Source organism: Streptomyces sp. NPDC001450 (assembly GCF_053597295.1).
The window spans coordinates 57,325-114,995 of record NZ_JBSFHY010000020.1; the positions used below are offsets into that span (position 1 = coordinate 57,325).

Sequence of the window (57,671 nt, forward strand, 5' to 3'; positions counted from 1 at the left end):
AGGCGCTGCACCCGGTGCCGGGGATGCCCGCGGGCAACTGCACCGGGCAGTTCGGGGTGCCGGGGCCGTGGCACGAGCGGCTGCCGCACTTCCGGGCGGAGTTCACGCCGAGCAGCGGCGACGAGCTGCAGTCGGAGTATCTGCTGCCGCGGTCGGCCGCCGTGGACGCGCTGCACGCGATCGACGGCATACGGCCGACGGTCGCCGGTGTCCTGCAGACCTGCGAGGTGCGTACGGTCGCCGCCGACCCGCAGTGGCTCAGCCCGGCCCACGGTCGCGACTCGGTGGCCCTGCACTTCACCTGGGTCGAGGACACGGCGGCCGTGCTGCCGGTCGTCCGCCGGGTGGAGGAGGCACTGGACGCCTTCGACCCGCGCCCGCACTGGGGGAAGGTCTTCACCGTGCCGCCGACCGTGCTGCGTCGACGGTACCCACGCCTGGCCGACTTCCGCGCCCTGGCCCAAACCCTGGACCCCACCGGCAAGTTCACCAACGCCTTCGTTCGGGGCGTCCTGGCAGGCTGACGGACAACCACGCGCGGCAGACTTTCTCCACCCCCTTTCCTAACCCCTTGTCGAAAGTCCCTCCCAGCCCATAGCCTGACGCCGCGCCGGTGCCGACCTCGCCCCGGTCTGATCCGACGGGATGGGAGGGGCAGCTCCGTGAAGCGCACATCACGTGACATCCGCACCGCGAACCGCTACGAGGTGCTGCGCCAGATCATCGCCGAGTCTCCCACCTCCCGGCAGGAACTGGCCGCGGCCACCGGCCTGAGCCTGGCCACGGTCGCCACGCTCGTCGGCGAGCTGCTGGACCTGCGCATGATCACCGAGGTCGGCTTCGAGGACTCCGCCGGCGGCCGCCCCCGGGGCCTGGTCGCCGTCAACGCGTCAGGGGGCGCGTTGATCGGTGTCGACATCGCGGAGACCTACGTCCATGTCGAGCTGTTCGACCTGGCGCTGAACGTGCTGGCCCGCGCCGACGAGGACATGCGGCCCGGCGAGAGCCGTCCCGAGCAGGTGGTCGGCCATGTCGCCGCCGCCGTCGGCTCGGTGGTCGCCCAGGCCGGGGTCGAGGCGGCCCGGGTGCTCGGTGTCGGGGTGAGCGTGCCGGGCCAGGTGGACCGGGACACCGGCGTCGCCGAGTACGCGCCCAACTGGAACTGGCACGACGTCCCGCTGCTCGACCTGCTCGCCGAACACATCGCGTACCCCCTGTACCTGGACAATCCGCTGCGCGCCTGCGCGGTCGCCGAGCTGTGGTTCGGGGCCGCGCGGGGCCGCGGGGACGCCGTGGTGGTCAACCTCGGCACGGGCGTCGGCGCCGGACTCGCGCTCGGCGGCGGGCTGCACCGGGGCGTGAGCAACAGCGCCGGCGAGTGGGGGCACACCACGCTCGTGCTGGACGGGCGGCTGTGCCACTGCGGCAACCACGGCTGCGTGGAGACGTACGTCGGCGCGCCCGGCATCATGCAGAACCTGCGCGAACTCAGCCCGCAGTCCACGCTGTTGCACCCCGAGGACCAGACGGCGACCATCGACGCGCTGGCCCGGGCGGTAGCCGTGGACGACCCGGTGGCGCTCAAGGTGGTCCGGGACACCGCCCGTTACCTGGGCGCCGGGATCTCCGACCTGATCAACCTCCTCAACCCCGAAGTGGTCGTGCTCAGCAGCTGGGTCGCGTCCCGGCTGGGCGAGCCACTGCTCGGCGAGGTACGCGCGGCCGTCGCCCGGCACGCGCTGCGGCGGCCGCTGGCCGCCACCGAGATCGTCCTCTCCCCGATCCCCACCGACCCGGTGTCCCTGGGCGCGGCCACGTTCGCGCTGGAAGGGGCTCTGCAGTCCGTCGGGCAGAGGACCGGCACGAAGCGCACCACCGCACCCGCAAGGAGCCGTACCGCACCGCCTTCATGACGACGGAAGGGATGCACGTGTCTCACCCCCGCACCGGTCACCCCCGCACCAGGAGATCCGTCCTGCTGACAGCCGCGGCCGCGCTGGTTGTCTCCGGAGCGCTCCTCACCTCCCCGGCCGCGAGCGCCGCCGAACCCGCGACGGCCGAGGTCTCCCCGCACGCCGCGCAGACCATCGACGACATCGGCGCCTCGGGCGCCTGGTGGGTCAACGACCTGAAGAACTTCGACCCCAAGGTCCAGGCCCGGGTCGCCAGGCTGCTGTTCTCGCGGCAGGGCCTGGACCTGAGCGCGTACCGCTACAACATCGGCGGAGGCGGCACCGGCGTGACGTACGCGCCGCGTGCCCCCGAGGACTTCCTGACCTCCGACGGCGGCTACGACTGGAGCAAGGACAAGGCCGGCCGGTACTTCCTGTACGCGGCCGCCGAGTACGGCGTCAAAGACCTGATCGGGTTCGTCAACAGCGCGCCCGCCGCCTGGAAGACGAACGGCAAGAGCTGCGGCGGCTATCTGAAGGCCGAGAACGAGCAGGACTTCGCCGAGTACATAGCCGACGTCACCGACCACTTCGCACACCAGGGAGTGAAGCTCGACTACATCAGCCCCTTCAACGAGCCGACGAACAGCTTCGACTCCTGCGGCCAGGAGGGCATGCTCGTCGACCCCTCCCAGCGGGACGACATCGTCCGCGCGCTCGGCGCCGCACAGCGGGCCCGGCACCAGAAGACGGGCATCATCGCCGACGAGTCGACCAGCACGGTCAAGTTCAACGAAGAGGTCCCCCAGTGGATCTCACAACCGGGCACGGCCCAGTACGTCTCCAAGCTGGCCCACCACACGTACGACAACCCCAGCGACGCCAACCGGGCGAAGGTCTACGAGACCTCCAAGGCGGCCGGAAAGCAGTCCTGGTCCACGGAGATCTGCTGCTTCGGCAAGGGCGGCACGGGCTGGGCTCAGGAGTACGACCCGACGATCGACGGCGGGCTGAACCTGTCGCGGATCATCTACAAGGACTTCGCGACCGCCCATGACTCGGCGTTCCAGTGGTGGGTGGCGCTGTCGGAGATGATCGGCAGCGACCCGCTGGCGAAGAACGACGACGGCTGGAACGACGGCCTGATCTACTACGACCCGAACTACGCCACGAACGGCAACCAGACCCTGTACTTCACCAAGCGCTACTACGCGCTGGGCCAGTACAGCAAGTTCGTGAAGCCGGGCTCGGTCGCGCACAACGTGACCGGGGCGCCGGACGGCGTGGAGGTGTCGGCCTACGACCGGGACGGACGGTGGGTGGTCGTGGTGAACAACCACAACACCACCGACACCCCGCTGGACCTGCACTTCAACAGCGCGACGCCGGTGCGGGCCACGCAGGCCGTGCGCACCTCGGCCGACGAGAGCTGGGCGAAGGTCGCGAGGCCGGCCGTCCGCGGCGGTACGGCCACGGCGACGCTCGCGGCCCGCTCGATCACGACGTACGTCTTCGACCAGCGGGATCACGGCAGTTCGGCGCTGACCGGAGCGCTGGTGGGCAAGCAGTCGGGCAAGTGCCTGACCGCCGACGCCTCGGGTGCGGCGCTCGCCACCTGCACGGGCGCGGCCGGACAGTCCTGGTCGTACGACGCCGACGGCACGCTCAAGGGTGCGGGCGGCTATCTGACGGCGGGAAGTTCGGGGCTGACCGCGAACGCCGCTACCGGTGACGGCACACAGCGCTGGCTGCTGAACTCCAACGGGCAGATCGTCAACGAGGCCTCGGGCAGGTGCCTGGACGTCAGCGGGCAGGCGACCGCCGACGGCAGCAAGGTGATCCTCTACAGCTGCACCGGCGGCACCAACGAGGCCTGGACCAGGCAGTAGTGCGCGCCGCCCCCATGACCGGGGGCCGCCGGCCACACCCCTGACCCGGCGGCCCTCATCTCCCGCCCCCCACAGCTCCGTTCGGCATTCCGAACCGGGCACAACGCTTCGAACAGACTTCGTCCAACCCCTTGCCGAAGCCTTAGCCGAAGATTAACGTCCCGGCACCGCAACGCAATTGAGCCAACTGGCTCACAGGCGTAGAGCCGCAGCAGCACTCGACAGACAAGGACGTCAGCATGTCGGCAATGAGCAGCAACTGGGACCGCCGATCGATATTCCGGGCCGCAGCGGGCCTGGCCGCCGCCGGCACGCTCGCCGCGTGCGGCGGCAACAACGGCCGCGGCGGCAGCTCCGGTTCGGGCAAGAACCTCGTCCAGTACTTCCACGCGTACGGCGAGGCGGGCACCGAGCAGGCCATCAGGCGCTATGCGAAGGCCTACTCGAAGGCCGACGTGACCACGCAGTGGATCACCGGCTCGAACTTCGAGAGCAAGCTGTTCGCGTCGCTGCTCACCGACCAGGCACCGGACCTGTTCGAGTTCCACCCGCAGATCCAGCTCGTCAAGAGCGGGCAGGTGGCGGACCTGACCGACATCATCGATCCGGTCAAGGACGACTTCAACCAGGCCGACATCAAGTCGCACACCGTCGACGGCAAGATCTACGGCGTCCGGATGATCGACGACCCGCAGTTCTTCTTCTACCGCAAGTCCCTGCTGGAGAAGGCGGGCATCCAGCCACCCACCACCCTGGACGAGCTGATCGAGGCGGCTGCCAAGCTCACCACGAGCAAGGTCAAGGGCCTCTTCCTCGGCAACGACCTGCACGCGGTGATCAACCCGCTGATCTGGTCGGCCGGCGCGGACACCCTCGACGACAAGAACCGGATCGCCTACCACACGGACGGCGTGGTCGAGGGTCTGAAGAAGATGCGGGGGCTCTTCACCAGCGGCAACCTCCTGCTCGACGCCCCGGCCGACTTCTGGGACCCGTCCGCGCTCAACCAGGGGCTGTGCGCGATCCAGTTCTGTGGCATGTGGGCCATGCCGCAGTTCCAGCAGACCCTCGGCGACGACCTCGGCATCATGCCGTTCCCGAAGGTCACCGACGCGGGCAAGCCGTCCGTCTACAACGGCGGCTGGTCGATGTTCGTCAACGCCAAGGGCAAGAACGTCGAGGCGGCCAAGGAGTACGTGAAGTGGCTGTGGATCGACCAGAAGAAGTACCAGGAGGACTGGGCGACCTCGTACGGCTTCCACATCCCGCCGCGCACCTCCATCGCGCAGTCGGCGAGCAAGCTGAAGTCGGGCCTGCCGGCCGAGGGCGTGAAGCTGTTCGACGAGTACGGGCACTTCGACAACATCGGCTGGACCCAGGCGATGATCACCGCCACGGAGAACGTCTTCGCCGACTGCGTCCGCAAGGGCGGTGACCCTCAGGCCGCGCTCGACAAGTGCGACAAGACGGTGAACGCCGAGCTGAAGAAGCTGTTCGGATAGGCCGCCGGACGGATCACGACATGTCGACGACCACCACGCGCGGTCTCGCGAGCCCCGCCCCGGCCGAGGTCACCAGGACCCGGCCGCGGCGGGGGCTGCGCGGCAGCCGCACCTTCAACTTCTGGCTCTTCACCAGCCCGTTCCTGGTCGGGCTGATCCTCTTCGTCTACATCCCCATCGTCTGGAGCGCCTACCTCAGCTTCTTCGAGGCCCGCTTCACCGTCACGCCCAGCGACTTCGTCGGCCTGGACAACTACCGGGACATCTTCTCGGACAGCCAGTTCACCGGCTCGCTGGTCACCTTCACCGTCTTCGCCGCCTTCATCGTGCCCACCACCTGGGCGGTCTCCCTGGGCCTCGCCCTGCTGGTGAACCGCCTGAAGTTCATGCGGGCGTTCTACCGGTCGGTGTTCTTCCTGCCGACCGCGTGCAGCTATGTCGCGGCCTCCCTGATCTGGAAGATGTCCCTCTTCAACGGCGTGCGCTTCGGCCTGGCGAACACCGTCATCGGCTGGTTCGGCATCGAAAACGTCGCCTGGCTCGCCAACCCGGACCCGCCCTGGTACTGGCTGGTCATCGTCACCGCCCGGCTGTGGCTGCAGTCCGGCTTCTACATGATCCTGTTCCTGGCCGCGCTGCAGAACATCCCGCAGGAGCTGTACGAGGCCGCCGCCATCGACGGCGCCAAACCCGGCTGGCAGACCTTCCGGTACATCACGCTGCCGCAGCTGCGGGCCACCTCCACGGCCGTGGTCCTGCTGCTGCTCGTCGCCGCCTACCAGGCCTTCGACGAGTTCTTCAACCTGCTGTCCAAGACGACCTGGGGCCGCCCGCCGCTCGTCGACCTGTACTACACCGCCCTCGGCCAGGACCAGAACTACGGCAAGGGCAGCGCCGGCGCCATGGTGCTGACCGTGCTGATCTGCGTCGTCACCCTGTTCCAGGGCAAGATCATGGGATTCGGAAGGGGTGACGAGTCCAGGTGACCACCACCGTGCCCGAGACCCGCAAACGCGTAAGGCGCGGCGGCGTGATGAGCTCCACCGGCCTGTACATCGCCACCAGCGTCGCCGCCCTGCTGTTCCTCATCCCCTTCTACCTGCTGGTCCGCAACGCCCTCTCCACGGACCCCGAGATCACCGGCGAGAACTGGAAGTTCTTCCCCACCCACCTCCAATGGGGCAACATCACCGAGCCGTTCGACGACCCCACGGTCGACTTCGGCCAGTCGATGTGGAACTCGCTGGTCGTCGGCATCCTGCACACGGTCGGCACGCTGCTCGTGTGCTCCCTGGCGGGCTACGCCCTGGCCCGCATCCCCTACCGGCACGCCAACAAGATCTTCTACGGCGTCCTGGTGACCCTGATGGTCCCCACGGCCGTCACCTTCGTCCCCAGCTTCGTCCTCGTTTCGTCCCTCGGCTGGGTCGACAGCTACCGCGGCCTCATCGTCCCGGGCCTCTTCAGCGGTTTCACCTGCTTCCTGTTCCGGCAGTACTTCCTCGGGTTCCCGAAGGAGCTGGAGGAGGCGGCGCGCGTGGACGGACTCGGCTACTGGGGAGCGTACTGGCGTGTCGTGGTGCCGAACTCGCTGAACTTCTTCGCGGCGATCGCCACGATCACCTTCATCAACGGCTGGAACTCCTTCCTGTGGCCGCTGGTCATCGGCCAGGACCCGAGCGCCTGGACGGTCCAGGTCGCGCTGTCGTCGTACATGACCAACCAGACCGTCAACTACCACCTGATCTTCATGGCGACCGCCATTTCCATCCTGCCCCTGCTGTTCGTCTTCCTCTTCCTCCAGCGCTGGCTGGTCCAGGGAATCGCGCAGACCGGCATCAAGGGCTGAGCTAGGAGACCGATGTCCCTCCGCACCACCACCGACTACGTCGAGGACGTCTCGCCGGGATCCGGGGCGCTGCCGCCCCGGGCCTGGTACGCGTCCTCGGACGCCACGTCCCTCTCGCTGAACGGCAGCTGGCGCTTCCGGCTGTCGGACACGGCCGACGCCGAGGACGACTCCTTCGCGCAGGAGGGGTACGACGCCGATGGCTGGGCGGAGGTGTCGGTCCCCGGCCACTGGGTCCTCCAGGGACACGGCTCCCCCATCTACACCAACCATCTCTACCCGTTCCCGGTCGACCCGCCCCGCGTCCCGACCGAGAACCCGACCGGCGACCACCTGCGCGTCTTCGACCTGCCGGCCCACTGGCCGGCCGACGGCGGAGCCGTGCTGCGATTCGACGGTGTGGAGTCCTGCGCCCGGGTCTGGCTCAACGGCACGGACATCGGCGAGTTCAAGGGCTCCCGGCTGCCGCACGAGTTCGCGGTCGGCCATCTGCTGAAGACCGAGGGCAACGTTCTGGCGGTCCGCGTCCACCAGTGGTCGGCGGGCTCGTACCTGGAGGACCAGGACCAGTGGTGGCTGCCCGGCATCTTCCGTGACGTCACGCTGCTGCACCGCCCGTCCGGCAGCGCCCTCGACTTCTTCGTGCACGCCTCCTACGACCACGTGACCGGCACCGGCACGCTGCGCGTCGACTCCGACGTGGACGGCCGGGTGACCGTCCCCGGCCTCGGCATCGACACCGCGACCGGCGAGCCGGTGACGGTGCCGGTCGAACCGTGGACGGCGGAGCGCCCGAGGCTCTACGACGGCGTGCTGGCCACCGAGGGCGAGCGGGTGCCGCTGCGCATCGGCTTCCGCACGGTGGAACTGTCGGACGGCCTGATCAAGGTCAACGGCAGGGCGGTGCTCTTCAAGGGCGTCAACCGGCACGAGTGGCACCCGGAGAAGGGGCGCGCGCTCGACCTGGAGACCATGCGGGAGGACGTGCTGCTGATGAAGCGGCACAACATCAACGCCGTCCGCACCTCCCACTACCCGCCGCACCCCGCCTTCCTCGACCTGTGCGACGAGTACGGCCTGTGGGTGATCGACGAGTGCGACCTGGAGACCCACGGCTTCACCGAGCAGGCCTGGCGGGACAACCCCGTCGACGACGACCACTGGACCCCGGCCCTGCTCGACCGCGCCGCCCGCATGGTCGAGCGGGACAAGAACCACCCCTCGGTCGTCATCTGGTCCCTCGGCAACGAGGCCGGCACCGGCCGCGGCCTGACCGCCATGGCCGAGTGGATCCGCGGCCGTGACTCCTCGCGCCTCGTGCACTACGAGGGCGATCTCAACTGCCGTGACACGGACATGTACTCGCGGATGTACGCCGACCACGCCGAGGTCGAACGGATCGGCCGCGGTCTGGACGGTGGCACCCACAGGCGCCGCGAACTCCCCTTCATCCTCTGCGAGTACGCGCACGCCATGGGCAACGGCCCCGGCGGACTCGCCGACTACCAACGGCTCTTCGAGTCGTACGACCGGCTCCAGGGCGGCTTCGTCTGGGAGTGGATCGACCACGGCATCAAGGACGAGCGGTACGGCTACGCGTACGGCGGCGACTTCGGCGAGGAACTGCACGACGGCAACTTCGTCTGCGACGGCCTGCTCTTCCCGGACCGGCAGCCCTCCCCCGGCCTGGTCGAGTTCAAGAAGGTGATCGAACCGGTCGTCATCGAGGGCGACGCCGGCGGCGACGCCGTCCGCGTCACCAACACGTACGACTTCGCCGACCTGTCCGCGCTGGCGTTCACGTGGTCGTACCAGGTGGAGGGCGAGACGGTCGGCTCCGGCGCCCTGCCGGTGCCCGCGCTGGCGCCCGGCGAGTCGGCCGAGGTGAAGCTGCCCGAGCCGCCGGCCGCCGCCGCGGCGGGCGAGGCCCACTGGACGGTGCGGGCGGTGCTCGCCGCCGACACCCCCTGGGCGCCGCGGGACCATGTCGTCGCCTGGGGCCAGTTGGCCGTGTCCGCGCGCCAGGCGCCGTCGGTCGCGGCGACCGACGGTCCGGTGCTCGGCGACGGCCTGATCACCCTCGGCCCGGCCTCCTTCGACGCCCGCACCGGCGCGCTCAGGACGGTCGGCGGGGTGGATGTCACCGGGCTGCGCCTGGACGTGTGGCGGGCGACGACCGACAACGACGACGGCGCGGCCTGGCAGACGGACATCCGCCACGGCCTGCTGTGGCGCAAGCTCGGCCTGCACCGGATGCGGCACCGCCTCGACGCGGTGGAACTGGGCGACGACGCGCTGACGGTCCGCACCCGGGTGGCGCCCGCGGCCCGGGAGGTCGGGCTGTCGACGGTGTACCGCTGGACGTCGGACGGAAATCGTCTGCGGCTGACCGTGTCCGTGACACCGGAGGGCGACTGGACCGTGCCGCTGCCACGGCTCGGCATCCGCTTCGGACTGTCCGCGGCCGACCGTGTGCGGTGGTACGGCGGCGGCCCCGGTGAGGCGTATCCGGACAGCAGGACGGCGTCCGCGGTCGGCCGCTGGGAGTCGAGCGTGGACGACCTGCAGACGCCGTACGTCCGTCCGCAGGAGAACGGCGCCCGGGCCGACGTCCGCTGGGCGGAGATCGGCGGCCTGCGCGTCGAGGGCGACCCGGAGTTCTTCTTCACCGCCCGCCGCTGGACCACCGAGCAACTGGACGCGGCGGCCCACCGCACCGACCTCACCCCGGGCACTGCGTCCGACAGCGGCTCCGCCGCGGGCGTGTGGGTCAACCTCGACCACGGCCAGCACGGCCTCGGCTCCCAGTCCTGCGGCCCCGGCCCGCTGCCCCAGTACTACCTGCGTGCCGAGCCCGCGGAGTTCTCGTTCGTCCTCTCCGAGACTCCCTCCTCGCAGACCAGTTGACCGTCAGGGTCCTGACGCGACCGTGGCCGGCCGGCGGCTGTCCGCCCGGCCGGCCGCGGTCGTGCCTGGAGGCGGCCCTGTTCACCGCGGTAGCCTCCGCCTCGCTGCGCTTCCCGGCCGCGGACTACTGGGGCCGCCGGCTGGAGGAGCTGCTCGGCACGTTCGGCAGCTACCCGCTGAACGTGCTGCCGAAGGCGGTGGGCGGCTTCCTCACGTACGGCCTTCCGCTCGCGTTCGTCGCCTACTTCCCGGCCGCGGTCCTGACGGGCCACGGCCACACGACCGGCGCACCGTACTGGCTGGCGGCGGCCTCGCCGCTGCTGGGGCTGGTCGCGTACCTGCTCTCCCGGCTGCTGTGGCGGTGGGGCCTCGGGCACTACACGGGGGTGAACGGATAATGTTGAACAGTTTTCTCAACTATCCTTCAAAATCCCCACGTTGGCATGAACATGGTCCCCATGCGACCCATGAGAAGACTCCTCACCGCCCTCGCGGCGGGCGCCCTGACCCTCGCCGGACTCACCGCCTCCACCGGCACCGCCCAGGCCGCGGCCTCCGGCACGTTCAACGTGCTCACGTACAACGTGGCCGGCCTCCCGGAGGGCCTCAGCTCCAGCCATCCGGCCACCAACACCCCGCTGATCTCACCGCGGTTGGCGGGCTACGACATCGTGAACGTCCAGGAGGACTTCAACTACCACGCGGCGCTGTACGCGGGCGACAACCACCCGTACCGCACGGCCACCAGCGGCGGCGCCGGCATCGGCGACGGTCTCAACACCCTCTCGAAGTACCCCTTCGAGGACTTCGAGCGGGTCAAGTGGAACGACTGCACCGGCACCAACTGCCTGACCCCGAAGGGCTTCACCCTGGCCCGGGTGCGCCTGGCCGAGGGCGTCTTCGTCGACCTGTACAACCTGCACCCCAACGCCGACGACACCGACGACGCCCTCGCCGCCCGCCGTGCCAACATCGCCCAGGTGTCGGCGTTCATCAAGGCCAACTCGGCCGGCAACGCGGTGATCGTCATGGGCGACACCAACACCCGCTACACCCGCGCCGGCGACAACATCCGCACGCTCGTCGACGACAACGGCCTGACCGACGCGTGGGTGCGGCTGATGAAGGGCGGTACGGCTCCCACGCAGGGCGCCGACCCGCTGCTGTGCCCGACGTCGGCTCCGCCCAACGACTGCGAGGTGGTCGACAAGGTCCTCTACCGGAGCAGCGACCTGGTCTCCCTGAACGCGACCCGCTACAACGACGAGTGGGCCAAGTTCCTGGACTCCGGCGGCGGGAACCTTTCCGACCACTTCCCGCACACCGTCGACTTCTCGTACACCCTCAACACCAGGCTCCGCGCGAGCGACTTCTTCGGCGGCCCGCACGGCACGGCCTTCAGCGACGCCGACGACCTGCCCCCGTCTCTCTCGCCCCGCACCCTCACCCTGCGCGGCGACGCCCGCCTGGACGCGGTCTCCCTCACCCACGACGGCGGCACGACCCTCGCCCACGGCGGCACCGGTGGTACGGCGACCTCCCTGACCCTGGCCTCCGGCGAGCACCTCACCTCGGTGAAGCTGACGGAGGGCCAGAAGGACGGCCGTACCCGGATCTTCTCGGCCGCCTTCGGCACCGACAAGGGACGCTCCCTGTCCGCCGGTACGGCGACCACGGACACCGTCACCTTCACCGCGCCGGCCGGCTGGCAGATCGTCGGCTTCACCGGCCGCTCCGGCGACGAGATCGACAAGCTGGGGGTGTTGTACGCACCGATCAGCTGAGTGGGACGTCCGCCCAGACCGTCTTGTACACCCCGTCCGGGCGGAGTTCCACACCCCACTTCTCCGCCAGCGCCTCGACCATCAGCAGCCCGCGCCCACCCTCGTCCGGCTCCCCCTGCGCCCGCACGGGGAGCCGTTCCACGCGCGCGTCCAGCACCTCCACACGCACGACGTCCCCCTCCAGCAGCAGCCGTACCCGGAAGCCGCGCCCTCGGACCCGTCCGTGTCGTACGGCGTTCGCGGCGAGTTCGGCGGCGACGAGGATGACGGTGTCACTCACCTCGCTCCCGCGTGCGAACCCCCACACATTCATCCGGTTGGCGACCAGCAGCCGCGCCTGCCGGGCGCCGTGCGGTGTCGCGCTGAAGAGCTGGGTGAACGTACGTTGCATGCCCCAACCGTCCCGTCGGACACGGGAGTCGACCAGCGACAGAACTCGTACGCTCCACGCTGTACGAGTTCACGCTCTGGACAGTGGCCGTGACGGTCCGTGACCCTTGGTCGACATGACCGACAGCACCATCAGCATCGAGCAGACCACCGACGAGCCCGAACCGTCCGACAGCCTGAAGGCGTTCGGCGCGGCACACAAGGCCTTTCGCAGGCGGGCGGGTTACACGCAGGAGCAGTACGCGCCGCTGGTCCGGTACCAGCCGGGGACCGTCGCCTCGATCGAGCAGGGGAGGAGGTTTCCGCCCCGGGTGTTCGTGGAGCGGGCGGAGGAAGTCCTGGACGCGTTCGGCGTGTTGAAGGGGGTGTACAAGCATGCGACGAGGGAGAAGGGGCTGGCTTCGTGGTTCCGGCAGTGGGCGGAGCTGGAGGAGCAGGGGATCAGTCTGTACACGTGGGAGAACCGGTTTGTTCCGGGGCTGATGCAGACAGAGGCATACGCGCGGACGCTGTTCAATGAGCGAATCCCGATGTTCAGCGACTCGGAGATCGAGGCCCAGGTGTCGGCCCGACTGGAGCGTCAGTCGCTGCTCAAGGACCGCCCCAACACGTTGTTCAGCTTCATCGTCGAAGAGCATGTGCTCCAGCGGCTCACCGGCGGGGCGGACGTCATGCGCGAGCAGATCGAGCACATCCTGGAGGCGACAGAACCGCGCAACGTGGAGTTCCAGGTGATGCCGATGTCCCGCGGGTTCCACGCCGGCCTGAACGGCCCCGTCCAACTGCTGGAGTCCGCCGAGAACGAGTGGTTCGCCTACTCCGAGGGGCAGGAAAACGGCCAGTTCATCGTCAAGCCGAACACGATCAGTGTGCTCCACATGCGGTATGCGAAACTTCGCTCACAGGCTCTGCCCCCGCAGGACACCCGGAGCCTGTTGGAGCGGATGCGAGGAGCGCTATGAGCACCACGGAACTTACCTGGTTCAAGAGCAGCTACAGCGGCGACAGCTCTGGTGACTGCATCGAAGTGGCCGCCGCCCCCACCACCATCCACGTCCGCGACTCCAAGAACACCACCGGCCCCCAGCTCGCCCTCACCCCGGCCACCTGGACGGAGTTCGTGGCGTTCGCCGCCCGCGACCGCGGGTGAGGCCGGAACCCTTCAACCGTCGGGTGCGTCTGGTCGTCGAAGTACGCGACGACCGTGACGAACTGGAGCTGGCGGAAAGCGTGTTCGCCGCTCAGGGCTGGCGGGTACGCCCGGCGCGGGACGGCGACGCGGTCAGCGCGGACGACGGATACTCCGCGCTGATCGTCGAAGTCCCGCTCCGGGGCTCCCGCCTGACCGCCAGGTCGATGGCCTGCGAGCAGGTGACGACACTCGCCGCCCGGCGGAAGCTGGACGTCTGGGTACGCGAGGCCAAGCTCGTACGTCCCAAGCCCGCCGAGCCGAACACGACGTACCACGTCCATCACAAGGTGCCGGACGGCGCGAGCCCCGCTCTGCGGTGGCTCGCCGAGCACTGGATAGCCGTCGGCGGGTGGGACGTACGCCATACGCTGCATCTGCGCGGCGAGTACACCGAAGAGCAACGCGACCGCGCACTGGCCGAGTTGAGCGGGCGCAATCTCGGCGGCGCACCGTTCGACCCCGATGCGCACGACATCCGTCGGGCGATCGGTCCCCGGCCCCGCGACGGATCGACGGATCGACACCGTAAGGCGCTGCAGTTCGCCGTCATCGGTGTGGTCGTACTCGTCAGTCTCGCGTGCGGCATCGTCCTTGGGGCGTCGGCCACACCCTGGCGGTTCCTGGCGCTGGCCTGGCCGCTCGGTATGTGCTGGCCGGTGGGCACGTGGGTGTCCGCCAACGAGCCCCGGCCGTGGCTCGTCCGGCTCGGGATCGGCGTGGCCCTGGTCTGGAGCCTGACCGCCATCGGGTTCATCTGGGGGGACTCGCAGCCGGCGGGACTGTCCAGACAGTTCGCCGGGTTCCTCCTCACGCTGCTCATCGGCTTCACGGTCTTCGGCCTGTGGTACGCCCTGAGCGAGTCCTGGTTCAGCCGCAACATGCAGTGGTTCCTGCCCGTACTCGCGGCCCCGTTGCCGTTCGTGCTGCCGTGGGCCGGGTCGTATCTGCACTCCCTGTACCTGGAGGAGCGCTTCGGGATCCCGGCCGACTCGGTGCATGTGGCCTTCTACTGGCAGTACGCCGTGGCGCTGCGGCCGCTCGGGCTGGCCGTGGCGTGTTCGCTGGTGCTGGTCGCGATGGGCGGCTGGGCCCGTCACTTCAACCTCCAGACGGGGAGGAGCGGGCTCGTCCGATGGGTCCTGCCGTTGATGGTGCTGGTCGCGGTCCTGTCCGTGGCGATCGAGGCGCTGACCGGTGTGGACCAGGCCGCCGACAGAGCGATCGCGGACGCCACCGCCGGGAAGCGCTACCCGGCCGCGTACTTCGGCATCCGGGGCGAACTCGTCTGCGTCGAGCCGCTCAATCCGAGGATTCCCGTCATCAACGGTCCGGTACCGACGACCCACCCGGTTCTCGTCTTCCAGGCGAGCGGTGACACCGTCTGGCTCTGGGACCCGGACCCGGCCCGAGGCGAGGACACGTCCCGCCATGCGCTGCGCGTGAGGGCGGAGGACGTGCAGTTGGCCGCCGCCACCGGCAGGCGCTGCAGCGCCTGAGTGACACCCTGAACCTAGATACCCTAGGATTCTCCCTAGGTGACCAAGGAGGAGGTGTCCGATGGCCCGTGCGGGACTCACCGTCGACCGGCTGGTCGCGGCCGCCGCCGACCTCGCCGACGAGGTGGGCTTCGAGAGTGTCAGCCTGTCCGCGCTGGCCCGGCACTTCGGGGTGAAGGACGCGAGTCTGTACTCGCACGTCCGCAACCTGAACGACCTGCGCACCCGTCTCGCCCTGCACGCGGGCGGCGAGCTGATCGACCGGATCGCGGTGGCCGTGGCGGGCCGGGCCGGGAAGGACGCCTTGGCCGCGTTCGCGGGCGCGTACCGGGCGTACGCGCTCGACCACCCGGGCCGGTACGCGGCCACCCAGATCCGCATCGACCAGGCCCTGATCGCCGACTCCCCCGCGATGCGCCGCACGGCCGAGATCACCTACGGCATGCTCCGCGCCTACGGCCTGGACGAGCCGGATCTGACGGACGCGGTACGTCTGCTGCGCAGCACCTTCCACGGCTACTGCGCCCTGGAGTCCGCGGGCGGCTTCGGCGCGGCCCGGGACGTCCAGGCCTCCTGGGACAAGGCGGTCGATGCCCTGCACCTCGCCCTCACGCACTGGCCCCGGGAGAAGAGGAACGGAGAAGAGGAACGATGACTTGGCCCCTGTCCTACGACGTCACGGGCAGCGGTCCCGTCCTCCTGGTCGTGCCGGGCGGTGCCGGGCACCCCATGGGGCTCGGCCCGCTCACCGATCGGCTGGCGCAGCGCTTCACCGTGGTGACGTACGACCCGCTGGGCCTCGCCCACGGCCGCCTCGGCCTGCCGGTCCCGGACCAGCGCCCGGCGGACTGGAGCGAGGGGGCGCACCGGGTGCTGGAGGCAGTCCTGCCCCCGGACGAGCAGGCCTACGTGTTCGGGACCAGCTCCGGCGGCATCGCCGTCCTCGACCTGCTCGCCCGGCACCCGCGGCGCCTGGCGCACGTGGTGGCGCACGAGCCGCCGTGTGTGACGGTGCTGCCGGACGGCCGGGAGCGGCGGGAGGAGCTGATCGGCGCGCTGGAAGGTCCCGGACGGTTGCCCGCCGAGGGTGCTGACGCAACCCCGATGGGCGTCTTCCTCACCCACGTCCTACGCCCGTTCAGCACCTACGTCCCCTCCCCCACCACCCCGGAACACCGCCTCACCCTCGGAGTCGGCGCCGACTCGCGCGGCCAACTCCTCAGCGATACGGCAGAGTTGCTTGCCACCCGACTCGGCAGCCGCTTGGTGGAGTTCCCGGGCGGGCATCTCGGCACCCTGGATCACCCCGTGGAGTTCGCCGACGCCCTCGCCGACATACTCCTCTCCAGTGCGCGCACCTCGTCGTAGGACGGTGTCGTACCGCCCGGTACGCGCCCGGACGCGATGTCGGCCACCGCATCCAGGGCGGCGCCCAGCGCCCGCCGGTAGAGCAGCGAGCCGAGGCTGACGCGGCGAACGCCGAGGTCGGCGAGCTGGGGCACGGTGGGTCCGGCGGGCGAGTAGAGAACGTTGAGCGGGGCGTCGACGCGGCGGACGACGTCCGCGATCCGGCCCGGGTCGGTCAGACCGGGCACGAACACCCCGTCGGCGCCCGCCTGTTGGTACGCGTCGAGGCGGCGCAAGGTGTCCGTCTCGACCCCGTTGCCGTCGCCGTCGCCATCGCCCAGCCAGTACGTGTCCGTGCGGGCGTTGACGAACAGGCCGGGCACGGCGGCCTTCACCGCGGCGATCTTCGCGGCGTGCCGGGCGGTCGGCCCGAGCCCGTCCTCCAGGTTGATGCCGACGGCTCCGACGGCCCACAACTGGTTTGCCAGCTCGGCGACTTCGCCGGGATCGTCGGAGAATCCGTCCTCGGCGTCGACGGAGAGCAGATAGGGCTCCGAGCCGAGGGTGAGGGCGAGGCGCAGGGTCTGTTCTCGCGTCGCGGCCTGGCCGTCGGGCAGTCCGACGGCCGCCGCCACGGCGAGACTGGTCGTGCCGATCGCGGAGAACCCGCGGGCCGCGAGGACGGCGGCCGAGGCGTGGTCCCAGGCGTTGGGCAGGAGCAGGGGCTCGCCGGGGCGGTGGTGGAGTCCGGCGAAGGATGTCACGGCAGGCGCTGCGGTCTCTGCGGTCATACGCCCACGCTAGGGGCGGAACGTTTCGGCCCCGGCCGAACTGTGCACACCGGCCGACGTCCAGGTCCTCCGCCCCGCCACCCCAAGTCCTACGCCCCGCGCTCGGCCTCGCTGCGCTCCACGCAGAACTCGTTGCCCTCGGGGTCGGCGAGGAGCGCCCAGCCGGTGCCGTCGGGCTTGCGGTGGTCGTCGACCAGGGTGGCACCGAGGGCGAGCAGCCGCTCGACCTCCTCGTCACGGGTGCGGTCCTGCGGCTGGAGGTCCAAGTGGACGCGATTCTTGACGGTCTTGGGTTCCGGCACGGTCACGAAGAGGAGGCCGGCGGCCTCGATCAGAGCCTCCGGATCCCCCGGGTTGTCGTCCTCGTGCAGGGTCTGGCCCAGGGCCTGGGCCCAGAAGCTGCCGAGGGCGTAGGCGTCGGCGCAGTCGATCGTCACGTGCCGGATCTTGGAAGTCATGCCCCGGATTCTGGTGGGTGCCCCCGGGAATGGGAAACGAGTTCGGCAAATTCGCGGCCTGGCGGCCACCCACGGGCATGACATCTGCACGACGCACGACACGTCACCGCCGGGGCGGCGACGACCAGCTCCCCCGAGCTCACCGAGTCTTCTGAGTACGGATACTCATGTACTCCCCAGCCCGGAGGGCGGACAGTGGTATTGACCGGACGTGGTGGAAGGAGCACCAGTAGTGCGGCGTCATCCACGAACCAGGACGATCTGGGGCTCATTCTTCGCCGTCCTGGTACTGGCGGCCTCGGCTTGCTCGCCCCAGGACCGAGCCACAAGCCCGAAGACCGTTCGCAAGCTTGCCGGGAGCAGCGGGGCAGCCAAGGCCCGGCAGGCAGAGGAGAAACTTCTCCGGGACGTCGTGCGGGCATACGCCGAGCGGACCCCGCTCACCCTCGGCCTGGTCGTCGTGCGCGATGAATGCTTCGGCGGGACAGCAAGGCAGTGGATCGATTCCAACGGCCACGACCAGTACAAGATCAAATGCTCTCTGTCGGTGACCGCCTACTACGGTGCCGACCGGAAACACTTCGTCTCCGCCCTCGACGGCATCCTCACCGCAGGCGACCGGACCGGATCCGGCATCCCCTTCAACCACAGCTCTGACGGGCAGACCATCCACTACTACCGGCAGCGTGAAAGACAGGAGGCAGAAGTACCCCAGCTATCCAGCGCCTCCCACACCCTGTCCTGGGACCCCGTACGCGACCGGAACCGCTCTTACCTGATGGTCACGGAACCGGACAAGTGCCGGGCGAGCGACCCGCCTGTGATCCGGTGTCTGAGGGAACCGGAATCCGGCACGGTCGCTGCCATCCGCAGCCGGTACGGCACGGTGTTCAGACTCGACCTGGGTCGTTCCGACTACTTCACCGTGTACAAGGACGGCCGGACCAGCAGGAACTGACCACCGATCTCGTGGAGTTAGTCCCCATACCCGCCAAAGGAGCCAGCCTCCCCCCCTCTCCGACCACGACGTGCTGACCTACACCGGCGCCAGCCCGTAGGCGATCTCGTCGGGCCTGCTGCTGCACCGGGCCGGCCAGTGCCCGCCGCATGCGGTGGGGGACCTCGCCCTGACAGTCGAACTCGGCGACGGCCGACAGCCGGACTGCTGCCCATTGGTAGGCGCGAGGGCCTTTCGCGCCGTCGCCGCGCGAGATCCTCTGCCATGCTTCGGCCGGGGCGTGCGTGAACAGGCCGTCGATGCGGGGCAGCCCACGGTGGGGACTTTGGCCGGGCGGCAGCCGCGCCGACCGCCGCGGCGCCACAGTCATCGCCAGGCCGCCATCGACACCCCGGTCGCCCTGCTCCAGTACCGTGCTGCGACCGTCGTCGGGCTCGGGTAGCGGAGCCCTCCGCCTGACCAGCCCATAACAAGAGAATCACATCGGTCCGTCCCTTCTGCTGGTTTCGGCGGACGGCATCTAAGGTCACGCCAGCCGCTGCGCCGGAGGACCCCGGCAATGCGGCATGCGCCTCGAAGGGAAAGGACCGATCGTGCGCAAGCGTTCTCTCATAGCTGTCACCGCCGCGTTCGCCGCTGGAGCACTCTCGCTCACGGCGTGCGGTTCCCGTGACGCAGGATCAGCCGACGACACCTCCGGCGGTTCCACGGTCGTCACCATCGGTTTCGATGCCCCTCTGACCGGAGACCTGTCGGCTCTCGGCATCGGCATGAAGAACTCGGTCGACCTCGCCGTCAACCAGGCCAACAAGAGCAAGGAGGTGCCGGGCGTCACCTTCAAGGTCGTGGCGCTCGACGACCAGGCCCAGCCGTCTTCAGGCCAGCAGAACGCCACCAAGCTCGTCGCCGACAAGAGCGTGCTCGGCGTCGTCGGCCCGCTGAACTCCTCCGTGGCCCAGTCCATGCAGAAGGTCTTCGACACCGCCCAGGTGTCCGAGGTCTCGGTGAACACCAACCCCGCCCTCACCCAGGGTGACAAGTGGGACACGGGGGAGAAGGTCCGGCCGTTCAAGACGTACTTCCGCACCGCGACCACGGACGCCATCCAGGGGCCGTACGCCGCCGAGTACCTGTACAACACCGCCAAGAAGAAGAAGGTCTTCGTCGTCGACGACAAGAAGACCTACGGCGCCGGCCTGGCCGCGACCTTCTCCGCCCACTTCAAGAAGCTCGGCGGCACGGTGGTCGGCAACGACCACGTCAACCCCGACGCCAAGGACTTCTCGGTCATCGCCACCAAGATCAAGAACTCGGGTGCGGACGTCGTCTACTACGGCGGTGAGTACCCGGCGGCCGGCCCGCTCAGCGCACAGGTCAAGAAGGCGGGCGCCGCGATCCCGCTCATCGGCGGCGACGCGATCTACAGCGACGAGTACCTCAAGCTCACCGGCCCGCGCGGCAACGGCGACCTGGCCACCTCGGTCGGTGCGCCCGTCGAGGGCCTGCCCTCCGCGAAGAAGTTCATCGCGGACTACAAGGCGGCCGGGTACAAGGAGGCGTACGGAGCCTACGGCGGCTTCTCCTACGACTCCGCCTGGGCGATCATCCAGGCGGTGAAGGCCGTGGCCAAGGACGGAAAGCTGCCCTCCGATGCCCGCGCCAAGGTCACCGAGGCCCTGCAGAAGGTCTCCTTTGAGGGGGTCATGGGCAAGGTCTCCTTCGACGAGTACGGCGACGCCACCAACAAGCAGCTCACCGTCTACAAGGTCAGGGGCGGTGCCTGGAAGGCCGAGACCACCGGCACGTTCGCCGGCTGACCGGACCCGGTCACTGGGCGAGCCGCGGGCGACATCGGGCGTCTCGCCCTTCCGGGCAGGCGGCGGCCGTTCGCCCGCAACGACACGAGGCCGGGCTGCTCCTCCCCATGCGGGACGGGGCCCGGCCTCACCGGTACCGCGCCCGCGGCCGTCGGGCGCGCCTTCGTCCACGGCGGTACGGCCGGCCTCGACCGCCTTGTCGCTGCTCCGGTACACCTGGGTGGTCATGCCGTGCGGGTGGCTTTTGCCGGTGAGGGTGTACAGGGTCCACTGGGGACCGACGGCGTCGGGCCACCGCTTGCGTGCAGCCTGGCGGGAGATCCCTGTGGCCAGGCCCGGGTCCGCGTAGCTGGCCCCGGCACGGCCGGCGCGGCGGGATCAGGTGATCAGGGTGCGGGTGGCGATGTCTCTCAGCGTTCCGGCCCGCTTGGCGTTGTCCAGGTTCTCGGTAGTGGGCTCGCCGCGCAGCGGTCCGCAGAGCACCACCGGCCGTCGCCCCTCTACCGTCGGCCAGAAGGAATCGGGCACCGGGATGCCCGCACCCAGGTCGAACAGGCTCCCTCTCAACAGCGTTCTGCGCGTCGCTGAGGCGCACGATCTCGCGATCTGCTCGATGCGGCGGGAGGCGGCGTCGATGGCGACGACCCACCGGGGATCGCGCGGGACGGCAGGGGCCTGGAAAACCCCTGCATCGTCCGGAATTTGCTCACCCTGCTGCCGCCGGACCATGCGCGGACCGGCTCGCCTGCGAGTACTCCGCGCGGGACACGGAGCCCGATCACTGCGGTGGACGGCAAGCCGGTGAAACCCCCACCCGCGCCGCCCGCCGAGGCACGGTGGGCAGGGCGGGTGTTGTCGCTCGATTCGGTCGTGTGGGGGGTCAGTCGAGGAGGGTGGTGCCGATGCCGGAGCCGGGTGCGACGTCGTAATCCGTGGGGCCGAAGACGCTGGCGTTGCTGGTGCTCGGTCCGCTGCTGGTGCCGCGCAGCTGCCAGAGGGCGCCGCTGCCCTCGTTGTGGTACGGGTCTTCCTCGGGGGCGGAGACAGCGAGATCGGCTTTGCCGTCGCGGTTGAAGTCGGCGAGGCGGACCTGGGAGCCGAAGACGTCGTTGTTCTCGGCGCTGCCGGGGATACCGGGGGTGTCCTGTGAGTAGCGTGCCGCTCCGGTGGTGGTCAGCCCGCGGGCACTTCCGCGCAGCACCAGTACGTCACCGGCCCTGTTGGCCCGGCCGAAGGACTCGTAGGGTACGCCGATGGCCAGTTCGGCGCGGTGGTCGCCGGTGATGTCGGCGATGGACAGGGCCGCGCCGAAGTTGTCGTCGCTCTCGTTGGAGCCGGGAACGCCGGCGGTGTTCTGGTGGTAGACGTGGCCTGAGGGGGCGAGGCCGCCGTCGATGTCGGGATCGCCGTAGCGGACGGTGACGTAGCCGGCGCCGTGGCTGGGGTCGGCCAGGCCATTGGGGTGGAGGCGGGGGTCGTACAGGCTGATGGCGAGGTCGTCGCGGCCGTCGCCGTTGAGGTCTCCGGCCGCCACGCGGTCTCCGCCGGCGAGCCGGGCCTGGACGGTGAAGGAGTCGGCGTCGGTGGTGCCGGGGTTCTGGCCGTAGACGAGGGTGGTCTTCTGCTGGACGACGGCCAGTTCGTCCTTGCCGTCGCCGGTGAAGTCGCCGGCTGCGAGGTTCCAGCTTCCGGTGAGATCGGGGTCGGTCATGTCAGTCCCGGCTGGGGCTTTGGTGTGGGTGAACGTGCCGGAGTACAGCCGCAGTGATGTCTGGTCGCTGACGGCGATGTCCGGGGCGGAGTCGCCGGTGAAGTCACCCACGGCGATGTCGGCACCGAACAGGCGGGAGGGATACGACGGTCCCGACGGCAGGGTCAGGCCGCTGCGGAACGGGGAGGTGCCGCCCCACAGAACGGTCACCGAGCCGTTTCCCGACGTGCCGGCGGTGCTGTCTCCTTCGCTGCCGACCAGCAGGTCGGCGTACCCGTCGCGGTCCACATCGCCGCTGGCGAGGCTGCTGCCGAAGAAGTCCTGATACCCGGCCGTGCCGGGGATGTTGGGCGAGTTCTGGGTGATGTAGACGCGCTTGCCGGTCAGGCCGTGGGCGGAGCCGAAGGTGAGGAGAACAGCACCGGCGCCTGCCTTGCCGTTGATCGTCTTGCCGGGCATGCCGATGGCCAGGTCCCGGTATCCGTCGCCGTTGAAGTCGTCCGTCAGCCTGGACGGAGCGGCGACGGCACGGTCGGCCGAGACTGCCATCAGACTGCCGGTCAGAGAAGCCGCTACGGCCGCTGCCACGGCGAGACGGACTGAGAGACGCACGAAAACCCCCTGCACAAACGCAAACGCCCGACGGCGCCCGCGAACGAAATCGATGGCCCGCATCCCCGTGCCCCAGCGGGCCACCCGCTTGATCACGCGATGCGCAACGACGAACAGACTCCCCACCGGCACCGATGGTTGCACCGCGGCCTCCACCCTGGCCGGGAAGGCTGCGCTCGTACTCCCGCTACTCACTGGCTTTGTCGAGCAGTAGGCCCTGGTCCGCTTCTTGTGGTCGTCCACACAACGGACTCGATTCACGGGCCCCCCTCGATGCCGCACGAACCAGTCTGGCCCGCTGTACGAGGGACGCAGCGGCGCTCCCCCATTCGGGATTCGCGAAAGTGAACCCGGCTGCGCGCAGCCGGCCCGGCACCACCCGACGGCTCTTGAGCAGCAGCTCCGTGTCCGAGCGCAGCGCGAAAGCCCCCAGTTCGGCCATCCAGCGCGTCGCCGGCAGCCCCACCGGGACGCCCCAGGCCATGCGCAGCGCCCGCATGAAGTCGCGGTGCGGAAGGGGGCCGGGCGAGGCGAGGTTCACCGGCCCCTCGAGGTCGTCCCGGGCGATCAGGAACTCCACCGCTCGCACGAAGTCCTCGTCATGGATCCAGGAGACGTACTGCGCCCCGCCGGCCACCGGACCGCCCAGCCCGAGTCGCGCCAGCCGCGACAGTACGTCGAACACACCGCCCCGATCCGGGCTCATGACCATCGCCGAGCGCAGCGCCACCTTACGGGTCGCGGGAGTCGGCGCCTCGGCCTGCGCTCGCTCCCAGTTCTGCGCGATCTCGACGCTGTACGCCCAGTAGTCCGGCACCCCGGCCTCCGAGCCTCCGATCACTCCGGTCGCCTCGTCGTGTGCCGCGTCGAAGCGGTGGGCGTAGACCGTCGCCGTACTCATCTGCAGCCAGACGCGCGGTGGCCGCGCGGCGGCGGCGATCGCCTCGCCGACCACCCGCGCCGAATCCACCCGGGAGTCCATCATGGCTTGCAGGTTCTCGGCGGTGTAACGGCAGGAGACGCTGCGCCCGGCCAGGTTGATCACTACATCGCAGCCGTCGATCGCCGCGGCCCAGCGGCCGAGCGTGGCCCCGTCCCATCCGATGTGGTGCGCCCGCACGGGACGTCGGGTCACTACCGTGACCTCGTGGCCGGCCGCCGTCAGCGCACGGTCGAGAATCGTGCCCACCTGTCCGGTTCCCCCGGGCAGCACTACCTTCATCGAACCCCCTCGGCTTCGCTCGACATCAGCGTAGCCCTTCTTTTTGAACGCGTTCAACTTGGGCCCGGTGCACGTCGGGACGAGGTGGCCGACACTGGTGGGCGGATTGGCGTTCTCTTCTTAGAGGGCGTCCAGTTCGGCCGAGCCCGGTGGGGCTATGACTCGAACCGTGGCTAGCCTCGCGGGGCGGACTCCGATCGATCACTCGGGAACCGGCTTCCTGGACCTGCCCTTCCAGGCGTCGCCCTACCTCGCGGGTGGGGTCCGCCCCGATGGCTACCTGAGCTGTTTGCCGGTCAGAGCAGGAAGTCGACAGCGCAGCCGATGCGCTTTGCGAGGTCGCTTCGGGTGTACTCGCGTCCCTCCCACCGGGTGATGAAGAACGCTCCACGCTGGAGGTCCAGGTAGCGCATCCATCCGACCACCTTGAAGAGGTCAGTGAACATCCTTCCGCAACGACGCGATGAGGCGGTCAAGGTCCCCGCGTGCCGTGTACGTACGGATCGGGTCGATGTAGTCGCGTGACTCGATGATCTGACCGTCCCGGACACGCATGACGAAGACGCAGGGCACCTTGGCCATGGAGTCGTCCGGCAACGTGAACTCATAGGCGAACTCGGCGACGATCACTTCAGGATCGGCGGTCTCGTGAACGACGACATCGACGACCCGCCTCTTCGGCAAGGACTCCCGAACTTCTGGCGGCACCGTGAAGTGCTCCTGGAGCGCACGCCGACTCGTCAACGGCTCGGACTCCGGCGTCGCCATCGGATGCCGGACATCGGTGACCTCGCCATACAGGTCAGGCAACTCGTCGGAGTTCCCGTCGGCGACCCCATGAACAAGCCGGAGAAACACTTCGCGCGGACTCGGACTCACAAGACCTCCCCAAGTAATACGCACAGGCGGCTAGTGATCATTATCGCCTGATCCAGGCGGGTCTTGCTGATCAAGTGGTGGACGGCACCACTCCCGCTCAGCCGCCGTGTCAGTTGGTGTATCGCCGGTAGCAGATACGGGTGCAGCTCGCCTTCCTCGTCGTAGTCCTGCGCCATGAAGATCAGCAGGAGCTCACCACCCACGATGCCCCCGCGGCTCCCCCGCCCGAAGCCCTGAACCGGAAGTTCCTGACCTCGCCCGAGACCGCCCAGCGAACGGTCAGGTCGTAGTCCCCCCGCACCTCCACGGCCGCCAGGTCCCGGAGGGGCAGGGGGTCAGGTTCCGCGGTGAGGCGGGCGAGGGCTACGAACAAGGTGGGAACGTCACCCGTCACGCCGGAGAGGGCGAACCCGTCCGACAGGCCGTGGACCGGGACGAGTTCGGCCTGCTCGTCCTCCCACGGCACCCATCCGGTGACATGCACCTCGGTGCCGGGGTCCGCCCCCGCCACCAGATGGGCCCGGACCTCCACCGCGCCGTCGGCGACGACGAGGCTGGTCACCTCCGCCCCGGAGCCCACCGCGTACCGGGAAGCCGCCCAGTCCTCCCCCACACCCAGTGGCACGATTCCCGTGCGGATCGGGTCGCCGCCGACCATGACGATGTTGTCGGGCGGGGACCCGAGGGGCCGTGTGACCGTGGAGTACGCGAACCGCGTGTAGTACGGGTCGTAGCGGATGTCCTCGCTGCCGTGGTTGTGGAGGCGGACCACACCGTCCGAACGGGTTGACTGCAGAAGCCAGTTGGGGCCCGCGATCGACCAGACCGCGTCCGCCCGTTCCGCCGGGCCCGGTTCCTCGACCGCCGTCCACACTTCGTGGTCGGGAGGCAGCAGGAGCCCGAGGAAGCCCTTGCTCGCCCAGTACGGTGAAGCTGGGCCCGAGTAGGTCTGCAGGACGGACTCGTCCGGGCCGTGCCAGCCGAGCGTCAGCAGACCGTCGGCGTCCACGGCACCTCGGTCCAGGAAGTACTTCAGAGCTCCGGAGGCCAGCCGCCGTGTCTCGCCCGCCGCAAGGGGCGTACGGCCCGTGAGCGCGCCCAGACACAGCGGGGCCGCGGTCGCGAACCGGTACGTCAGCGAGCGGCCCTGGTGCAGGGGTGCGCCGTCGCCGCCGAACAGGCGGGCGTAGTCGGCGAGATGGCGTTCGAGGCGGCCGCCGTACAGCTCCAGCAGCTCGGGGTCGTCGGCCAGCCAGGCGTGCAGCACCGGATACAGGTGCATGGCCCAGCCGTTGTAGTAGTCGTACTTGCGGCCGTCGCCGTCGGTGTACCAGCCGTCGCCGACGTACCAGTCCTCGATGCGCTCCAGACCGCGGTCGATCGCCTTGCGGGACGCCTCGGGTTCGTGGCCGATCTCCGCGAGGAAGCCGCCGACGGTCACCGGGAACAACTCCCAGTTGCAGGGCCAGGGTTCGGCGGTGAGCGCGTCCGTGAGCCAGGCCGCCGTCCGCTCGCGCACGGACTCGTCCAGGCGGTCCCACAACAGGGGGCGGGTCAGCCGCAGGGCGAGGGCGATCGAGGCGGCCTCGACCAGCGGCTGGCTGCGGTCGGCGACCTGCGGCCAGACGCCGCCGGGACCGGCCGCGAGGCCCTCGGCGTAGCGGCCGAGCGCGGTCTCGTCCCGGCGGAAGGCGGCCAGCAGGAGGGTCCGGGCGTATCCCTCCAGGCCGTCGGAGAGGTGGCCCGCGTGGCTCACATGGTCGCCGGGGAGGTGGTAGAGGGCGCGGTCGGCGGTGGCGTAGGGCTCGACGGCGGCGAGCAGGGCGTCGGCGGCGGCTTCCCAGTGGGCGCGGGTGTAGCCGGTGTACGGGCTCGCGGAGCGGTCGTCGGCGGGCAGTTCGATCACGGGGTGGCTTTCCTTCCTGGCGGGCCTTCGGCGCCCGGGATCCGGCGGTCCTGGGACGCCCCGGTTCCGGTCGGGGCGCCCCAGGAGTTCATCCCACCCGCACCCTGCCCTCAGGCACCAGATGCTGGGCGAGGAGTTCGTCGCGGACCACTCCCGCGTAGACGGTGGCACCGTGTTCGGAGGTGTGCGTGTTGTCCCGCTTCTCGTTGTAGAGGTAGAGCGCCTTGGAGCCCTCGACTCCGAGGGACTCCACCAGCGCCTTGGTCTTCGCCGTGAGGTCGATCAGCGGGACGTTCCCGGCGGCGGCGACCGAGCGGATCACCGCCGGGTGGTCGACGCCGAGGCCGTTGACCAGCAGGGCGGTGTTGTTGTTCAGGGTGCCGTCGGCGTTGAACCAGCGGCGCACGATGGGGGTCACGAGCACCGGTTCGCCGCCCCGGTCCCGGATGCCGGCCACCAGGGTCTCGAGGTTCGCCCGGTAGGTCGCCTCGTCGGTGGACGAGAAGTTTCTGGCAAAGGTGCCTGGCTCACCCGCCCGGATCGGGCAGCGCCTCGTACTCACCGACACCTTGTGCCGCCGTGCCCTTGTTGACGCCAAAGCCCTGTGCGAAGCCCTCGTTGACGTGCTGCGTTAGCCGCCCGCGAGGGCACATCCTGACCGGCGGCCGCCTTGCGGGCGAACCCACCGCCAGAACGGATCCAGCACACATGAGGCCGGGAAACCCCGTGAACACGCGAGAACTACGGAGGGATGTTTTTCCAGGCCAGGCACCCTACAGCCGACGTTTCCACAGGTCAGGGCCTCGCCCAGAGAAAACTCCTGAAGCGGGTGCCGCAGGTTCGAATCCTGCCAGGGGCACAACGCATTACGTCGCTGAACTGGGATTTCTCCCCCGAGGAGGCACTCTGTTCGGCCTCAGACCCTTCGTCCGGGGCCGTTTGCGTGAGCGGACAGTCGGACATGCAGCAGACCGAACTGCGCTTCGACATCACGGCCTTGACCTGAGATCGATCTGCCAGGAATCTGACGCCATGTCTTCTTCATGGGTGGCCATCGACTTCGAGACCGCGAACGAACACAGGGGAAGCCCCTGTGCCTTCGGTATGACAAAGGTCGTTGAAGGCCGCATAGCCGACAGCTGGGGCACGTTGATCCAGCCGCCCTCCAGCCTGGGGAACTTCAACCCGTTCAATGTGGCTATTCACGGGATCACATCCGCCGACGTGGCGACCGCCCCGGTTTGGGCAGCGGCCCTCGCCGACGTCGTAGCGTTCGCTGACGGACTCCCGCTGGTGGCCCACAACGCGGGCTTCGACATGAGTGTCATACGTGCCGCCTGCGACGCCGAGAGTATGGCGTGGCCCGAACTGCGTTACACCTGTTCGCAGGTCGTAGCCCGACGCACCTGGAAACTGCTCTCCTACAGCCTCCCTTACTGTGCGGACGCCGCCGGGATCGCTTTCGCCGACCACCATGACGCAGGCGCGGACGCCGCTGCTGCGGCTGAGGTCATGCTCGCTGCCCTACGAACGGCCGAGGCGGAGTCACTCGACAGTCTGCTCGATGCCCACCAGATCCGGTGGGGGTGGATGACGCCGACGCGTGAGTGGCTGGGGAGCCACTACCGCGGCCACGGCAAGGGCTCGCGCACCCCTCTGCCCGGAGCCAATCCCGACGCCGACCCGGAAGGTGCACTGTACGGGGCGGTGGTCTGCCTGACCGGGAAGCTGACCTCCATGACCAGGGACGAGGCATTTGGCAAGATCGCCGAGGTCGGTGGGCAGCCGACGGAGAATGTCACCAAGAAGACCACCATCCTCGTCTCCGCCTCCCAGACCCAGCTCAAGCCGGGCGACACGCTGAGCGGCAAGACCAAGAAGGCCCAGGCACTATTGGAGGCCGGTCAGGACATCGAAGTCCTGGACGAGGACGAGTTCCTGCGACGTCTCTGTAACTGACATTGCCCCACGGCGATGGATCGCACCGGCGGCCCGTTGCGCGTCGAAGGACTGCCCACCAGAACGGATTCGGCACACATGAGACCGGGAAACCCCGCGAACACGTGAGAACTACGGAGGGGTGTCAAGCCCTGGGCCGCCGAGCACGAGAGCGGCCAGCGTACAGGCGACCAGGTAGCCGTAGTGGTAGTTCGTTAAATCCGGCGGTATAGGTCAATGCCGTGTCCGGTGGTGACCGCGTCGATCAGGGCCTGGAGCTCGGAGGGTGGGTCCGTGTCCGTCCACGCTTGCCACCATCGGTTGAGGGTGACGGCGGGTGTGAGCCAGGAACGGATGGCTCGTAACGCCCTGGGCCAGCAGGGATATTGGGGCTGGTGGGACGGTGCCGGTCCCCCTCTCTGGCGCCTCGTGGGGGCAGGGGTCCGGCGCGGTGGCATCCAGGGGTCCGGGTGGGGCGAACCATTGGTCCCAGCAGAAGGAGAAGGCGCAGTTGACCAGGGTCTGGTGGCGGCGGATGGCGCGGTCGGAGCGGACTTGGAAGTCGGCCCAGCCGAGTTCGTCCTTGATCTGCTTGTAGCTTTGCTCGATCCACGGCCGCAGGCCGTAGAGGCGGACGATCTCGGCGAGGTCGGCCGGCGGGTGGGGGCTGGTGGTGGCGTGGGGGGCGTCGGGGTGGGACAGGTTGGTGGCCAGGTACCAGGTGGCCTTCTCCGGCAGGCCGGCTGGGTCGGTGGTGGCCACCACCAGTCGGCAGGGTGAGTCGGGGCCGTAGCCGCCCAGGCGGGCGTCGGCGGCCCACCAGGTCTCGGTGTGTCCGTCGCGGAAGTGACGCTCCACGGGCGTCCAGTCTCCTGGACGCTTGGCATCAGGGACGCAGCAACGCCTTGATTGCGCGGCGTTCGTCCATGGCGCGGTAGCCCTCGGCGGCCTGGTCGAGGGGGAGGGTGAGGTCGAAGACCCGGCCGGGGTCGATACGGCCGTCGAGGACCGATGCGATCAGGTCGGGCAGGAAACGGCGGACGGGGGCCGGGCCGCCTCGGAGGGCCACCTGCGCGTCGAACAGCTCCCGGCCGTCGACCCGCACCCCGTGCGGAACTCCGACCATGCCGACCGCACCGCCGGGGCGAGCGCAGTGCAGGGCCTGCCGTACCGACTCGGGAGTGCCGACGCACTCCAGCACCGAGTCAGCGCCGATTCCCCTGGTGAGCTCCCTGACGTGACGTACAGCCTCGTCGCCGCGATCGGTGACGATGTCGGTGGCCCCGAACTCTAGCGCCAGCTTCCGCCGGGGGGTGCGCCGGCTCATCACGATGATCCGTCCGGCGCCCAGCTCCCGGGCGGCGAGCACGGCCGACAGACCGACCGCCCCGTCGCCGACGACCGCCACCGTAGCACCGGGGACGACACCGCCCGCCACGGCCGCGTACCAGCCGGTGCCCGCCACGTCGGAGAGGGCGAGCAGGCTGGGGAGGCGCTCCTCGGCCGGCGGGCCGTCCAGGGTTACCAGGGTGCCGTCGGCCCAGGGGATCCGGACGTATTCGGCCTGGCACCCGTCGATGAACTCACGCCGGGGGCAGGAGGTCTGGAATCCGTTGCGGCAGTTCTCGCAGGTGTTGTCCGAGGCGAAGAACGAACCGATCACGAACTGGCCCGGGGTGAGTGTCCGCACCGCGCTGCCGGTCTCCTCGACGACTCCGACGTACTCGTGGCCGATCGGATGCGGTCGGCCGATGGGGCGGATGCCCCGGTACTCCCAAAGGTCGGAGCCGCACACGCAGGTGGCCAGGGTACGGATCACCGCGTCGGTCGGCTGAAGCGGGACGGGGTCGGGGACGTTCTCCACCCGTATGTCGCCGGGTGCGTGGATGACGGTGGCTCGCATGGGTCTTTCTGGTCGCTGGACGTGGGTCAGGTGCCGGAGGCGGACGGCGGGACCCAGCCGTGGGCGGCTCCCGCGTGGATCAGGGACTGCGCGTACCGCCACAGCTCCCCGGACGCGTCCTTGATAAGGGACTTGCGGTCGAGGACATCGTCCACCGTGACTCCCCGGGTTCGCCATGTGCCCCCCCGGTTGCCGTAGTTGAGCAGCAGCGGCTGGAGCCGGTCCATGGCCTTGGCGAACCGTGCCTCGGGGGTGACCCGGGCCTCGAACTCGTCCCAGAGGCTCCGGAAGAGGGTGCTCTGGTCCGCGGGCAGGAGGCAGAAGAGCCTCTCGGCGGCGCGCTGCTCCCTCGCCTCCTGGTCCACGACGGCCTCCGTGTCGTACACGAAGGTGTCCCCGGCGTAGATCTCCACGAGGTCGTGGACAACGACCAGGGCGAGCACCCGGCCCACATCGAGGGGTTCGTCGGCGTACTCGGCGAGGACGAGGGTCAGCAGGGCCAGGTGCCAGGAATGTTCGGCGTCGTTCTCCCTGCGGTCCGCGGCCAGCAGCGGGCTGCGACGGAACACGTCCTTGAGCCGGTCCGCCTCCATGACGAACTCGATCTGCCGGCGCAGCCGGTCGGGGGTCGTGCCGGGCTGCGGGGGCAGGGAGGCGGCGAGCGGGAGCCGCTCGGCGTCCGGTCCGGCTGTCTGTGTTGCCCGGCGGGATTCGTCGTACGCCGGGGTGCCCAGGGGGCCGCTCACGCCGGTGCCCCCTGGGCCGGGACGTCCTGCGCGACCGGGCTGATGGTGTCGCCGATGTCGCCGAGGAGCAGGGTCGCCGGGGCGCCGGGATCCACCGAGTAGTACTTGCCGTTGAGCATGCCGGAGACATGGCCGACGTGGAGGGTGAGCGAGAGGCCCAGCGCTTGCGCGTACCGGGCCAGGGCGAGGGCTCCCTCCTCGGTCGCGTGGCAAGTGAAGACGTCGACCACCGCTCCGGGAGCCGCCGCCAGCTGCATCATCGCCATGAGGGTCACCCCGCTGGCCACGACGCCGTCGACGATCACCAGACGGTTGGCCGCGGCGGGAAGCTGTTCGTCCACACCGACGAGGAGGCCGCCGTCCACGGGCATGCGCTTGGCCTGCCGTGCCCAGCAGCGGTCGTGCGGCAGGACGCCGAGCAGTTCCGCCAGGATGCGTCCCTCGCGCTCCGGTGCCAGCACGGTCACCCCGGGGACGGACGCGGCGTCGGCCGCCTGGACCGGGAGCATGGCGTAGATGTCGAGCAGGGCCCGCAGGTAGCGGTTGCGGTCGGCATGCCGCTGGTCGGGCAGGTTGGCCACGGACGTGACCGTGGCCATGTGCTCGACCACGTCCGGACGGGCGTCGGACGCGACGCGCACGATTTCCGGCAGGACGCCCGGGGCGTGCAGGGACTTCAGTGCCTGCCGGTCGAAGTAGATCAGTTGACGGAAGCGGGTGCCGTACTGCTCCTCGTAGCGTTCCACCGTGTGCACGGCGTCCGGGAGGAGCTCGGAGCGCTCCACGAGGCGAGCTGTGTTCATCGGATGTGCCTCTGGCTTTCTTTCAGGGTGTCGGGGTCGGCTGCGGCATGCTCATGCCCGCGGGACGAGCTTCACGGGCAGCGAGTCGAAGCCCCACAGCAGGTTCGAGCGCAGTCTGCGTACGGGACCGGTCTTCTCCGCGACCTCGACCCGCCGCACGAGTTCCTCGAACATCACGGTGAGTTCCAGCTTGGCGAGTGCTGAGCCGATGCAGTAGTGGTTCCCCTGGAGGAAGCTCAGGTGCCGGTTCGGCGAGCGGTCGATGAGGAAGCGCTCGGGCTCGGTGAACACCTCTTCGTCGCGGTTGGCCGACGGCAGCCACGCGACGACGTGGTCACCGGCGCGGATATGCTGCCCGCCGAGTTCGGCATCCTCCCGGGCCGTGCGGAGGGCGTGCATGACCGGCGAGGTGTAGCGGACGATCTCCTGGATCGCCGACGGCATCACGGCCGGGTCCGTCCGCATCCTGTGCCACTGGTCCGGGTTCTCGATCAGGGCCAGCAGTCCGCCCACGGTCGCGTGCCGCGTCGTCTCGTTGCCACCGGACACCAGGGCGTCGCAGTTGTAGAAGATCTCCTGGTCGGTCAGCGGCACACCGTCGATCTCGCCGCATACGAGCGCGCTCATGAGATCATCCTGCGGATCCTTGCGCCGCAGCTCGGCCAGCTCCTGGAAGTAGCAGAGGATCTCCGTGTGGGCCTGTACCTTCCTGGTCTCGTCCGCCTCGTCGAGCGCCGTGGAGCTCCAGGCGAAGCGGGTGCGGTCGACCATGAAGTCCCAGTCCTCGGGCGGAACTCCGAGCATGTCGCAGATGACGGAGACCGGGAGCTTCTGCGCGACGCGTGTGAATTCGCAGCCGCCATCGGCGATGGCCTCGTCGATCGCGCGGGTGGCGGTCGTGCGCATGTTGCTCTCGAGCCGGTCGACCATCCTCGGAGTGAAAGCCGAGCTGACGACCTTCCGGATCTTGTCGTGCCGGGGTGGATCGGTGACGTTGAGCATCTTGCCGGCGGCCGCGGCCAGGACCCGCGGATCGGAGTCCAGCCGCATTCCGTTCTCCGAGCTGAACACCTTGGGGTCGGTGAGCATCTCGGTGCACAGGCGGTGGGTCATCACAGCCCAGAAGTACTCGCCATTCTGCCGCTGGTTGCGGTACACGGGGTGCTCGGCGCGCAGCCGCGCCCAGAGCGGCTCCGGGACGGAGTCCCGGTAGAGAAGGGGGTCGGACAGGTCGATGGACATGTGGGTGCTCCGGTTTTCCAAGGTGCTCCGAGTGGAGCGGCAGGGGGTGTCGTCAGTCCAGGCCGTTCAGCACGTCGTTGACCGCGCCGAGGACCTCGTCCCGGTGTTCCGCAAGGTAGAAGTGGCCGCCGGGGAAGGACCGGACCGTGCAGCGGCCGTCGGTCACTTGGGCCCAGGCGTGCAGGTCGTCGGCACGGACAGCCTCGTCCTCGCGCCCCGTGAAGGCGGTGATGCCGATCGGCAGGACCGGATCGCGGCGCCCGGTGTAGGACTGGATGAGCCGGTAGTCGTTGCGGACCGGCGGCAGCAGGACCTCGCGCATGTCCGGGTCGTCCAGCAGGTGCGTGCCGCCGGCACCCAGAGGTCCGAGCATGGCCACGAGCCGGTCGTCGTCCAGCAGGTGGGCCCCCTCGTGGCCCGCGAAGGGGCGCAGGCGGTGCGGGGCGGCGCACCCCGAGGCCACGAGGTGGCGCAGGAGGTGCGGTTCCCCGGGCTCGGTGAGGCGGCGGGCGACCTCGAAGCCGAGCGCCGCGCCCATGCTGTGTCCGAAAAGCACGGTCGGCGTGTCGGCATACGGGCGCAGTTCGTCCGCGACGCTGCGGGCCAGTGCGTGCATCTCGCCGACGAACGGCTCGCTGATCCGGTTCTCGCGCCCCGGATACTGGATCGCCCACAGGTCGACATCGGGTGCCAGGCTCTCGCTCCAGTCCCGGAAGAATCCGGCGGAGCCGCCGGCGTGCGGCAGGCACACCAGCCGCAGGCGCGCCGAGGGCGCGGAGCGGAGCCTGCGAATCCACCGGCTGTCCGGAAGCGGGCGCGGGCTCAGGGGACCCGTGGTGCGCGGGGGCCGGCCAGCCGTGTCATGAAGCATGCGTCACCGCTTCGGACTTCAGCTGTACCACCGCAGCCGCCAGCCCCTCGATCGTCGGGGAAGCGAATAGGACCCTAGCGGGGACGGCCACGCCGAGCCTGGAGCGCATCCGGGAGATGAGCGTGGCCGCCAGCAGGGAGTGCCCGCCGACTTGGAAGAAGTCGGCGTCGACACTGATGTCGCGCTGGTCCAGAACCTCCTCCCAGATGGCCGCCAGGGCCGCCTCGACCGACGTACGCGGTGCGATGTGACCGGGCTTCGGGGCTGCGCCCGGCCGGAGAGCGCCCAGGGCGGTCCGGTCGATCTTGCCGTTGGGGGTCATCGGGAAGGCGTCGATGACGTGGATGGCCGCGGGGACCATGTACCAGGGCAGGTGGCGCCGGACGTGGGCCATCAGCTCGCCGCCGGGCACGCCGGCTCCGTCGCGCGTGACGACGTGGCACACCAGCCTCTTGTCCTCGGGGTCGGTCTCGTCGACCAGGGCGACGCAGCCCCGGATGTCCGGATGGTCGCTCACCGCGAGTTCGACCTCGCCGAGTTCGATGCGGTAGCCGCGGAGCTTGATCTGGTGGTCGCGGCGGCGGACGAACTCGAGGCGGCCGTCCGCCGCCGAGCGGACCAGGTCGCCTGTGCGGTACAGACGCTGACCGGGTATGCCGGAGAAGGGGTCGGCGAGGAACTTCTCCGCGGTCATCGCGGGCTTGTTCAGATAGCCGACGGCCACGCCGTCGCCGCCGATGTACAGCTCACCGACGGTGCCTGCGTCGACGGGGCGCATGGCGTCGTCCAGCACATGGGCCCGCACGTTCTCGATGGGGTGTCCGATGGGCACGGAAGAGGCGTCGCCGCCGTCCCAGTCGGACCCCGGCTCGAAGAGGGTTGAGGTGATGGTTCCCTCGGTAGGGCCGTACACATTGCACCAACGGATGCCGGCGCCCACGCACCTGTTCCAGGTGTCCAGGGCGCGCCGCTCCGCCTTCTCCCCCGCGACGATGACGATTCGGAGCGACGATTCCGATGCCAGCCGGACCAGGCAGTCCTCTTCCAGGACCCAGCTGTGCCAGAACGCGGTCGGGATGCTGAGGAACGTCGTCTTGGTGTCGATGACCTGCTGGGTCAGGGCGCGGAACGTCTGGCGCAGCGGGTCCTCGCCGAGGACGAGGGTCGCGCCGTGCAGGAGCGGCGGGAAGATCTCCTCGGCGGCGGCGTCGAAACTGAGCGAACGGCACTGCAGGACCCGATCGCCCGGGGCGAGCTGGAAGATCCGGTTCACCGAGGAGGCGTGGTGTGCGAGTGAGCGGTGCGTCACCAGCACCCCCTTGGGCTTTCCGGTAGATCCGGAGGTGTGAATGACGTATGCGGCGCCCGCTGCGGTGGCGTCGGCGTCCGGCGCGACGGGCAGGCCGTCGATGTGTGTCTCCTCCCGGTCCAGCCAGAGGATCTCCCCCTCGTGGTCGCCGAAGAGGTGGCCCAGCGTCTGCTGGGTCAGCAGGAGGCGGGAGCCGGTGTCGGCCAGCACATACCGCAGCCGCTCCACCGGATACTCGGGGTCGAGCGGCACGTATGCCGCGCCGGCCTTCAGGATGCCGAGCAGGGAGATGATTGCCAGCGGCGACCGCTCGACACACAGGGCCACGAAGTCGCCGTGGCCGATTCCCCGGCCGACCAGGAGGCGGGCCAGCTTGCCGGACCTCTCGTGGACTTCGCGATAGCTGATCTCCTGGTCCCGCCAGACCAGTGCCGCCGCGTCCGGCGTCCTCGCCGTCTGTTCGGCGAAGAGCGTGTGCACACCCGACCCGGTGTCCGCGGGGTCCGTTCCGTCGCCGGCGGCACCGGCCAGGCTCCTGGGCCGGATGTCGGTCCAGCTTTGCTCGATGAAGGCCATGCAGTCCCGGTGGCTCGACTCCAGGTGCGCGACGCGCCATCCTGACGGTACGGCCAGGTGGCTCGCCCACAGCGAGTACTGCCCCTCACCGTTGACCAGGACAAGTGGCGATTCACCGATCGAGTCGGGCACGGGAAACATCTCCTCGGGTAGGGGTAGGGGTAGGGGGAGCCGACAGGGGTCGGAGAAGAAGCGTTTTCTCAGACAGCAGCGTGGGGTGAGCGCTGCGCGTGATGCGTCAGGCCAGGACGTCCGCCACAGCCTTCGGCACCTGGGAGAGCGCGTCGAGCAGGCGGGCGGGACGGTGTTCGGCGAGGGCGGCCCCGGTGTAGCCCCAGGATGCCCCGATGGGGATGACCCCGGCCGCCCTCGCTGCGGCGATGTCGCTGGGGCTGTCGCCGATGAAGCACGCGCGTGACGGATGGACGCCCAGCCGCTCCAGCGCCAGGGCGATGCCCGCACCGGAGGGCTTAGGTTCGGCGTCGCCCCAGCCGATCACGACCTGGAAGAATGCCGCGACTTCCGCGGGCAGGAGCCAGGCCAGCCGGGCGCGGGGCTGCATGGTGACGACGCCGATGGCGACCCCCTTGGACCGGAGGTCCGCCAGCACCTCCAGGGCGCCGGCGAAGGGAAGGGTGTCCCGAGCGGCGACCGCGAACGCCGTTTCCCAGACCGCTCCGAGGGCGGTCTCCTGGTCGTGCACGCCGAGGCGGGCGAGCACCTCGTGGTGTGGCAGGCGATCGGCCTCGGCCCCGAGCAGCGACTCGTCCACCCGTCTGCCCAGTGCCGCCGTCGCGGTGCCCAGGATCGCCCTGCGCATGGCCTCTCGGCTGTCCAGGAGGACTCCGTCGAGATCGAACAGAACGGCTTTGTCGAAGGTGTGCGTCGTTGGTTCAGTCATGTCGAGACACCAGAGGGGTTGCGGTCGGCAGCCGCGAGGGCGGGCTGTCGCTCCGTATGGGCGGCCTGGGGCCGCAGAAGCGGGATCATGAGAAGCAGGGCGGTCGTGGCGAGGAGGGCGTCGGCGGTCAGCGCCTGGGCGAAGGCCGAGTCCGGGGCGCCCTCCCCTAGGGGGGACTGGAACACGAGACCGACGACGACCGTCCCCAGAGCCGCGCCCACCTGAGCGGTGCTCTCCATAACGCCCGACGCGGCCCCTGCGTGCCGGCGCGGCACGTCGGACAGCACGGCGGCCATCAACGGGCTCACTCCCAGACCCTGCCCCACACCGATGACGGTCAGTGCCGTCAGCGGCGCCCAGGGCACACCGTCCCACGCCGCCCGCCCGTTCGTGATGAGGACGGCGAGGAAGGCGAGGACGCCGAGCAGGTTGACGCCGTAGGCGAGGGTCAGGACGTGGAGTCCGGTCCGGTGACGGATGCGGGGTGCGGCGAGGGAAGCGACGACGAAGGCCACCGCGAGCGGCGCGAAGACGAGTCCGCTCCGCAGCGGCGAGAAACCGAGGTGTTGCTGAAGATGGAGGGTCAGGATGAAGAACAGACCCGCGTTTCCGGCGAAGAAGGCGAGGGCCAGACCGTTGCCGACGGCGAAGACGCGCTGCCGGAACAGCTGGGGATCGAGCAGCGGCAGGCCTCCTGTGCGGGCCAGCCGCCGCTCCCAGAGCACGAACACGGCACCTGCCGGAACCGCCAGCAGGAGCAGGACGTACGACCACCAGGGCCAGCCCCATCCCGGGCCGGCCACCAAGGGCAGGGTCAGCAGGACCAGTGCGGCCGTCAGCTGCAGGACGCCCGGCAGGTCGAGGAGCGGGCGCTCGGTCCCCCGGTGCCCCGGCAGTGCGGCGGCGCCGGCCAGGGCCAGCAGGCCGAGGGGCACGTTGATGAGGAAGATCGGGCGCCAGGACAGACCGAACAGGTCCACTCCGACCAGCAGTCCGCCCAGCACCTGGCCGCTGATCGAGGCCAGTCCGACCGCGGAGCCGAAGAGCGCGAACGCCCTGCCCTTGGCCGCCCCGTCGAAGCCGGTCTGCAGGAAGGAGAGAACCTGCGGGTAGAACAGAGCCGCCCCGATTCCCTGCACCACCCGGAAGGCGACCAGGACACCGGCCGAGGGGGCCAGTCCGCAGCCCAGCGAGGCGAGGGTGAACAGCGCCACCCCGACGGCGAAGAAGCGCCGGTAACCGTACAGGTCGCCCAGCCGGCCGCCGGTGATCAGCACGGCGCCGTAGACCAGGGCGTAGCCGCTGACGGCGAGTTCCGTCTGGGACACCGAGGCGTGCAGGTCGTCGTGGATGGTGGTCAGTGCGACGTTGATGATGAACTGGTCCATGACCGCCAGAAAGGTGGCGATCATGGTGACCGTGAGGATGGATCGCTGCGCCCGGTTCATCGGAGGGTGCGCACGCCCGCGCGGTCGAGACAGGCCTGGACGCGGGACCGCAGCCGCTCGTCGTGGATGTCCTGGACCGGGCACCACCGGGCGTCGGTCACTTCCTCGGTCTGCAGCGCCAGTCCGGTGTCACGCGTGCGGAAGACGAAGCGGAAGTCGAAGTGGGTGTGCTCGGGTTCGGCCTTCTTCGGGTTCTCCGGGATGGTGTGCGCGTCGATGTCCACGGGCACCTGATCCACGAGCGCCACGGACGCGGCGGAGACCCCGGTCTCCTCGCACAGCTCCCTCAGGGCGGCGTCGGCGATGAAGGAGTCGCTCTCCTCGATGTGGCCGCCGGGGAGCAGCCACCGGTCCAGGGCCCGGTGGTGGATGTACAAGACGAGGCCCTGCTCGTTCGCCAGGACCGCTCCGGCGGTGACATGGCCGCGGCACTCCTTGCGCGACGTGGGGACCGCGTCAGGCGTGTCGAGCACCTCACGCAGGCCGGCGAGAGGGAGTCGGTCCTCAGGGTGCCGGTCGAGGTGGGCGTCCAGCAGGGCCCGTATCTGATGCTTGTCGACGCTCATGACATCCGGTTGTTGAAGTGGGTGAGCCAGGTCGCGGCGATGGCGGCACGGTCCCCCGCCGCCACCTCGTGCAGGCCGGGTGCGAGGTCCCCGCGGGACAGCGCGCTCAGGCCAGCCAGGATCTCGGCCTGGACGAGGAAGATGAAGGGTCCGACGGAGGCGCCGTGCAGGAAGTTCACGGCGTTGCCCTCGTTGCACAGGTAGAAGTGCCGGTCGTCCGACGCGCAGTGGGTGATGTGCTCGCCCACGGGAGTCAGGGTGTGCGTCTGCGGCAACCGGGCGAGGTCGAGTTCGTCCTCGGCGCTGGTGACGGTGGCGACGAAGGAGCCGTCCTTCAGCAGCGCGAAGTCCTCGTGGCCGAGGGCCTTGGCACCGGTCGCGCAGATCGTCACGTCGGCGGACTCCAGGGCGGCCTCCAGTGACGCGGCCACCGCGAAGCCCTGTGACAGAGCCTGTGTGCTGCGCACCGGATCGGTGTCGTAGACGGTGACCTGGACACCCTTGGCGTGCATCAGGCGGGCGATACTGGAGCCCAGCTTCCCGAAGCCGATGACCGCGGTCTTGCGGCCCACCAGGATGCCGCCCCGGGCCCGCAGGAGAGCCTCGGTGGAGAACACCACCGACTGCCCCACGAGGAAGTCCTCGGGATCCTTGAGCGGGGAACGCGCCACGGAGATGACCGGGCAGGGAAGCTTGTCGAGTTCGGCGTAGCGCTGATGGCCGTTCTCGGTGTCCTCGACGACCCCGAGGATCTGTCCCGAAAACCGCTTGCAGATCTCGGAGAGCGTAGGAGCGAAGTATCCGCCGATATCGAGGAGGACGACCGGCATCCCCGCCGCCCGCGTCTCCAGATAGGCCAGAGCCGCCTCCGGATCGCCGAAGACCTCCCGAGACAGCGGATCGCACGGTGTCGCGCGCTGTACGGCCGCCAAGGCGTCCGGGGATATCGATTTCGGTTTCGGAAGTACGGCCCGCAGATCCGACATCCGGGCCACCGCCTGAACAAAGGCCGGGCGCTCCGGAAGCAAGTGTGTCACCAAAAGGCTGGCTGTCGGATACTCCACCGGAAACTGCGATATGACATCGTCGAAATATGCGCCGAGGCGCCGCATTTCTTGATTGTTCACTGATTTCTGAGTTCTTTTCATGATCCGACTGCCGGGCAAGTCAACCCGCACCGGAAACTGGCGACAAGAGCAATAAGCGAAGGCGTACGTGCACCCGACTCACCACATCAAGCCTGATCACCTGCCCCGCAGACAGGAAAGAGCCGCGGGCATGGCGAAGGATCAAGGGTCATGGAATGGTGAGGAGAATAGAAGGACCGGAGTTTCACGTGCTGGCGCGGATCGCCTAACTCGCGGCATTGAGCGCGCGTCTGCGCATGTGAAATACCTCTCACCCATCGTTTGGTAAGGGCGGGGTTAGAACAACACCCAACCGGAAGCTGGACAGCGAAATCTCCGCCGTGCTCGACAGAGCTAACACTACCCCACTTGATCTCGTCGATGATCTTGGTTTGGCGCTGAATTAACTTTACGCGCGTAGAATTCAATAATCCCTACATAGGGTCAAAGATTGGTGCGTACCGGACACGACTTGTTCAAGCCGATTTCTCGTCAGAAGGGCACCCCGGGGCGCCCGCGCCCGAGAAGTGACATGGGGGTACGTGCTTGGTTCCCGCGACCCGCACCAGGTGATAGACACAGCGGGGGTCCTGGCCAGAGCGTGCCTTGGGAGTAGTCATCACCTTCACCGGGGCCTGTCCGAGCTCTTCGCTGGGTGTGATCGCCAGTAACTGTCACGCCGCGAGGATCGACAGGTGTGTAGCGCCGAGCCCGGGACCGCAACATCCAAGCTACCCGCGGCCCGCGAGGGGCCCCACAGCACGACATTTGCCGTGGCCGTCGCCGCCGGGCGGCCCGGCTCGGACAGCAGAGGCAGGTCCACGTGCAGGCGCACACTCTCTCGTGGCACACTCCCCTGCGCCAGGCCGAGCGCCGCGACAACGACATGCGCGCAGGTGATCGCGTGGCGGTCGTCAACCAGGAAACCCACGCCCAGCGGACCAGCTGCGACATCCGGATCCGGCGGAGACGCGAAGATCCGCAGGATGGCTGTGTCCGGGAAGAACGTTGCGGGTGCCGATAAATCATCTGGCCTGGTCACGCGGCACGTCGGTACTCATGAAGGATTCCGCTGAGTCGGTCTCGTCGGCGGACCTCCAGGTACCTGCTCTGTGCTGGCACGCTGATCGGTTCGGGTAGCGATCGGAGTGGTGCGGCTTGGTTCAGCGCTCGGTGCGGCCGATGGCAGTTGTAGAAGGTCTCGAACTCGCGGAGCACATGAAGGAGGTGGCTCTGGTTCCAGATCAAGGTGCGGTTCAGGAGCTCGCTGCGGCAGGTCTGTATCCAGCGCTCCACGATGGAGTTCATTCGGGGTATTTGTATGCCGGTGGTGACGACTCTCAGTCCGGCGTCGGCCAGCAGGGCGTCGAAAGCCTGCGTGAACTTCGCGTCGCGGTCGCGGATCAGGAATCGGGCCTGGCTGCCCGCGTCCTCCAGGTCCATGAGGAGATTGCGTCCGAGTTGCACGACCCAGTCCGCGGTGGGGTGCGCGGTGGCGCCGAGGATCCGGATGCGCCGGGTGGAGTTGCTCGATGACGGCGAAGACGTACAGACGCGCCCCGGTCAGGGTGCGGGTCTCGAAGAAGTCGCAGGCGAGCAGCGCGCCGGCCTGGCTGCGCAGGAAGTGGGCCCAGGTCGTGCTCTGCCGTTCGGGCGCGGGTGGGATGCCGTGCTCGCGGAGGATCTCCCAGACGGTGGAGGCGGCGACCTTGATGCCCAGCACCGCGAGCTCGCCGTGGATCCGGCGATAGCCCCACGAGGAATTCTCGTGAGCCAGGCGCAGGACCAGGGCGCGGATGGAGCGGACCGTGGGTGGGCGTCCGCGCCGCTTCGGCACGCAGGTGGCTGCGTGTCGTCGCTTGAGCAGGTTGCGGTGCCACCGCATGATTGTGTCCGGGCGTACCAGCAGCAGGAGCTGGCGCAGCTTCTCTCTCGAGTGGTGATGGAGCAGGCCGGCGAGGACAGCGCGGTCGGTGTCTGTGAACGTTGGCTTGCCGACCTGGCGTTGCAGTACGAGCAGTTGGTGCCGCAGGGCAAGGATCTCGATGTCTTTGTCCCGGTCGCTCATTGGCAGCAGGCGCAGGAGCGACAGGGTGTTGGTCGCAGCGAGGTAGGCCAGGCGCAGCAGCACGACAGATCATGATGCCGTCCGCGTCTGTCCACGTGAAGACATCGGAGTTGTTGGCGAGCGCGGCCTGAGGGGCCAATCGATCAAGGCCTCCACCTGGGTGGATGATCTATCGGCACCCGCAATGCTCGCATGCAGACTCTCGTCCGAGTACTCGTGACCATCGCCTCCAACATGATTGGCGGCGGTGCCTTCGGTCTAGTCTCCGGAGCGTTCGGTTGGCTCCTCGACGACCCCACGGTGGTGGCTGGGACGGCCGTCGTCGGCTGCTGCCTCGGCATGCTGCGCGCCTCGTGGGTTCTTGGCGCAGCGAGGGGCTGAGTGGAAGCGGTGAGACGAACCCGGCTGCCGCGGCCTCGGCGCCCGGCAGCCGAAGGTCGAGGGGCGCGAGGCCCCGGCCGGCGCCTCGCGCGCCCCGCTTCCCGGCCCCACCTGGGGCGGTGGCCGTCAGGTCGCGCGTATGCCGTAAGCTGGGCGTACCGACGCGGGGTGGAGCAGCTCGGTAGCTCGCTGGGCTCATAACCCAGAGGTCGCAGGTTCAAATCCTGTCCCCGCTACTAACACGCACCGGCCCCCCTCGACACCAACGTCGAAGGGGGCCGGAAGCATCTGGGGCGCTGGGCCTACGGGGCGGGCAAGGCTGCCGCGGGTGGCCGGGTGGCGATGCGCATCCGATCGCCGTCGTATTCCACCACCTCGCCGGGCAGGATCAGCAGCCCCGGCTCCCCGTCCTGCCACGCCGCGCCGATCCGGCGGATCTGAACGGCCGGACCCCGCGCGCCGGCCATGAACACCGTGGGATCGACCTCCCACCCGTGCTCGCCGAGCCACTGCTCCAGGGTTGCGGAGTCCTCGCTGCTCGCATCGCGCGGCCACTCGTACGTACTGGTCACGACTTCCCCCTGTCCGTGAATGGATCACAGGGTCGATCCTGCCACCGGGCACTGACAGCCCGGTCACATGAGATTTCGACTCGGCGCTCGTGTGACTGAGCACGATGGTTGTCACCGTGACCGCGACAACTGTCACCACGGCCCGGCCCGGGCCATGTCGCCGAATCCGCAACGCGAGTCGCCGCAGATCGGAGCCGCTGCGCATGATCAACGCTGGTGACAACCAGCGCGCAAACGGCGGGCTGGTGACAGTTAGCACGCTCATCTGGTGACAACAACCATGCACACGTACGCGGAGAACGCCAGGTCACGCCGAGGTGCCGGTGACAACCATCGTGCTCAGTCACACCATGCTGGTTGAGGATCACTCACCGCAACAGCGTGCCCTAAGGTCAGGCGACGGGGCGATGTCAGTCGCGCATCGTACGGTCCTCGCATGGGTATCGCCTCGGCCTGGTCCATCAGCGCCCACGACGACGCCTTCATCGCCACTCTGGCTCCGCGGCTGCTCCCGCTGATCGCCGAGGAGCGGGACGCGCCGCTGGCACGAGAGCGCTGGGACCGCTGGCAGCGAGAGCCTCTGCCGGACTTCCGGACCTGGTGGAAGCCCTTGGGCCGCTCCTGCGGCCGGGAGGCGGACGCACACCAGTAGCAGTAGTTGTGGCCGCCGTAGTGAGGGTCGCCTCTGTGGTGTAACCGAAGCAGCGCGGCTGGGTCGGCGGCAGGCCGCGCTCGACGCGCTGGCGCATCTCCTGCTGCTCCCGCTCCGACATCTGCTCGACTTCGAACGTGTCGACCTCGCCGAGGAGGCGGCCAGCGGCCGTCGTGAGGTCCAACTCGGGGCCCTTGGCGCCACAGTACGGACACCTCGTGCTTGCGGAGGATCTCGATTCCCTCGGCCCGTTCGCGCCGGTTCCGCCAGAGCCGGCCGAGCATGTAGACGATGATGACGTCGACTTCGCCGCGCTGTGCGGCAGCCATGAGGAGCTCGTACTGGGGGCGGTGCTTGCCATGGGTGGCCGACTTGTCGTTGTCCCGGAAGCGGCGCCCCTGGAGGGGGATTCCGCGCCGTTCGGCCGACTCTGCGCTGTCCTCGCCTTGACGGATGACACCGTCTTCGTCGCCCTCATCCGCCTTGCTTATGCGCTCACATGACGCACCCTTACTAAACGGGGTCACACATTGAAATATAGGTGCGAATACCCTCTGGCCTGCGTGTTCCTTGATCACGACCTGGTGACTCAACGTGTACCAATAATGGAGACAGGACGGTGGTCTTGTCGTTGTGGGCGAGCTGCACGAGGACGAGGTCGCCGGGGCGGATCAGCGGCTGGACGGTGGCCCACAACTGCGGGTTCCGCAGATAGGTGACCGTACTCTCCCCGGAGTCCGCGTAGTTGGCGACGGAGACGCCCTTGCGCAGGTACTGCGGGAGCTGCTGGCCCCAGCCGGAGTACGGGTCGCCGGGCTGGTCGCAGACCGTGGAGTCGCCGATCAGGATGATCTGCCGGGCGTGCCGGGCCGGGGTGACCCGGATGCCGGCGAGGGCGGGGGCGGTGCCGCCGAGGGTGAGGTCGAGGCCGGGGGTGCCGCCGGGGCCGGTGGGTTCGCCCTCGGGGGTGCGGACGTTCACGGTGAAGCTGCGCGTGACCCCCGTGCCGGCCGCGACGGCGGTCTCCGGGACCAGGGAGCGGCGCGTCTCGCCGCTGATGCTCGTGCTCGACGCCGCCTCGCCGCCGAGGGTCACCCGGACGTCGTACGTGCCGGGCGGGACGTCGAAGTGACAGGCGGTCGCGGTGCAGTGGTCGATGCCGAGGGGCGGCTGCCGGTCGTGCGCCTGCGCGGGTGCGGCCGACAGCGCGCCGCTCAGGGTGACCGCCGCCAGCAGGGCGACGCTGAAACGTCTCACTCCGGGCTCCTCCGTCACGCCGACAAGGTGGCGGCTGAACCGTATCGCCTTTGGCAAGCGCTTTCTAGTTCCTGGACAGACTTCACAAGACTACCAACCTTCCGCACGCGAAAGCCCTTTCGCGAAATCGATTCAACTGCCACTCTGCCAACACCCGCACCCCCACCCCGCTTCCGAAGGAGGCACCCCCATGTCCGCAACGGAGAGCAGTTCGGTCGGACGCCGTACCTTCGTGCTCGGCGCCGCGGCCGCCGCCGGGTCCGCGGCCCTCGCCGGTCCACTCGCCGGCACCGCGTCCGCCGCCGGCTTCGGCTGGAGCGACGACGGCTCGAACTACGTCGTCGACACCGGCGCGAACCTCGTCTTCAAGGTCAGCAAGACCAACGGCGACCTGACCTCACTGGTCTACAAGGGCACCGAGTACCAGGGCTACGGCGGCAAGAACTCGCACATCGAATCCGGCCTCGGCACGTCGACGGTGACGATCACTCAGTCCGGCTCGACGATCCTGATCTCCGTCGCCTACGGCACCCTCAAGCATTACTACGCGGCCCGCGGCGGCGAGAACAACGTCTACCTGTGGACCAACAAGGCGGACACCTCCGTCTCCGCCACCCGCTACATCGTGCGCGTCAAGGCGGGCCTGTTCCTGAACGACGAGCCGGACTCCTACGCGTACACGACCAGCACCATCGAGGCCTCGGACGTGTTCGCGAAGTCCGACGGGCAGACACGGTCCAAGCACTACTCGAAGCTCCGGGTCATCGACTACGACTACATCGGCTGGACGACCGGCAGCGTCGGCCTGTGGATCGTCCGCAGCAACCACGAGAAGGCCTCCGGCGGCCCGTTCTACCGCTCGCTGCTGCGCCACCAGAGCTCGGACGGCGGCGGCCTGTACGAGATCCTCCACTACGGCGAGAACCAGACGGAGGACCAGCGCTTCGGCCTCCAGGGCCCGTACGTCATCGCGTTCACGGACGGCGGCGCCCCCTCCTCGTCGCTGTGCCACGCGAACCTCACCACCTCGTGGGCGGACTCGCTCGGCATCTTCGGGTACGTCGGCGCGAGCGGCCGGGGCCGGGTGGCGGGCGTCGGGATCTCCGGCCGGAACACGGCGTACGCGTACACGGTCGGGCTGGCCAACTCGGCGGCGCAGTACTGGGGTTCGACGCGCTCCTCGGACGGCTACTTCTCCGTCGCGGGCGTGCTGCCCGGAACGTACACCCTCACCGTCTACAAGGGCGAACTCGCCGTCTGCACCACCTCGGTGACGGTCACCGCCGGCGCGACGACCACCCTCAACACGATCACCGTCCCGTCGTCCAACGACCCCTCCAACGCGACCGCGATCTGGCGCGTCGGCGACTGGAACGGCAGCCCGAGCGGCTTCAAGAACGCGGACCTGATGACGTACGCGCACCCGTCGGACGTACGGGCCGCCGCCTGGACCGGCAACGTGGTGATCGGCAGCGGCAACGAGACGTCCGCCTTCCCCTGCTACCTCTGGAAGGACGTCAACAGCGGCCTGCTGGTCTACTTCAAGCTGACCGCGGCCCAGGCCGCCGCCGCGCACACCCTGCGGATCGGCGTGACGACGGCCTACGCCAACGGCCGGCCGCAGATCACCGTCAACGACACCTGGACCTCGGCGATCCCCTCCCCGCCCGCCCAGCCCAGCACCCGGTCCCTGACCGTGGGCTCCTACCGGGGCAACAACCACACGTTCACCTACAGCGTCCCGGCGAGCGCCTGGCTCACGGACACCAGCCAGTACAACGTGCTGAAGATCGACGTGGTGAGCGGTTCGGGGACGACGAGCTATCTCAGCGCGGGCACGGCGATCGACGCGATCGATCTGCTGGTCTGACCTTCGTCAGGTGCCTCGCGTCCACTGCTGGTTCGTACCGCCGTTGCAGGTGTACGTGATGATCGCGGCGGAGTTGGCGGTGGACGCGCCGGACACGTCCAGGCACTCGCCGCTCGCGCGGGCCTTGATGTTCACGTAGGAGCCGGAGGTCACCGGTGACCACTGCTGGGTGGTGGCACCGGTGCAGTTCTCCTGGGTGACGCTGGAGGCGTTCTCCTGCAGGCACAGGGAGCTGCCCCGGCCCATCAGCTCGTAGTAGCCGTTGCCCAGGTCCTTGAACCACCACTTCTGGTTGGCGCCGCCGTTGCAGGTGTACTGGCTGATCGCGACGCCCTGCCAGAGGGACTGGTTCGGTACGTCGGCGCACTTGGAACTGTGCCGTGCGACAAGGGTGTTGTACGTGGCGCTCGCGCCGGTGACCGTACCGGTGGTGGTGTCGACCGTGATCTCCGGGGACCAGGACAGGGACATCGAGGTGGAGGCCGGGAAGGTGAGCGGCAGCCACACGTACCGGGAGTCGTTGACCGTGCCGCCGAAGGAGTTGCCCCAGCGGTCGCCCATGTACAGGTACGAGGTGCCCGAACCGCCCTGCACGGGAAGGACGTACGCGGTCTGGGAGCCGTAGGCGGTGGAGTCGCCGATGTTCGTCCACGCGGTCCAGGGGCCGGCGAGGGAGGTGGCGGTGGCGTACTGCTGCTGGTTGGGGTTCCAGCCGGTGGCGCCCGACGTCAGCATGAAGTACACGCCGTTCCGCTTGAACAGCGCCGGTGCCTCGCGGTGGCCGCCGGGCCAGGGGTTGGCGAGCAGGCTGTCGATGCCGGTGTAGTCGGCGGTCAGCCTGTAGATGTTCAGGTCGTAGTTGTTGTTGGCGGCCGAGACCATGTAGGCGGTGCCGTCGCTGTCGACGTAGGTGGTCAGGTCGCGGGACATGTACTGGCCGAGCGGGCGGAAGCTGCCCTGGTAGGTGTAGGTGCCGTCGACCGTGTCGGAGACGGCGACGGCGGCGCGGGCCTCGCTGTAGTCGACGCCGTTCTCCTTGTGCATCCACATGACGAACTTGCCGGTGGACGCGTTGTAGATGACCTTGGGGCGCTCGATGTAGGCGGTGGCCAGCTCCGCGGCGGAGGACTGGGACAGGACGTGGCCGCGGAACTCCCAGCTCTTCAGGTCGGTGGAGCGGTAGGCGTCCACGTAGCGGAAGGTGTTGTCGGAGTTGCGGTCCTCGCCGAACCAGTAGTAGGCGGAGCCGACCTTGATGACCCCGCCGCCGTGGGCGTGCAGGGCGTTGCCCGAAGTGTCGGTGAACTGGGTGCCGTTGGTGATCGTCTGCGGTGCCGCCTGGGCGGGTCCGGCGGTCGCCAGGGCCGCGGCGAGCGCACAGCACAGGGCGAGCAGGATCGCGTACGCGCGTCTCATCTCACGCACTCTCCTTCACGGTGTCGGCGACGGGGATGCCGAAGTCCGGGGTGCCGTCCGGCTTCCAGCCGAGCCGCTGGATCCGGGTGTGGCGGTTGGGGTCGTGCAGCGGGTCGCCGGTGATCTCCTCGTACTGACGGGCGTGGTAGACGAGGACGTCGCTGTGCCCGTCCTCGGCGACGGTGAAGCAGTTGTGGCCGGGCCCGTACTGCTTCGTGATGTCGTTGCTGGTGAAGACCGGGGTCGGCGACTTGGACCAGCTCGCCGCGTTCATGAGGTCGCTGCCGGAGCCGGCGGTGAGCAGGCCCATGCAGTAGTGGTGGTCGGTGGCGCTGGCCGAGTAGGTGAGGAAGACGCGGCCGTGGCGCTGGAGGACGTACGGACCCTCGTTGACCTTGTAGCCGACGCACTCCCAGTCGAACTCTGGTGTGGAGAGCCGCACTTGGGGCCCGGTCAGGGTCCAGGGGTTGGCCATCCTCGACATCCAGAGCGCGGTGTTGTTGTCCATGCCGGGCTCGTGCTGGGCCCAGACGAGGTAGCGGGTGCCACGGTGCTTGAAGGTGGTGGCGTCCAGGGAGAAGGTCTCCCAGGCGGTCCTGATCTGCCCCCGCTCCACCCAAGTCCCCCGGAAGGGATCGGGGTTGGCGTTCTCCAGCACCCAGATGCGGATCGCCCACACGTCCTCGGCGGGCGCGGAGGCGAAGTAGATGTACCACTTGCCGCCGATCCGGTGCAGCTCCGGCGCCCAGATGTGCGCGCCCATCGGACCGGTGGCGTGCGCCCGCCAGATGACCGACTCGGTGGCGGTGGCCAGCCCGTTCAGGGTGCGGGAGCGGCGCAGGACGATGCGGTCGTACTCGGGGACGGTCGCGGTGAAGTAGTACCGGCCGTCGGTGTGGCGGGTGATGTGGGGGTCGGCGCGCTGGAGGACGAGGGGGTTCACGAAGGGGGCCGCCTCGTGGGACGTGGACGGGGACGCGAGTGCGGGGATCGTGGAGGTCACAGTGGAGGCCGCCAGGGCACCCGCGGCCGCGGCACCCTTCAACAGCAGGCGGCGGGTGGGGGGTTGGGCAGGGTGGGGGTCGCGGCTCATGCGGGCTGCCTCTCGGTGGGGAAAGCGAGGAGGGGTTCAAGGGGTTCGATATCGCGAACGCCATCTGTCATACCGAACGCCGAAAAGGTAAGGGTGGGCAACCAGGAGGTCAACGGGTCCGACGAGACAGGGGGACAAGCGATTTCCGGCGGTGCGTGAATTTCTGTTATCGGCCCACCGCTTCGCGCGTCTCCCAGACGTGCGCACCCACACCCACAGGACAGCAGCGGCCGCAGGCGCCCTCGCGGCCGTCGCCTTCACGATCGGCGCCCCCTCCCCATCCGCCGCGGCCGGCACCCGGGACGTCACCGCCGACGTCCTCGCCGGGCGGGACGTGACGCTCGCCTCGGACGCGGTGGTCACCGTCCCGTCCGGGACGACCACGTACGACGGCGTCTTCCGCGGCCAGGGCACGCTCACCGTGCGCGGCACCGGCACGCTGATCCTCACCAGGGACAGCGACTTCACGCTGCCCAAGTCCCGGCAACGGCAGATCGTGCGCACCCAGGGCGGCAACCACCCGTACACCACCGTCACCCGCCCCGACCCGCCCGCGATCACGGTCGAACGCGGCGCCACCCTGCAGTACGGCACCGGCGGCGGCACCGGCCTGATCGGCCACTTCCCGTACCACACCCCCGGCTACCGGCTGAACCAGCTCAACATCCGGGTCGACGGCACCCTCCGTCTCTCCCTGACCCGCACCTTCAACATCGGCACCATCAGCGGCTCGGGCCTGGTCACCCAGCCCCGCAACATGTGGGGCACCCTCGACCTCGCCGGCACCCACCCCTTCTCCGGGGTCATCGACAACGGCACCGGGATGGCCGTGGGCCGCCCCGAGTACCCGGTGGCACTGCCCCATGCCCGCGCGATCCTCAACCAGGGCTCGTGGATCATCGACACCCCGCTGTACCGGACGATCACCCTGCGGCAGGACTTCTACCAGCGGGAGTACGGCAGCGACATCAACGTCCACACCCGGCCGGGCGGCAAGGTGGTACTCACCGGGCAGTACAGCTACAGCGACCGGGGCGGCGACACCAACCCCTCGCTGAGCACCCCGTCCCTGAACTGGCGTCCCGTGCCGCACCGGTCGAACAAGCGGGGTACGAACATCGAGGGTGCCGATGTGCGGTGGGGCGACGGGACCACGCACCGGATCTTCATGCCGGGCACGCGGGACACCGTGTACATCAATCTGCACGCCGCCAGTGGCCGACGGTCCCGGCTGACCCTCGACTACAACGGTCCGGTGACGCTGGGCGCCCCCATCGGCGGCGGCAGGTACCACGACACGCTGGCCGCGCCCGGTGCCGGGGACGTGGTGATCGCGGGGACGCGCGGCAACGACGTGACCTTCGCGGCCGCGCAGTACTACGACGGCTCGACGACCGTCGGGAAGGGCGCGGTGCTGCGGCTGGGATCGGGCGCACGGGGCGGCGACGGCTCCCTGCTGACGGGAACGGCACGCCGGCGGATCGTGAACGACGGGACGCTGTACCTGCGCAACGACTCGACTCCGGTGCGGCTGGCCCACGTCGGCGGAAGCGGCGCGCTGGTCCAGTCGGGCACCGCGACGACCACGCTCACGGGCGACGCGGTGACGTACACCGGGACGACGACCGTCTCGAAGGGCACGCTGGCCCTGCGCTCCGGGGCGACTCTGCTGCGCAGCAGGGCGATCAGGCTCATGTCGGCGGGCGCACGGCTCGACGCGGGCACCTCCGGCCTGCGGGTGGCCACCTCGCTCACCGGCATGGGAACGGTGCGGGGCGCAGTGACGAACGACGGCCTGGTGGCGGGCGGTCCGACGGTGACCGGGGACTACACCCAGCACGCGAAGGGCGAACTGGTGCTGCGGGCACGGCCGTTGAAGGTGGCGGGCAGGCTGCGGCTCGCCGGGTCCTTCGGCCTGTCCGCCGTCGGCGCTCATCCGGCGCCCGAGATCACCGTCGTCGAGCACGGCGGCCGCACCCGGACCACGGGCGCCTTCGACGGCCTGCCGGACGGCGCCCGGCTGAAGCTCGCCGACACCGACTACCGGATCGGCTACAACGGTGGCGACGGCAACGACATCGTCCTGACCGTGGCCGGCCGCAGCCCCGCCCACGGCGCCCACGCCGAGGCCGCCACCGGCCCGGGTGCCGTGAGCCCCCGGACCGCGAACACCGCGGCCGACCGCTTCGGCTGGTGGCCGTACGTCCTCGCACTCGGCCTGCTCGGCGGCCTGGTGTTCCCGGCGACCCTGCGCACCCGGGGCAGGGGACGGCGCGGGGGCGGCCGGCACGCGGCGCAGGAGTAGGGGGCATACGACAGTGGTCCCCGGCGGAACAGAATCCGCCGGGGACCACTGCCTGAGCGCGTATGTGCCCGCGGACTCAGTCCGTGCCGGACTCCATCGCGGCGCGGTCCAGCATCGTCTCCTCGTCCGCGGCCTCGCCGCGCGAGGCGATCGCCTCGGCGCCGCCCTGGTCCATGGCGCCGATCAGACCGGTCGAGGCCGCCTGGGCCGCACCGATCGGGGCCGGGTGGTCGGTGCCGACCAGGCCCAGGGTCGCGTACTGCTCCAGCCGCGCGCGGGAGTCGGCGATGTCCAGGTTCCGCATGGTGAGCTGGCCGATCCGGTCCACCGGGCCGAACGCCGAGTCCTCGGTCCGCTCCATGGAGAGCTTGTCCGGGTGGTAGCTGAGCGCCGGGCCCCGGGTGTCGAGGACCGAGTAGTCCTCGCCGCGCCGCAGCCGCAGGGTCACCTCGCCGGTGATCGCCGCGCCGACCCAGCGCTGCAGCGACTCACGGACCATCAGCGCCTGCGGGTCCAGCCACCGGCCCTCGTAGAGCAGCCGGCCCAGCCGCCGGCCCTCGTTGTGGTACGCGGCGACGGTGTCCTCGTTGTGGATCGCGTTGACCAGGCGCTCGTAGACGATGTGCAGCAGCGCCATGCCGGGCGCCTCGTAGATGCCGCGGCTCTTCGCCTCGATGATCCGGTTCTCGATCTGGTCGGACATGCCGAGCCCGTGCCGGCCGCCGATCGCGTTGGCCTCCATGACGAGGTCGACCGGGGAGGCGAACTCCTTGCCGTTGATGGTGACCGGGCGGCCCTGGTCGAAGCCGACCGTCACGTCCTCCGTGGCGATCTCCACCGACGGGTCCCAGAACCGCACGCCCATGATCGGGTCGACGGTCTCGATGCCGGTGTCGAGGTGCTCCAGGGTCTTGGCCTCGTGCGTGGCGCCCCAGATGTTGGCGTCCGTGGAGTACGCCTTCTCCGTCGAGTCCCGGTACGGCAGCCCGTGCGCGAGCAGCCACTCCGACATCTCCTTGCGGCCGCCCAGCTCCGTGACGAAGTCCGCGTCCAGCCAGGGCTTGTAGATCCGCAGGTGCGGGTTGGCGAGCAGCCCGTAGCGGTAGAACCGCTCGATGTCGTTGCCCTTGAAGGTGGAGCCGTCGCCCCAGATCTGCACCCCGTCCTCGAGCATGGCCCGCACCAGCAGCGTGCCTGTCACGGCACGCCCCAGCGGCGTGGTGTTGAAGTACGGACGCCCGCCCGAGCGGATGTGGAACGCGCCACAGGCGAGCGCCGCGAGCCCTTCCTCGACGAGCGCGGCACGGCAGTCCACGAGCCGGGCGATCTCGGCGCCGTACGCGAAGGCGCGGCCGGGCACCGACTCGATGTCGAGTTCGTCGTACTGGCCGATGTTGGCGGTGTAGGTGCACGGGACGGCGCCCTTGTCGCGCATCCAGGCAACGGCGACCGAGGTGTCGAGCCCGCCGGAGAAGGCGATACCGACGCGCTCGCCGGTGGGGAGGGAGGTGAGGACCTTGGACATAGCAAGACTATGCAGCATCTCGCATTTTCATGCAACTGTGTGTCCCGCGGCCCCGTCGACTAGCGTCAGGACATGAGCAGCAACACCTCCCCCAGCCTCGCCGAAGCCCTCGCCGCCGGGACGGTCGTGCTCGACGGCGGGATGTCCAACCAGCTGGAGTCCGCGGGGCACGACCTGAGCGACGAGCTGTGGTCGGCCCGTCTGCTGGCCGAGCGGCCCGAGGCGGTCACCGAGGCGCACCTCGCCTACTTCACGGCGGGCGCGGACGTGGCGATCACCGCCAGCTACCAGGCCACCTTCGAGGGCTTCGCCAAGCGCGGGACCGACCGCGCGGAGGCGGCCCGGCTGCTCGGGCTGAGCGTGGAGCTGGCCCGGGACGCGGTACGGCAGGCACGGGACGCCGGGGTCGCACGGCCGCTGTGGGTGGCCGCGTCGGTCGGCCCGTACGGGGCGATGCTCGCGGACGGCTCCGAGTACCGGGGGCGGTACGGGCTGAGAGTGGACGAGCTGGAGACCTTCCACCGGCCGCGTCTGGAAGTACTGGCCGCCGCCGCTCCGGACGTGCTGGCGCTGGAGACGATCCCGGACACCGACGAGGCGACGGCGCTGCTGCGGGCGCTGCGGGGACTCGGGGTGCCGGCCTGGCTCTCGTACACCGTCGACGGTCGGCGCACCCGGGCCGGGCAGCCCCTGGAGGAAGCCTTCGCCCTGGCCGCCGACGTCGACGAGGTGATCGCGGTCGGCGTGAACTGCTGCGCCCCGGAGGACGTGGAGTACGCCGCCGGGGCCGCGGCCCGGGTCACCGGCAAGCCGGTCGTCGTCTATCCCAACAGCGGGGAGGCGTGGGACGCGGAGGCACGCGCCTGGAAGGGGCGGACCACGTTCGGCGCCGAGCAGGTGAAGAAGTGGCGGGATGCGGGGGCCCGGCTGATCGGGGGGTGCTGCCGGGTGGGGCCGGAGGCGATCGCGGGGATCGCCGGAGCGCTCACCGCGTAGGGCGGGCGGGCCGGTACTTGTGCGTCCAAGGACGCCGGACGTCGGTGGGCGGTGACACCGCCGCACGTCCGGGCCGCGGTCTGTGACGGCTTCAGCGAGGGTCTGGGGCACGTCTGCCCCGCTGATGGATCAGGCGGTGTCACCGGACCCGGAAGTGCTGGTCGAGAGGGCCGGCTCGACGGAAACGAGTTCCTGGCAGTGCCCGCCAAGGAGCGCTACGGCAATGCCCCCCGACTACCCGCCACCCGAACTCGACAGACACCTCGCCGATCCGCAGCGGGTCCGGCTGGACCCCTGAGATGCCCGGCTCACGGCCCTGTGCGACACGCTTCAGGCCTCCGCCTCGGCCTTCACCCCTGCCAGGGTGGCCTCGATGCCGTCGCGCAGCTGGGCCAGTCGGCCGGCGACGATCCGCTCCTCCCTCTCGGGAGCGCTCGCGACGAACTCCTGCAGGGGTCCGCGGGCGGGGCCGATCCGCATGCCGTGCCGCAGGCGGGTGCCGGACCCGTCCGCGACCGGCGCCAGCGTGTATGTCCAGATGGTCAGCGCCTCGCCGTTCGACCGGTCGTCCTCGCGGACGACCTCCCACCGGAAGACGAGCGGCTCCACGAACTCGGCGATGCGGCTGACGGATCGCCACTCCCCGAGGCTGTCATTGCTGTTGCGGCCGACGAAGCACGCGCCGACGGCCGGCCCCTCGGCACCGTCGAGCCACTCCACCTCCTGCAGCTCCGGGCTGTACCGGGCCGAGGTGGAGATGTCCGACACCAGTGCCCACACCCGCTCCGGCGTAGCGGCGACCTCTATCTCGCACTCCACCTGGGGGTCATCGGCAAGACGCATCGTTTCATCCTTCGCAATAGGGGTTCTGGCAAGGGTGGTTGACTGTTGTCACCGAAGTTCGGCGGCGGTTGTCCGGACAGCACCGGAGGCCGGTGTTCCCGGGCAGGTTCGGTCAGCGGAAGGTGCTCAAGCGCTCCGTGAGGTGTGCGGCCGCGCCCTCCAGGAGGGTGTCTGCGATGGCCTCGACGGTACGGGCGCGCCAGGGCTGGAGCCGGGTGCCGGCGACGACCTGGTTGAACGCGCCCATGGCGGGCCCGCAGTGGACCAGGTAGTCGACCCTGGCACGCTGGTCGCCGGTGACGGCGAGGCGGAAGCCGCGCTCGAAGTAGTGGCGGAAGACGGACGCCAGCTCAGCCTTGGGGTCGGCGCCGGGGGCCGGGACAGGCGCGGCCTCACCGCCGAGGTAACGGTCCAGCACCTGGCTCCTGGTCTCCGGGTCGAGCTCGGCGAGGGAGCCGTGCCGACGCCACAGCTCGTGCAGCCGGGAGGCACGGGCAGGAAAGAACAGTCCGCGCTTGAGGTAGCGGGCCTGCACGCCCAGCTCGAACATCTCGCCCCAAGGTGCGGTCTCGACGTCGAACTCGCGGGTCTCCTGGAGGATGTCCTTCACCTCCGGGCTGGTGGCCGCCTCGACGGAGCACTGGTTGACCGAGCCGGTCAGGATGAAGTCGGCGCCGAGCAGAAAGGCCGCGGCGGCCGCCTCCGGGGTGCCGATGCCGCCGGCGCAGCCGACGTGCACATGGTGGCCCGGCATTGCGTGCTCGTCGCGCAGGCGAAGCACGGCGGGCAGCAGGGTGAGCAGGTCGGCGGTGCTGCTCAGCCAGCCGCCGTCGGCCTCCACGCACAGGTCGTCGGCCATCGGCCGGCCTGCGGCCGCGCGGGCCTCCTCTTCGGTGACCTGTCCGTCCGCGATCAGCCGGGTTACCAGACGCTCGGGCGGCGGGGCGAGGAACTCGGCGGCGACATCGGTGCGGGAGACCTTGGCGATGATCCGGCCGCCCTTGAGGCGGAAGCGCACCAGGGCCGGAGTGATCAGGGGGAAGCCGGAGCACTCGACCAGGTCGACGCCGTGCCGCAGCAGCACGTCGACCATTGCGTTCTCCTCCTCCGGCGCGCCATGGCGGTAGAGCAGGTTGGCGCCGAAGGCCCCGCCGAGACCCAGCTCGGCCGTGAGCCCCCGCAGTTGCCGGTCCACCTCGGCCAGGGGGAGCCCACCGGTCCCGAGGAAACCGAGCAGACCGGCCTTGGTGAGCGAGCGCAGCATCTCCTGGCCGGAGATGCCACCGTGGAGCGAGCCCGCCAGGTAGGCACGGCGAAGCCGGTACCGCTCTCGGAAGCTCCGCGCGCCGAGGCTGTCGGCGCCCATCCCCGACGCGGGCACGGCAGGCGGTTGCGGAGCCGACGGTACCGGGGCCGGCAGGGACTCGGCGACGGCACGAATCCGGGTGACCAGACGGGTGAGCACCCGGCCGGGGCCCAGCTCGACGAACTCGAAGTCACCATGGCCCATCAGCCGGCGCACGGTCTCGGTCCAGCGGACCGGGGAGGCGATCTGCGCGGTCAGGGTCTGCGCGATCGCATCCGGCCGGTAGGGCTGGGCGTCCACGTTGGCGAGCACGGGGACGGCCGGCGGGTGCAGGGTGAACCGGTCGAGGAACGCACCGAACTCCTCGGCCGTGCCGCGCATGTAGCGGGAGTGGAACGGCGCACTGACATTGAGGCGGACGGTGCGGGCGCCGGCGGCCTCGAAGGCGGTGCAGGCGGCGTCGATCTCCTCGGTCGGGCCGGAGAGGACGAACTGGTCCGGGGCGTTGTGGTTGGCCAGGTCGAGACCGCCGACGCCGGACTCGGCGAGGACGCGGGTGACGGTCTCCTCGTCGCTGCCGACCACCGCGGCCATCCCGCCGCCGCCGGCCGCCGCCATCAGCGCCCCGCGCCGCTGCACCAGACGCAGGCCGGTCTCGAAGTCGAAGACGCCGGCCGCGAACAGCGCCACGTACTCGCCGAGACTGTGTCCGATCAGGTAGTCCGCCGGCTCCGGGTCCTGGGCGACGTGATCCAGGTACGTCAACGCGCCGACCACGTAGAGGGCGGGCTGGGTGTACTCGGTGCGGCCGAGCCGACGCTCGGGGTCCGAGACGCACAGCTCCTCGACCGAGTAGCCGAGCACCCGGTCCGCGATGGCGGTCTGCTCGGGGAACTTCTCGAACAGACCCTTGCCCATGCCCCTCTGCTGGGACCCCTGGCCGGGGAAGCCGTAGACCTTCATGGCGCGTGCCTTCCTGAGTGCTGGTGTGTCGGGAACGGGTGCGGTCCCGGAAGCGGAAGCATGTTTCGGGGCGGCGAGCGCCAGGGCCCTGGTGAACAGGCCGGGGTCGTTCCCGAAGGGACTGAGCAGCGGCAGGGAGACCGAAGGCCCACCGGCCGGCAGGTTGCCGCGTGCGAAGTTGTACAGGGTGCCGGAGGGGCCGAGGTCCAGGTAGAGGAACTCGCCGCGCCCGCGCAGCGAGGCCATCGCCTGCTCGAACTCGATGGGCCGGCGGGCAACCTGCCAGAAATGCTCGGCGGTGGCCCGCTCGACCCGGCGGCCGTCCACGCTGGAGATCCAGGGCAGGCGAGGCGGCGCGAACTCGACACCGTCGAAGACGCCACGGCAGGCGT

45 protein-coding genes, 1 tRNA gene and 6 pseudogenes (2 of these 52 only partly in view) are annotated in these 57,671 nt (G+C 69.6%); 22 read left to right on the forward strand and 30 right to left on the reverse strand.

The features are described 5' to 3' along the window. The 9 genes and pseudogenes from ACWC5O_RS22775 to ACWC5O_RS22815 form a co-directional block, all read left to right on the forward strand. On the forward strand, positions 1–524 hold the 3' portion of the coding sequence (locus ACWC5O_RS22775) for an FAD-binding protein (protein WP_450587846.1). 730 nt of this gene lie to the left of the window's left edge; only the last 524 of its 1,254 coding nucleotides appear in the window; its start codon lies beyond the left edge, outside the window; it ends in the stop codon at positions 522–524. Positions 525–662: 138 nt separating this feature from the next. Next, the gene (locus tag ACWC5O_RS22780) at positions 663–1,913 is read left to right on the forward strand and encodes an ROK family transcriptional regulator (protein ID WP_450587844.1); all 1,251 of its coding nucleotides are present in this window, start codon (positions 663–665) and stop codon (positions 1,911–1,913) included. 11 nt (positions 1,914–1,924) lie between these two features. After that, positions 1,925–3,781: a glycoside hydrolase gene (locus ACWC5O_RS22785; RefSeq protein WP_450587842.1), complete on the forward strand. Its 1,857-nt coding sequence runs from the start codon at positions 1,925–1,927 to the stop codon at positions 3,779–3,781. 239 nt (positions 3,782–4,020) lie between these two features. After that, the gene (locus ACWC5O_RS22790) at positions 4,021–5,283 is read left to right on the forward strand and encodes an ABC transporter substrate-binding protein (RefSeq protein WP_450587840.1); all 1,263 of its coding nucleotides are present in this window, start codon (positions 4,021–4,023) and stop codon (positions 5,281–5,283) included. Positions 5,284–5,303: 20 nt separating this feature from the next. Next, positions 5,304–6,269, forward strand: coding sequence for a carbohydrate ABC transporter permease (locus ACWC5O_RS22795; RefSeq protein ID WP_450587838.1), 966 nt, complete (start codon positions 5,304–5,306; stop codon positions 6,267–6,269). Beyond that, complete coding sequence (locus ACWC5O_RS22800; RefSeq protein ID WP_450587836.1) at positions 6,266–7,132, forward strand: carbohydrate ABC transporter permease; 867 nt, start codon at positions 6,266–6,268, stop codon at positions 7,130–7,132. Before ACWC5O_RS22795 ends, ACWC5O_RS22800 begins: the two co-directional genes overlap by 4 nt. A gap of 12 nt (positions 7,133–7,144) precedes the next feature. After that, positions 7,145–10,039, forward strand: a complete 2,895-nt coding sequence (locus tag ACWC5O_RS22805; protein WP_450587834.1) for a glycoside hydrolase family 2 TIM barrel-domain containing protein — start codon at positions 7,145–7,147, stop codon at positions 10,037–10,039. A gap of 65 nt (positions 10,040–10,104) precedes the next feature. Further along, positions 10,105–10,437 (forward strand): annotated as a pseudogene (locus ACWC5O_RS22810) (ABC-2 family transporter protein); the annotation flags it as partial. Positions 10,438–10,506: 69 nt separating this feature from the next. Next, positions 10,507–11,823 (forward strand): jacalin-like lectin, encoded by a 1,317-nt coding sequence (locus ACWC5O_RS22815; RefSeq protein ID WP_450587966.1) that lies wholly within the window; start codon positions 10,507–10,509, stop codon positions 11,821–11,823. Here the strand turns inward: ACWC5O_RS22815 and ACWC5O_RS22820 are convergent. Further along, the gene (locus tag ACWC5O_RS22820) at positions 11,816–12,214 is read right to left on the reverse strand and encodes an ATP-binding protein (RefSeq protein ID WP_450587832.1); all 399 of its coding nucleotides are present in this window, start codon (positions 12,212–12,214) and stop codon (positions 11,816–11,818) included. The two genes, ACWC5O_RS22815 and ACWC5O_RS22820, sit on opposite strands and share 8 nt — an antisense overlap. Before the next feature lie 115 nt (positions 12,215–12,329). On the opposite strand from ACWC5O_RS22820, the gene ACWC5O_RS22825 reads away from it, so the two are divergent. The 5 genes from ACWC5O_RS22825 (at position 12,330) to ACWC5O_RS22845 (ending at position 16,269) form a co-directional block, all read left to right on the forward strand. Further along, entirely contained in the window at positions 12,330–13,175 is an 846-nt protein-coding gene (locus ACWC5O_RS22825; RefSeq protein ID WP_450587830.1) for a helix-turn-helix domain-containing protein, read from the forward strand. Next, positions 13,172–13,363 (forward strand): DUF397 domain-containing protein, encoded by a 192-nt coding sequence (locus tag ACWC5O_RS22830; RefSeq protein WP_450587828.1) that lies wholly within the window; start codon positions 13,172–13,174, stop codon positions 13,361–13,363. The genes ACWC5O_RS22825 and ACWC5O_RS22830 overlap by 4 nt, the downstream gene beginning before the upstream one ends. A 23-nt stretch (positions 13,364–13,386) precedes the next feature. Next, the gene (locus ACWC5O_RS22835) at positions 13,387–14,901 is read left to right on the forward strand and encodes a hypothetical protein (protein ID WP_450587827.1); all 1,515 of its coding nucleotides are present in this window, start codon (positions 13,387–13,389) and stop codon (positions 14,899–14,901) included. Between the two features lie 61 nt (positions 14,902–14,962). Beyond that, positions 14,963–15,556, forward strand: a complete 594-nt coding sequence (locus tag ACWC5O_RS22840) for a TetR-like C-terminal domain-containing protein (protein WP_450587825.1) — start codon at positions 14,963–14,965, stop codon at positions 15,554–15,556. Then, entirely contained in the window at positions 15,553–16,269 is a 717-nt protein-coding gene (locus tag ACWC5O_RS22845; RefSeq protein WP_450587823.1) for an alpha/beta fold hydrolase, read from the forward strand. Before ACWC5O_RS22840 ends, ACWC5O_RS22845 begins: the two co-directional genes overlap by 4 nt. On the opposite strand, the gene ACWC5O_RS22850 is transcribed toward ACWC5O_RS22845, so the two are convergent. Continuing rightward, positions 16,203–17,039 (reverse strand): isocitrate lyase/PEP mutase family protein, encoded by an 837-nt coding sequence (locus ACWC5O_RS22850; protein ID WP_450587821.1) that lies wholly within the window; start codon positions 17,037–17,039, stop codon positions 16,203–16,205. The genes ACWC5O_RS22845 and ACWC5O_RS22850 overlap by 67 nt on opposite strands. Before the next feature lie 89 nt (positions 17,040–17,128). Then, entirely contained in the window at positions 17,129–17,497 is a 369-nt protein-coding gene (locus ACWC5O_RS22855; RefSeq protein WP_450587820.1) for a VOC family protein, read from the reverse strand. A 412-nt stretch (positions 17,498–17,909) separates the two neighbouring features. On the opposite strand from ACWC5O_RS22855, the gene ACWC5O_RS22860 reads away from it, so the two are divergent. Together ACWC5O_RS22860 and ACWC5O_RS22865 are read left to right on the forward strand one after the other, a co-directional pair. Beyond that, on the forward strand, positions 17,910–18,455 hold the full coding sequence (locus ACWC5O_RS22860) for a hypothetical protein (RefSeq protein ID WP_450587819.1): 546 nt from the start codon (positions 17,910–17,912) through the stop codon (positions 18,453–18,455). 593 nt (positions 18,456–19,048) lie between these two features. Further along, on the forward strand, positions 19,049–20,272 hold the full coding sequence (locus tag ACWC5O_RS22865; RefSeq protein ID WP_450587817.1) for a branched-chain amino acid ABC transporter substrate-binding protein: 1,224 nt from the start codon (positions 19,049–19,051) through the stop codon (positions 20,270–20,272). 378 nt (positions 20,273–20,650) lie between these two features. Here ACWC5O_RS22865 and ACWC5O_RS22870 read toward each other — a convergent pair whose 3' ends face one another. The 7 genes and pseudogenes from ACWC5O_RS22870 to ACWC5O_RS22900 form a co-directional block, all read right to left on the reverse strand. Beyond that, positions 20,651–21,001, reverse strand: coding sequence for a hypothetical protein (locus ACWC5O_RS22870; RefSeq protein WP_450587815.1), 351 nt, complete (start codon positions 20,999–21,001; stop codon positions 20,651–20,653). Between the two features lie 151 nt (positions 21,002–21,152). Continuing rightward, the gene (locus tag ACWC5O_RS22875; RefSeq protein WP_450587814.1) at positions 21,153–22,595 is read right to left on the reverse strand and encodes an FG-GAP-like repeat-containing protein; all 1,443 of its coding nucleotides are present in this window, start codon (positions 22,593–22,595) and stop codon (positions 21,153–21,155) included. A 187-nt stretch (positions 22,596–22,782) separates the two neighbouring features. Next, on the reverse strand, positions 22,783–23,817 hold the full coding sequence (locus tag ACWC5O_RS22880) for an epimerase (protein WP_450587812.1): 1,035 nt from the start codon (positions 23,815–23,817) through the stop codon (positions 22,783–22,785). Between the two features lie 296 nt (positions 23,818–24,113). Then, positions 24,114–24,263, reverse strand: a complete 150-nt coding sequence (locus ACWC5O_RS22885) for a hypothetical protein (protein ID WP_450587811.1) — start codon at positions 24,261–24,263, stop codon at positions 24,114–24,116. Next, on the reverse strand, positions 24,253–24,696 hold the full coding sequence (locus ACWC5O_RS22890; protein WP_450587809.1) for a nuclear transport factor 2 family protein: 444 nt from the start codon (positions 24,694–24,696) through the stop codon (positions 24,253–24,255). Before ACWC5O_RS22890 ends, ACWC5O_RS22885 begins: the two co-directional genes overlap by 11 nt. A gap of 181 nt (positions 24,697–24,877) precedes the next feature. Then, positions 24,878–26,599: a DUF2264 domain-containing protein gene (locus ACWC5O_RS22895; RefSeq protein ID WP_450587965.1), complete on the reverse strand. Its 1,722-nt coding sequence runs from the start codon at positions 26,597–26,599 to the stop codon at positions 24,878–24,880. A gap of 91 nt (positions 26,600–26,690) precedes the next feature. Continuing rightward, positions 26,691–27,116: pseudogene (locus tag ACWC5O_RS22900) on the reverse strand (carbohydrate esterase); the annotation flags it as partial. A gap of 533 nt (positions 27,117–27,649) precedes the next feature. Between ACWC5O_RS22900 and ACWC5O_RS22905 the strand changes: the two are divergent. Next, a complete protein-coding gene (locus ACWC5O_RS22905; protein ID WP_450587807.1) occupies positions 27,650–28,561 on the forward strand; it encodes an exonuclease domain-containing protein in 912 nt (303 codons plus the stop codon). A gap of 213 nt (positions 28,562–28,774) precedes the next feature. Here ACWC5O_RS22905 and ACWC5O_RS22910 read toward each other — a convergent pair. The 12 genes and pseudogenes from ACWC5O_RS22910 to ACWC5O_RS22965 all read right to left on the reverse strand — a co-directional run. Further along, positions 28,775–29,428, reverse strand: a pseudogene (locus tag ACWC5O_RS22910) (IS701 family transposase); the annotation flags it as partial. Next, positions 29,427–30,443: a zinc-dependent alcohol dehydrogenase family protein gene (locus tag ACWC5O_RS22915; protein ID WP_450587805.1), complete on the reverse strand. Its 1,017-nt coding sequence runs from the start codon at positions 30,441–30,443 to the stop codon at positions 29,427–29,429. The gene ACWC5O_RS22915 and the pseudogene ACWC5O_RS22910, both read right to left, overlap by 2 nt. A 26-nt stretch (positions 30,444–30,469) precedes the next feature. Beyond that, positions 30,470–31,189 (reverse strand): HD domain-containing protein, encoded by a 720-nt coding sequence (locus ACWC5O_RS22920; protein ID WP_450587804.1) that lies wholly within the window; start codon positions 31,187–31,189, stop codon positions 30,470–30,472. Continuing rightward, the gene (locus ACWC5O_RS22925; protein WP_450587802.1) at positions 31,186–31,992 is read right to left on the reverse strand and encodes a hypothetical protein; all 807 of its coding nucleotides are present in this window, start codon (positions 31,990–31,992) and stop codon (positions 31,186–31,188) included. Before ACWC5O_RS22925 ends, ACWC5O_RS22920 begins: the two co-directional genes overlap by 4 nt. 51 nt (positions 31,993–32,043) lie before the next feature. Beyond that, positions 32,044–33,234, reverse strand: a complete 1,191-nt coding sequence (locus ACWC5O_RS22930; protein WP_450587800.1) for a cytochrome P450 — start codon at positions 33,232–33,234, stop codon at positions 32,044–32,046. A 52-nt stretch (positions 33,235–33,286) separates the two neighbouring features. Beyond that, positions 33,287–33,985: a thioesterase II family protein gene (locus tag ACWC5O_RS22935; protein WP_450587798.1), complete on the reverse strand. Its 699-nt coding sequence runs from the start codon at positions 33,983–33,985 to the stop codon at positions 33,287–33,289. 109 nt (positions 33,986–34,094) lie between these two features. Then, positions 34,095–36,131, reverse strand: coding sequence for an amino acid adenylation domain-containing protein (locus ACWC5O_RS22940; RefSeq protein WP_450587797.1), 2,037 nt, complete (start codon positions 36,129–36,131; stop codon positions 34,095–34,097). 97 nt (positions 36,132–36,228) lie between these two features. After that, positions 36,229–36,891 carry an HAD family hydrolase gene (locus ACWC5O_RS22945; RefSeq protein WP_450587795.1) on the reverse strand — a complete coding sequence of 221 codons (663 nt, stop codon included), beginning with the start codon at positions 36,889–36,891 and terminating at the stop codon, positions 36,229–36,231. Next, positions 36,888–38,303: an MFS transporter gene (locus tag ACWC5O_RS22950; protein WP_450587793.1), complete on the reverse strand. Its 1,416-nt coding sequence runs from the start codon at positions 38,301–38,303 to the stop codon at positions 36,888–36,890. The genes ACWC5O_RS22945 and ACWC5O_RS22950 overlap by 4 nt, the downstream gene beginning before the upstream one ends. A gap of 32 nt (positions 38,304–38,335) precedes the next feature. Further along, on the reverse strand, positions 38,336–38,905 hold the full coding sequence (locus ACWC5O_RS22955) for an NUDIX hydrolase (RefSeq protein WP_450587791.1): 570 nt from the start codon (positions 38,903–38,905) through the stop codon (positions 38,336–38,338). Next, positions 38,902–40,032 (reverse strand): adenosylhomocysteinase, encoded by a 1,131-nt coding sequence (locus ACWC5O_RS22960; protein ID WP_450587790.1) that lies wholly within the window; start codon positions 40,030–40,032, stop codon positions 38,902–38,904. The genes ACWC5O_RS22955 and ACWC5O_RS22960 overlap by 4 nt, the downstream gene beginning before the upstream one ends. Positions 40,033–41,070: 1,038 nt before the next feature. Next, a pseudogene (locus tag ACWC5O_RS22965) lies at positions 41,071–42,163 on the reverse strand (integrase core domain-containing protein). 480 nt (positions 42,164–42,643) lie between these two features. Here ACWC5O_RS22965 and ACWC5O_RS22970 point away from each other — a divergent pair. After that, a tRNA-Met gene (locus tag ACWC5O_RS22970) sits at positions 42,644–42,717 on the forward strand. A gap of 66 nt (positions 42,718–42,783) precedes the next feature. On the opposite strand, the gene ACWC5O_RS22975 is transcribed toward ACWC5O_RS22970, so the two are convergent. Next, positions 42,784–43,053, reverse strand: a complete 270-nt coding sequence (locus ACWC5O_RS22975; protein ID WP_450587788.1) for a hypothetical protein — start codon at positions 43,051–43,053, stop codon at positions 42,784–42,786. A gap of 436 nt (positions 43,054–43,489) precedes the next feature. On the opposite strand from ACWC5O_RS22975, the gene ACWC5O_RS22980 reads away from it, so the two are divergent. After that, positions 43,490–43,705, forward strand: coding sequence for a hypothetical protein (locus ACWC5O_RS22980; RefSeq protein WP_450587971.1), 216 nt, complete (start codon positions 43,490–43,492; stop codon positions 43,703–43,705). Between the two features lie 266 nt (positions 43,706–43,971). On the opposite strand, the pseudogene ACWC5O_RS22985 reads toward ACWC5O_RS22980, so the two are convergent. Both ACWC5O_RS22985 and ACWC5O_RS22990 read right to left on the reverse strand, forming a co-directional pair. Then, positions 43,972–44,283: pseudogene (locus ACWC5O_RS22985) on the reverse strand (recombinase family protein); the annotation flags it as partial. A gap of 40 nt (positions 44,284–44,323) precedes the next feature. Then, positions 44,324–44,962, reverse strand: a pseudogene (locus tag ACWC5O_RS22990) (carbohydrate esterase); the annotation flags it as partial. Between the two features lie 190 nt (positions 44,963–45,152). Between ACWC5O_RS22990 and ACWC5O_RS22995 the strand changes: the two are divergent. Then, the gene (locus tag ACWC5O_RS22995; protein ID WP_450587786.1) at positions 45,153–46,832 is read left to right on the forward strand and encodes a rhamnogalacturonan lyase B N-terminal domain-containing protein; all 1,680 of its coding nucleotides are present in this window, start codon (positions 45,153–45,155) and stop codon (positions 46,830–46,832) included. 6 nt (positions 46,833–46,838) lie between these two features. Here the strand turns inward: ACWC5O_RS22995 and ACWC5O_RS23000 are convergent, their stop codons facing one another. Next, the gene (locus tag ACWC5O_RS23000; protein ID WP_450587784.1) at positions 46,839–48,248 is read right to left on the reverse strand and encodes an RICIN domain-containing protein; all 1,410 of its coding nucleotides are present in this window, start codon (positions 48,246–48,248) and stop codon (positions 46,839–46,841) included. A gap of 1 nt (position 48,249) precedes the next feature. Then, complete coding sequence (locus tag ACWC5O_RS23005) at positions 48,250–49,341, reverse strand: glycoside hydrolase family 43 protein (RefSeq protein ID WP_450587783.1); 1,092 nt, start codon at positions 49,339–49,341, stop codon at positions 48,250–48,252. 199 nt (positions 49,342–49,540) lie between these two features. On the opposite strand from ACWC5O_RS23005, the gene ACWC5O_RS23010 reads away from it, so the two are divergent. Continuing rightward, positions 49,541–51,646, forward strand: a complete 2,106-nt coding sequence (locus ACWC5O_RS23010; RefSeq protein WP_450587781.1) for an autotransporter — start codon at positions 49,541–49,543, stop codon at positions 51,644–51,646. A 76-nt stretch (positions 51,647–51,722) separates the two neighbouring features. Here ACWC5O_RS23010 and argG read toward each other — a convergent pair whose 3' ends face one another. Continuing rightward, entirely contained in the window at positions 51,723–53,171 is a 1,449-nt protein-coding gene (gene argG, locus ACWC5O_RS23015) for an argininosuccinate synthase (protein WP_450587779.1), read from the reverse strand. Between the two features lie 72 nt (positions 53,172–53,243). On the opposite strand from argG, the gene mmuM reads away from it, so the two are divergent. After that, complete coding sequence (gene mmuM / locus ACWC5O_RS23020; RefSeq protein WP_450587777.1) at positions 53,244–54,167, forward strand: homocysteine S-methyltransferase; 924 nt, start codon at positions 53,244–53,246, stop codon at positions 54,165–54,167. Between the two features lie 330 nt (positions 54,168–54,497). Here mmuM and ACWC5O_RS23025 read toward each other — a convergent pair whose 3' ends face one another. Both ACWC5O_RS23025 and fabD read right to left on the reverse strand, forming a co-directional pair. After that, positions 54,498–55,010, reverse strand: a complete 513-nt coding sequence (locus tag ACWC5O_RS23025) for an SRPBCC family protein (RefSeq protein ID WP_450587776.1) — start codon at positions 55,008–55,010, stop codon at positions 54,498–54,500. Positions 55,011–55,122: 112 nt separating this feature from the next. Next, positions 55,123–57,671, reverse strand: the 3' portion of a protein-coding gene (gene fabD, locus ACWC5O_RS23030; protein ID WP_450587774.1) for an ACP S-malonyltransferase. It continues 601 nt past the right edge of the window; 2,549 of the gene's 3,150 nt are visible here — the last part of the coding sequence; the start codon falls outside the window, past its right edge; it ends in the stop codon at positions 55,123–55,125.

Coding starts and splice junctions, on each gene's coding strand:
- ACWC5O_RS22915 (WP_450587805.1), bottom strand. CDS start 30,443: ATGCGAGCCACCGTCATCCACGCACCCGGCGACATACGGGTGGAGAAC.
- ACWC5O_RS22805 (WP_450587834.1), top strand. CDS start 7,145: ATGTCCCTCCGCACCACCACCGACTACGTCGAGGACGTCTCGCCGGGA.
- ACWC5O_RS22855 (WP_450587820.1), bottom strand. CDS start 17,497: ATGACTTCCAAGATCCGGCACGTGACGATCGACTGCGCCGACGCCTAC.
- ACWC5O_RS22930 (WP_450587800.1), bottom strand. CDS start 33,234: ATGTCCATCGACCTGTCCGACCCCCTTCTCTACCGGGACTCCGTCCCG.
- ACWC5O_RS22940 (WP_450587797.1), bottom strand. CDS start 36,131: ATGTTTCCCGTGCCCGACTCGATCGGTGAATCGCCACTTGTCCTGGTC.
- ACWC5O_RS22795 (WP_450587838.1), top strand. CDS start 5,304: ATGTCGACGACCACCACGCGCGGTCTCGCGAGCCCCGCCCCGGCCGAG.
- ACWC5O_RS22870 (WP_450587815.1), bottom strand. CDS start 21,001: ATGGTCCGGCGGCAGCAGGGTGAGCAAATTCCGGACGATGCAGGGGTT.
- ACWC5O_RS22825 (WP_450587830.1), top strand. CDS start 12,330: ATGACCGACAGCACCATCAGCATCGAGCAGACCACCGACGAGCCCGAA.
- ACWC5O_RS23000 (WP_450587784.1), bottom strand. CDS start 48,248: ATGAGACGCGCGTACGCGATCCTGCTCGCCCTGTGCTGTGCGCTCGCC.
- ACWC5O_RS22815 (WP_450587966.1), top strand. CDS start 10,507: ATGAGAAGACTCCTCACCGCCCTCGCGGCGGGCGCCCTGACCCTCGCC.
- ACWC5O_RS22955 (WP_450587791.1), bottom strand. CDS start 38,905: ATGAGCGTCGACAAGCATCAGATACGGGCCCTGCTGGACGCCCACCTC.
- ACWC5O_RS22980 (WP_450587971.1), top strand. CDS start 43,490: ATGGGTATCGCCTCGGCCTGGTCCATCAGCGCCCACGACGACGCCTTC.
- ACWC5O_RS22845 (WP_450587823.1), top strand. CDS start 15,553: ATGACTTGGCCCCTGTCCTACGACGTCACGGGCAGCGGTCCCGTCCTC.
- ACWC5O_RS22830 (WP_450587828.1), top strand. CDS start 13,172: ATGAGCACCACGGAACTTACCTGGTTCAAGAGCAGCTACAGCGGCGAC.
- ACWC5O_RS23005 (WP_450587783.1), bottom strand. CDS start 49,341: ATGAGCCGCGACCCCCACCCTGCCCAACCCCCCACCCGCCGCCTGCTG.
- ACWC5O_RS22995 (WP_450587786.1), top strand. CDS start 45,153: ATGTCCGCAACGGAGAGCAGTTCGGTCGGACGCCGTACCTTCGTGCTC.
- ACWC5O_RS22840 (WP_450587825.1), top strand. CDS start 14,963: ATGGCCCGTGCGGGACTCACCGTCGACCGGCTGGTCGCGGCCGCCGCC.
- ACWC5O_RS22945 (WP_450587795.1), bottom strand. CDS start 36,891: ATGACTGAACCAACGACGCACACCTTCGACAAAGCCGTTCTGTTCGAT.
- ACWC5O_RS22820 (WP_450587832.1), bottom strand. CDS start 12,214: ATGCAACGTACGTTCACCCAGCTCTTCAGCGCGACACCGCACGGCGCC.
- ACWC5O_RS23025 (WP_450587776.1), bottom strand. CDS start 55,010: ATGCGTCTTGCCGATGACCCCCAGGTGGAGTGCGAGATAGAGGTCGCC.
- ACWC5O_RS22790 (WP_450587840.1), top strand. CDS start 4,021: ATGTCGGCAATGAGCAGCAACTGGGACCGCCGATCGATATTCCGGGCC.
- mmuM (WP_450587777.1), top strand. CDS start 53,244: ATGAGCAGCAACACCTCCCCCAGCCTCGCCGAAGCCCTCGCCGCCGGG.
- argG (WP_450587779.1), bottom strand. CDS start 53,171: ATGTCCAAGGTCCTCACCTCCCTCCCCACCGGCGAGCGCGTCGGTATC.
- ACWC5O_RS22850 (WP_450587821.1), bottom strand. CDS start 17,039: ATGACCGCAGAGACCGCAGCGCCTGCCGTGACATCCTTCGCCGGACTC.
- ACWC5O_RS22785 (WP_450587842.1), top strand. CDS start 1,925: ATGCACGTGTCTCACCCCCGCACCGGTCACCCCCGCACCAGGAGATCC.
- ACWC5O_RS22950 (WP_450587793.1), bottom strand. CDS start 38,303: ATGATCGCCACCTTTCTGGCGGTCATGGACCAGTTCATCATCAACGTC.
- ACWC5O_RS22885 (WP_450587811.1), bottom strand. CDS start 24,263: ATGTTCACTGACCTCTTCAAGGTGGTCGGATGGATGCGCTACCTGGAC.
- ACWC5O_RS22925 (WP_450587802.1), bottom strand. CDS start 31,992: ATGAACACAGCTCGCCTCGTGGAGCGCTCCGAGCTCCTCCCGGACGCC.
- ACWC5O_RS22880 (WP_450587812.1), bottom strand. CDS start 23,817: ATGAAGGTAGTGCTGCCCGGGGGAACCGGACAGGTGGGCACGATTCTC.